Consider the following 43,079-nt stretch of genomic DNA (forward strand, 5'->3'; position numbering starts at 1 on the left):
GCCTGAACGGTCCTCGCGTCGAGGCGTTCTCCGGCGTGGACCAGGCACTCTTCCGTCTCCTCGCCAGGGGCGACGTCGAGAGGAGTTTCGCGCCGTCGTCCACGCCGGCCGCGACACTCGCCCCCGGCTCACCTTCGACAAGAGCTGGGGAGGCCCCGTCTCCGTCCACGCCGACGGCTCCGTCTTCGCCCTGCGGTTGCTGCCGGGGCAGGACGAGAAGCCCCGGTAGGACCGGGGATCGCCGTCCGGGCCGACCCACCTCGGAGCCGGCCCCGACGGGATGTCGATCTGCTTGCAGGCTCAGAGCGGTACCCCGGCTCCAAGGCTCCCGGCGCCGATGGCTCCCCTCAACACGTTGGTGATCTCCTCGGGCTTGAGGTCGATGCCGTCGAGCCCCTCCAGAGTCAGCGGGACCTCCTCCAGCGCGTACTCGCCGCGGCCTTCGGCACTGAACTCGGGGCCGGTGCGGTCGTCGAAGGACCAGGTCGCGATGCGGGCGAGGTAGAAGAGCTGGCGCTCGTCGTCGGTCTCCAACGTGTGGAGGAGTCGGATGATGTCAGCCTTTCCCGCGATCTCCTCGTGGATCTCCCGGTGGAGGGCGGCCTCCCGGGACTCGTCGCCGGGCTCGACACCGCCACCGGGCAGGACCCAGTACTCGGGGATGCCGGGCCTGGTGCGGCGGATGACCAGCATCGTGTCGTCGGCGGTGACGAGGACGGCGCGGACTCGTTCGATCATTTCGGTTCGTCTCCTTGCTTGTTGACGGTCTTCAGTGCAGCAGCCAGCCGCCGTCGACGTGGACGGACTGCCCCGTGATGAACGAGGCGGAGGGGCCCACAAGGAATGCCACCAGGGCCGCGACGTCCTCGGGCAGGCCACGGCGCGGGACGCACTGCCCCCGAGGTAGCGACGGGGGTGTGCGGAGCCCCAGACCGGGGCCGGCTCGTGCTGCGGGACGCGCCGGTCGGTGTCGAGGACCGCGGTCAGCGCCTCCGGCCAGGTTGGTTGGGACGGGGACCACCTGCGAGACGGTGCCGACGCGCACGGACATTGCCCGGAGCCTCCAGGTTGGCAAGCGCCGCCGCGATCACTTCGTCCCGGTCGGCGTAGCCAGTCGCCGCGGGGCATTGAGGCCGGCATCCTGTAGTCGCTTGCGCTCGGTGGACGCCGCGTTCTTCAGGACCTGCCAGTCGCTGGCCAGGTGCTCAGCCCACTCCCACGCGACGGGCTTGGGTACCCAGGTCTCGACGCGTATGCCTGCCAGTCGCTGAGCCAAGCGCTCAAGGTGGTCGAGATCGGGCCGGGCATGACCGTAGGCGTTCGCGTCGAAAACCACTGCCTTGAGCTTCTCACGGAGGGGTGAGGTCAGTCGGAGCTTCGCGCTGTCCGTAGATCGCGCTTGGGATTTGCTTGCCATGGCGGGATTCTCTACCCGCAGCGCAGCCCCTTGTGGACGCTCGCGGAATCTCGTCGGCTTCGGGCGCCCTGGCTGAGTGCCGGACCGCCGTCATGATCATGTGCGGGCCACAATGCCTGTCCGCCTAGGTCGAGTCCTGTCGCTCGCGTTCGGCGCGGACGGCCGCACCCCGCACGCGGCGGGGGCGCGCGTCCCCGTCCAGACGTACGACATCGACCCGGCGCGGGCGGTCACCGAGGTGTGCCGCCGCGCCGTAGGGACGCTCTCGCCCGCCGAGTGGCGGACGTGCCTGCCCGGCATCCCCTACCGGAAGGTGTGCTGAGCGGCGCCCGCGAGACCGGCCGGCGCGTCCGGGGGACGAGGGTGTGGTTCGTGGTCGTGCCCGGCGTCCTTGGGGCCGCCGGTGCCTTGCCGCCAGGTCAGGCAGGCACCGGGCGCCGGGGCGGCGGGTGACCGCCGGGCGAGTCGCGCGGCGTCGGCCTGCTCGGTCCGGACAGAGGTCAGGGGCGGGGCGATGCCTTCGATCTCGCCGAACCGCTGTTCGTTTCCGGCGGTGTGGGGTGGCCCCGCTGGGATCCGCCGCGTTCTCCGCCGATGAGATGCGGACGCTGTCCCCTCCGGGCAGAGTGGGAAGGACCTGTTCGTACCGAGGTGGTCCCGTGTGGTCCCGCGTGCTGGAGACGGGACGGAGTGATGCGAGGATTGTCGTGACGTCGGAGTGATCGATGTTCCGCAGACGGCCGGCCGACAGCAGCGAGGACCTTTTGGTCCGGCTCGGGTCGCTGACCGCCAGGGCGCGGGAGTTGGCCGAGACGCAGCGTTCCCGTGTCGAGCTCGCCGTGGCCCTTCAGCGCGGCATGCTGCCCTCGGACCTGCCCAGTTTTCCGGGCGCCCGGCTGGCCGTCCGCTATGAGCCCGCCAACCACGGGCTCAACGTCGGCGGTGACTGGTACGACGCTTTCTCCCTGCCCGGCGGGCAGATCGGCATGTCCATCGGTGACGTGCAGGGGCACAACATCGAGGCCGCCGCCTTCATGGGACAGGTCCGCGTGGCACTGCGCGCGCTGGCCTCCGTCACCGGAGACCCGGGAGAGCTGCTCGGTCGCACCAACGACCTGCTGATCTCTCTGGGCGCCGACCTCTTCGCCACCTGCACCTTCCTGCGGCTCGACACCGCTGCCGGCACCCTGGAGTGCGCCCGGGCCGGTCACATCCCCTACATCTGGGCCACCACCGACGGCCGCTCCGGTATCGACGACAGCGAGGGCGGGCCTCCGCTCGGTGTGCTGCGCGGCGTCGACTACCCGGCCACGCGCCACCGGCTCACCGCCGACGGTGTCTTCGTCCTCCTGACCGACGGGGTGGTGGAGGGGCCCTCGCTCCACGTCGACGAGGGTCTGGACCGGGTGACACGGCTCGCCGGGATCACCGCCGTCGCCGGGCTGGACGTCGACGCGCTCGCCACCGCCGTCATGAAGCTGGCGGCCACGGTGGGGCACGAGGACGACGCGGCCGTCCTGGTCGTCGGCCATGACGGCGGTCCGGCCCGGTCGGCGGCCGAGGAGTGAGGGGAGGGGGCTCTCCTCGGGCCGGGTCGGTCCTCGGACTGGGTCGGTCCGCGGACCGGCCCGGGCCCGTGCCGGACGGCGGCGCCCGACACGCAGGGGCCTTGCCCGGTCGTGGCGGCCCGGCCGGTGTCTGATGGCTGACGTGTTGGATACTCGGCAGTTCCGGTCCTCTACGGAGGCGGCTCTGATGTCGCTGGCCGTGGCGGTTTGCTACTACGCGGCCGGACGACTCGGCCTGATGGGCCGCCTCGTCGTCGAAGGCGTGGTGGTCACCCCCATCTGGCCTCCCACCGGCGTCGCCGTCGCCGCCCTGCTGCTGCTCGGCGCGCGGGTCTGGCCTGGGATCGCCCTCGGCTCCTTCCTCGTCATCGCCTCCCTCGCCACTCCGGGCCCCACCACCGTGGTCACCGTGGTCAGCAACACCGTCGCGCCACTCTGCGCCTTCCTGCTGCTGAGACGGGCCGGCTTCCGGCTCGACATGGCGCGGCTGCGGGACGGACTCTCCCTGGTCTTCCTCGGCGGGTTCGGCGCCATGCTGATCAGCGCGACCGCGGGGGTCGGACTGCAGGTGGCGAAGAGCTCCCTGGACAAGAGCGAGTTCTGGCCCGTCTGGCTGGCCTGGTGGGTGGGCGACACGATGGGGGTGCTGCTCGTCGCCCCGCTCCTGCTCGTCCTCGCGGGGCCGGCCGGACGGTTCCGCGTACAGCGCTGGAAGGAGGCGGCCTTTCTGGGGCTGACGACCCTGATCCTCATGCCCATGGCCGTGCTCAGCCCGATGAGCATGCTCTTCCTCGTCTTCCCCCTGCTGATCTGGGCAGCGCTCCGCTTCCAGCTCGTCGGAAGCATGCTGTGCGCGCTCTTCGCCTCCGTGCTCGCCACCTTCGAGGCGACCTCCGGACGGGGCGCGTTCCTCCACCTCACGGACGTCGAGATCATGGCCAAGCTCCAGGCGTTCAACGGTTCCGCTGCCCTGACCGCCCTGCTTCTCGCCTCCATCATTACCGAGCAGCGTGCGACCCGCCGGTCGGTGCGCCACGCCTGCCAGGAACTGACGGAGGTCCTGGAACACCTCGCGGCGGGCGAGCCCTCACCGGGTCTACCCGGCACCACCGAGACCCGGGCAGCCCCACCCGGCGGGCACCGGAATCCGTGATCCCCGCGCCGGAGCCGGCGCAGGGATCAGGAGCCGTACAACGACTGCAAGGCATGGGAACCGTCCGGCGCTGACAAGCTGGTGCGTGATTGCGTTGGAGATGCACGTCCTGAGCTGGTGGTTTTGTCAGGCGATGGTGTTGCGGTCCGGAGACGAGGCCGGCGATGGCCCGGTAGGTGTCGGGCAGGACCTCTCGCCGGTGGGTCCAGCGGGTCAGCTGCTTCCAGCGTTTGTGGTCGGCGAGCACGTGCTCGACGGTGATGCGCTTCGACGAGTGCCGGTGCCGGGCCTCTTCTCTGGCGGCGTGCACCTGCGAGAAGGCGATCCTGTTGGGCTTTCTGAGCGGTGTGATCGCCTTACCGGGGTGGTCGCGTCTGAGGCCGAGGTAGCCGTCATCCAGAAGCACTTCCACCCCTGGGAAGTGCTGGAAACAGACGGCGATGCCTTCATTGCGTGCGGCGGTCGCATCGTGCATCCGCCCAGGCCGCAGGGCATCGGCCCAGAGCGGGCGGCCCTGACGGTCGGCGACGACAGTGGCCTTCATCGTGTTCTGCTTCTTCTTGCCCGAGACGAACGCCCGGCGCCCGCCGCGGCCGGCCAAGGGGCGGCGGACCTGGACCTCGGTGGCGTCCAGCCGCAGCTCGATACCCTCGGCCTGGGCATAGGCGAACACGTCTGCCAGGGTCCAAAGCCGCAGGCCAGGACGGTCGGGGACCGCGCATCCCCGCGCGGCCAGAAGCCTGCGTATCTCTCCGATGGCCCGGGTGGCGGTGGAGCGGTCGACACCGAACAGCAGGGCGAGGACAGGGTGCGGGAGATCGTGCCGCAGGTGGATCAGCGTGGCGACCAGCCGGTCGACGAACACAAGCCGATGCCGGGCACCTGCCCCCGCCTCGCGTTTCCTGACGCCAAGTGCTTCGTGACGGCGCCCCTCGACAGCGGCCTGCCACGGGTCGGCCAACTCCTCGGCCAAACAAGCTAGATGCTGACGGGAGGTTCCGGTGAACAGCTGATGCGCGAGGACGTTTCGGTTGACCATGATCACCACGGGCTGGATCATCCCATCCCCGCGCGATCACCCCTCAACCGCAATCACGCACCAGCTCGTTACAGGTCAGCGTGGGTGCGTCTGCTGTACCACCAGCAGACGAAGAACCTGTTGTTCTACCGAAGCCGAAAACCGAAGCCGAAAATCAGGCTGCTTCCCAAAGGCCGGCGTCCAGGATCCGAGCGGCCTTGGTGATACTGCCCGGCATCAGGTGCCGGTAGGTCCGGTACGTCTCCTCGATCGACTTGTGCCCCATCCACTCCGCCACGTCAGTGATCGGGAGCCCGTTTCCGAGGGCGTTCGAGGCGAAGTAGTGCCGGAAGCCGTACATCCCCGCCCCCTCCTCCGGCGGGAGATCCGCAAAGAGCTTCCTCACCCGCCGCCGCTCCATGCCCCCCGTGAAATAGCCACCCGGGCCGCGCAGCAGGTATCCGTCCGTCGTGGTGCCGTGCTTCTCCTCGTACCGCTCGATCGCCTCCCGGACCGACCGCGGCAGCGGCACCTCCCGGAACTCCCCCGTCTTGCGGTGCTTCAGCTTCGCCGGCTTGAGCGTGTTGGAGTGGATCTGCTCGCGCACCCGGTACACGTCCTGGGCTACGACGTTGTGGACGTTCACCGCCCGCGCCTCACCATTACGCAGGCCACATCCCGCCATCATGACGATGTCCAGTGCCAGGTCCTCGTCGGCGACCGTCAGCGCCTTCTTCACGTAGGCGAGGGATGGGATGGCGACCTGCTCGCGGACGTACTCCGGTTCCTGGACTCCCTTCACCGGGTCGTCCGCCATGCCCCCCCTTGGCGTACGCGTCCCGAAGGATGGTCTTGAGGACCCGGAAGATGTTCACCTGGTTGCCTCGGCCAACCCCGTCGCTCTCCATCTCGTCCAGGAACCGCTCGACCACCAGCGGCGTGACCGAGTTCAGCTTCCGCGATCCCAGGCGCGGGACGATGTGCACGTTGATCGAGCTGTCGACGTGCCAGCCCGTGGAGTAGTCCGTCATCTTGCGCTGCCGAGGCCGCCACTGCTTCGCGTACTCCTCGATCGTCTGCTGACCCAGCTCACGGCGGGCCGCTGCCACCGACGGCTCCGTGGTCTTCTTCTCCGTGTAGAGCTGCGTGAGACGCTCGATCGCCTCGTCCTGCGTGCCGTAACCGGACTCCTCGCGCTGCTTGCCCAGCGCGTCCCGGAAGCGGATCGAGTACGGATGAGGGCAGCGGGTGGGCTTCGCGCAGCCGCAGTCCTTGAAGAAGGACCCCATACCGCGGGCGAGCTGTCGGGCCATGTACGCACCATCCGTTCCAGCCCAAGAACCTGCTCAGGCACCGCACTGTCGGTCGCAGGTCAGCAAGCGCGGACACCACGCGGACGCATGCTGACCGTTTGCTGACCTGAGGGGGGCACATGATGCCCCTGACCTGCGGCGACGCCAAATAGTCAGATCTTGGACTTGAACGTAGTTCACCAACGCCCCGGGCAACCGCAGCGCGTACGACGACGGCTCGACAGCGGCGATCAGCGCGTCCGCGCCCCCACTCGCTGCTGGCCCGCGGGCGCCTCGGGGAGCCCATCCCGATCCCGCGAGGCGACTGAACCGGCTATGTGCGATGAAGTGGGCCTCTGGGAATCCCGTTTCGGGCCGGTTCCTAGCATGTGCACATGGTTGCCAGAGAAACTCAGCAGTCCGATTCGGGGCGGGAAGCAGTGTCCCGAGACGGCGCCGAAGCCGGTCCTGCTTCCGTGCCGACGAGAGAAAAACGAGAGTCCATCAGCCCTTCCTCCAGATCGCACCGAGACAAGACTGCCAAGGGCCCCCACCCGGTCGCTGATCTTGTCGAGCGGGCGGTCGATCTGGTGGAACCGGTCAAGCCGAGGCTACGTGGCTGGCTTCACGCCGGCATGGTCCCCGTATCACTGGCCGCGGGCATCGTCCTCATCTGCCTGGCAGGGACGCCCCATGCGGTGCTGGCCTGCACCGTGTACTCCGTCACCGCCTGGCTGCTGTTCGGGACGAGCGCCGTCTACCACCTCGGCACCTGGGGACCACTCGGCGAGGCCGTTCTGCGCCGCCTCGACCACGCCAACATCTTCCTGATCATCGCCGGCACCTGTACCCCGCTCGCCGCGCTCCTTCTCCCCCCTGACCAGCGGTCCGTCCTGCTGTGGATCGTGTGGACGGGCGCGCTGGTCGGCATCGCCTTCCGTGTCCTGTGGGTCGGAGCGCCCCGCTGGCTGTACACCCCCTGTTACCTGGCCCTGGGCTGGGCGCCCGTGCGATACCTGCCCGACTTCCTCCACAACGGCGGTGTGGCCGTGGTCTCCCTGATCGTGACCGGCGGGCTTCTCTACAGCGCGGGCGCGGTTGTCTACGCCCTCCAGCGCCCAAACCCCTCACCCCGCTGGTTCGGCTTCCACGAGGTCTTCCACGCACTGACAGTGGCAGCCTTCACCGCGCACTACATCGCCATCTCCTTCACCGTCTACTGAGCACGGCAATGTTCTGCCCGGGGGCTGCTGTCACCCTGGGGCGGGCGAGTTGCCTTGCTGGCTTCGGGTCAGGGTGCGAGGGGGCGGCGGGAGGGAAAGGTAGTAGTTGCCGACGGCGGACAGGTAGCGGTGGTCAGCGGTGGTCAGCCGTTTCGCTGTCGGTGGTGAACCGGGGAGCGGCTTTGATCTCTTCCCGGGTCCCTGACACCTTTACCGTCCGTGTTTACCGTGCGTGTTTCGGTGTCGATACCGGCGACGGCGTCGGCCGGGATCGGAATGCTCTTGCCGAACACCCACACGCCGGTGTCGACGACCAGGTGTTGCATGCCGGGCTGGTCCTGCTGGCGGTCCACGTGCCCGATGGTTCCGTCAGCCGCCTCAACCGTGAACCCCACCAGTGACTGCCGGGACGGGTAGCCGCTGTCCTGCGCGTACATCCACACATCGCTCACAACCCCGTCTCCTCACTCTCGGCTCGAAGGCGGCGGCCACCGCCACACCGCCGGCTTGACTCGTCCATTCCGATGCCCCGGTGCTCGCCTCGCAACCGGGTCCTCGGAGGATTCCGGGCGTGCGTGCTATGCCGGTGGCCGGGCAGCGTCCCCGAGTAGGGCCGATGCCTGCTGTTCGGGTGAACCAGTCAGGCAGCACGGCCTGCACGGGCGGCAGCAGCCACCTGGCGTGCGCGTCCTCGGGCAGGGTTGAGGACGGTCGGCCCCGCGGGTTTCTCGAATCTGTATCGGCCGTGGTCACAGGCTGCGACCCCGGATGGGATTGGCTTCGACGAGGCAGTGGGGCCGACCGTAAGGCCTCGGGCGCTCGGAAAGAGCGTCAGGGAGCAGTTCTCGTGGAGGGGCCGATCCCACGGTGTCGGAGGAGGAGAGGAGCTGTCATGCCCCCAACCGAGGAGCGAGATCCAGGCGCCCACCAGGGGCGCGCCGGCGGCGAGCAGTTGGTGGAAATGGACCTCGCGGGCGCGCTCGCGGCAGCGGAATCCGCCTCCCCGGTCCAGTCACTGGACGTCGTCGCACGGATGCTCAGGGACCGCCTCAACGCCGCAGCGGTTTCGTTCCTGATCGTCGACTTCACCGGGTCGTCAGTGGTGCGGCTCGGGGCAGCGGACAGCGTCGAGTCCGACGAGCCCCCTGAGCGCGTCGGTCTGCCCGGCACCCTCTACGCGGACGTGTTGCGCACACAGCGGCCGGCCCTCCAGCGAGAGGGCAACGGTTCGGTCAGGGTCGTGGCGCCCGTCACCAACCGCGGCGACGCCATCGGCCTGCTCGAACTCTTTCTACCGGATCGCCCCGACGAAGGCGCGATGAGGCAGATCGGTGCGACCGCGCATTCCTTGGCCTACATCGTCATCGCGAACCGGTCCTTCACCGATGTCTACCAGTGGGGCCGTCGTACGCGGCCCCTGAACCTGGCGGCCGAGATCCAGCACCGGCTCCTTCCCTCCTCACTGGCATGTGAGGCGGCCCAGTTCACGGTCGCCGGAGCGCTGGAACCGGCGACGCACGTCGGCGGTGACACCTTCGACTACGTCGTGGACCGCGACACCATGCAGCTCTCCGTCACCGATGCCATGGGCCACGACGTGGAAGCCGCGCTACTCGCCACCCTCGCAGTGGGCGCCCTTCGCAGGGCCAGGCGTGCCGGCGCCGAGCTCGAAGTACAGGCCTTGGAGGCCAACCGGGCCGTCATCGACCACGGCAGGCGGGGCTTCGTCACTGGGCAGCTGCTGCGCGTCAGCCTGCTCGACGGGACCACTCAGTTCGTCAACGCGGGGCATCCTTGGCCGCTGCTCCTGAGACAGGAGAGGGTTGAGGAGGTGGTTCCCGAGGTGGATCTCCCCTTCGGTATCCAGCCGCGTAGCCCCTACCGCGTGCAGCGGCTGGACTTGCAGGCGGGTGACCGCCTCGTGATGCTCACCGACGGCATGCTTGAGCGCCGCGCCGTGGAGGTCGACCTGCCCTCCCTGATCGTGCGTACGGGCGATCTCCACCCCCGCGAGGCCTCCCGCGCTCTGGTCGCGGAGATTCTTCACGTCCACGGCGGCCGTCTCCAGGACGACGCGACGGTCATGTGCCTGGACTGGCACGGTACCCACCAGGTCACACGCAGCGCTGACGCCGGGGCGGACCTGGCGGAGGCGTCCGCGCCCGAATAGCACTCTTTCGACGACCGAGGCCCGCCGATCCCGACGGGCACGCTCGGTTCAGGCCGAGGGCGGCGGCGGGGATGATTCGGCGGCGCGCCGGTACTCGGCGTTGATGCGCTGGGCTTCTTCGAGCTGGTCTTCGAGGATGATGATGCGGCAGGCGGCCTCGATGGGGGTGCCCTGGTCGACGAGTTCCCGGGCGCGGGCCGCGATGCGCAGCTGGTAGCGGGAGTAGCGGCGATGACCGCCCTCGGAGCGGAGCGGGGTGATCAGGCGGGCCTCTCCGAGGGCGCGGAGGAAGCCCTGGGTGGTGCCGAGCATGTCTGCCGCCCGGCCCATGGTGTAGGCGGGGTAATCGTCGTCGTCGAGACGGCCGAACGAGTCGTCTGCTGTCATTGAACCTCTCTCATGGAACGCGTGGAGGGGCCCTGGTGCCGTACGGCACCAGGGCCCCGAAGGAACTACTACACCATCTGCCGGCCCCGATACTGCGCCGACCCTGTGTTTCCGCCGACCCGACCTGGATGCTGCCGGGAGTGCGGGGATCGCGGTTGCTCGACCGGAGACCACCTCACTATCGATGTCCTGCGGTACCCGGGCTCAAGGCTTCCGCCCGGGCGATCCTGATGGTGCTCGGCTCCTCCGTTCTTCCCTCGGTGATCAACTGCTTACTGCTGGTACTGCTCTACCGCGTACTGCTGGTGGCCTGCGCCAGCGCCACTCTCCGGCAGCCAGCCCCGTTGCCCGTCCTGCGTCTGCTCTGGCTTGGAACCCCACTGCCGAACTTCCCGATGCGCGCGTCCGCAGCCGACGCCTTCACCAGGGGTACTGCTCACTTACTTCACTGCTGGGTACTGCGAACTGCACTTACATGTACTGCCACTGCGTACTGCTCACGGCGGCCCCTGATCACTGCGGGCCACCCGGTCCGGCCGTCAGCCCCGTCGCCGTCCTGCAACAACCCTGGCTTCGGAACTCCACCACCGCACCGTCCTGCGAACTGCAACTGCGGGTACTACTGCCCGGCAGTTCGTCTCTGCCAGGCCCTGCGGTCTCTCTGGGCTACGAGAGAAACCATAACCACGCCACCATGAAATGTCTACTCCAGCCGTCATAGATTTTCGCGTGGCGGGACGGAAGAATCGTTTTAACGAGCGTGACGGACGTGACGGACGATCAGCGGACGGACTCCAGCCGCGGCGCACAGGCCGGCAGCGGCAAGCGCAGAACGGTTGGCCGTCTTCCGGAACAAGCGCGCCGAAGTCCTTCCCGTGGCCCGGCACACGCCCGTGGCCGGATTCCCGGAGAAGCCCCGGACCAGGGCCACCCCCTGTACACGCAGCTTGCCGAGGATCGTCACCACCGTGCTCCGGCTCGCCGGCACGGTCACCTCCATGTGGCACCGCGCGGACCGCTACGGCATCCAGGCCGGCCGGCCCATGGCCGAACGCTTCGCCGCGAGCGTCACCATGGGCTCCGTCCGGTCAGGCGGCGGCGCGCTGAGGCCGGCGCAGTTGCGCCTGTCCGAAGAGGAGTGCGTAGTCGTCGGGGAGTCGCTGGAGGACGCGGGCAAGGAGGTCGGGTCCGGCGAGTGCGGTGACGGTGGCGAGTACGGCGCCGGTGTCCCAGCGGGCGATGGCCGGGCTCACGCCGGTTCGTGCGGCCAGGTCCTTGACGAAGCCCCAGCCGGTGAGCTGCTCGGCATCGGGGATCTGGGCGGTCAGGGCGAGGGCGGCTTCGACGGGCAGGCACTGGGCGAGGTCGACGCGTTCGTCGCCGGTGACCTGCCGGCCGAGCGCGGCAAGAACGGTGCGGACGGCTTCTTCCGCGCGTTCGCGGGTGGGGTAGGCGCCCTCGTAGCGGACGCGTTCCAGCATCTGGTCGAACGTCATGGCGGGGGTGGGCCGGTCCGGTCGAGGCTGGTCGTACATGGTGCTGCGGTTGCCTTTCTCTTCAAAGGTTCGAGTTCCGGCCGTCGGCGCCGGTCAGGCGGGCTGGGGGTGGCCAAAGAGGAGGTCGTAGCCGGGCGGGAGCTGGAGCAGGACCTCGCTCATGAGGACGTCACCCGCCGCGGCGGCCACGGTGCTGAGGACCGCGCCGATGTCCCACAGGGCTGTCTTCTCGGTGGCGCCTTCGATCCAGGCCGCGGTCGCACGGACGAAGCGTTCGGGCGAGAGCGGTTCGGCGGCCTGCAGGGGATTGAGGAGGATCAGGGCGTACGTCTCGGGGAGCCGGGCGGCGAGCTCGGCCCGCACGGTGCCGACCAGGTGCGCGCCCAGTAGGGCCAGGACGACGCGGGCCGCCCGTTCGGCTTCCGGCAGGGTCGTGTACTCGCCGCGTTCCTGGACGTGGGCCAGGAACGTCTCCCTGCGTATCGACATCACGTCACCTCCGGGGAGGGGTGAAGGGGCGAGGGGCGCGGAGGACGGGGTGCCGGAGGGGGAACGGTTCCCCGTCCTCCGCCGCTGTGGGGCCGATCAGCCGGAGATCTGCTTGCGGCCGGATTCGCCGCCGATGCTGATCTTCCGCGGCTTGGCGCGCTCGGCGATCGGGATCCGCAGGGTCAGAACGCCCGCGTCGTAGTCGGCGTCGATGTGCTCGGTGTCGAGGGTGTCGGCGAGCATGATCTGGCGGGAGAAGGCGCCCAGGGGCCGCTCGGAGAGTTCCATCTGCACGCCGTCGGACTTCCCCGCGGGCCTGCGCTCGGCCTTCACCGTCAGCATGTTCCGCTCGACGTCGATGTCGATCGCCTCGGTGCTCACGCCGGGGAGGTCGAAGGCGATCACGTACACGTCGCCCTGCCGGTAGGCGTCCATCGGCATCACGGCCGGCTTCGACCACGTGCCAGACGCACCCGACAGCTGCTGGACGATCCGGTCCATCTCGCGGAACGGGTCAGTGCGCATCAACATCGCGAAACACCTCCAGTTGGTTCAGGCAGGAACTGCCAATGCGCTTCAACGTGCTTCCGTTGTAACATGTCATCGAAACGACGACAAGTAAGAAGTCATCTGGAGGATGACAAGCCGCGGAGAGTGTCATGAAACAAGCCAGCCAGCCGGCCGCGCCGGTCCCTTTCCCCGCTGCGGCGACGGCCTTGCGGGCCATCGACCAGGCCGTGAGGCACGCGCAGCGTTCCCCTGCCGGAACGCCCCCGACCGAGCCGACAGACGCGGGCCCGCACCCGGCTCTGGCCGCGCTGCTGATGCTGCGCGAGGTCCGTGAACAGCTCGCCGGCTGGGAGAGCGGCCTGATCGAAACAGCCCGGGGCCAGGGCGCGAGCTGGGCCGACCTCGCCGGACCCCTCGGGGTCGCGAGCCGCCAGGCCGCCGAACGCCGCTACCTGCGCCTGCGCCCCGGCACGGCCGGGAGCACCGGCGAGGAACGCGTCCAGGCCACCCGCGACACACGTGCCTCAGACCGCGCCGTCACGGCCTGGGCCCGTGACAACGCGGCCGACCTGCGCCGGCTCGCCGGCCAGATCACCGCCCTCACCGACCTTCCCGACGCCGCCGCGGCGGCCGTCGGCGAACTGAACCGGGCCCTAGCCGACAACGACGCAGCCCGCCTCGTCGGCCCCCTGAGCGACACCCGGCCTCACCTGCGCCCCGAGGACTCGGCTCTCGTCGATCACCTCGACGCCATGACCCGACACACCGACCACCTCCGCCAGGACAGCCGCGACCGGCGCAGCACCTGACCCCGGAACACGAACCGCACTGACCGAACCCGCGCAACTGTTCGAGCGTGCGGGGTACCTGGTCGGCCCGGGCCTGGACACGGATCAGGGCCGCGCAGCAACAGCTGCGCGGCCCTGAGTCGGTACGCTTCGGATCCCGCCGACATCGCAGGCGTCCGCTGTTCGGGTCGAGCGGTACGGGCTGCAGGGGCAGCCTTACGCGCCGGTCTCGGTGCCCGCGGGTGGTGAAGGTCAGGCGGGGTTGATGTTCTCGGCCTGGGGGCCCTTCTGGCCCTGGGTGACGTCGAACGTCACCATCTGGCCCTCCTGGAGCTCACGGAAGCCCGTCGAGTTGATCGCCGAGTAGTGAGCGAAGACGTCCGGACCGCCGCCGTCCTGGGCGATGAAGCCGAAGCCCTTCTCCGCGTTGAACCACTTCACAGTTCCCGTAGCCATGTCTCATGCCTTCCAGTCGATGAACGCCGCCCACACGGTGTGGGAGGCGGAGGTGATCGCCCTGGTTCCTGCGGCACAGCACAGCAAAACGCCCACGCCGAAAGCGTGGGCAAAGGGAACTTCCGAACCACGACAGCTGACGCAGACGCTACACGCCGACAACGGGCTGTTACCAGAGGGAAACGAGCACGCGTATGGACTCTGACAGGCGCGGGTGGGCGTGCCCGCCGCGACCGGCCGGCACGCCCACCTCAGGCCGCTGTCCGTGGATGGCCCTCGGCCGCTGCGCGACGGTACTCGGCGTTGACGCGCTGCGCTTCTTCGAGTCGGACTTCGAGCATCACGATCCGGCAGGCCGCCTCGATGGGGGTGCCCTGGTCGACGAGTTCGCGGGCGCGGGCGGCGATCCGCAGTTGGGAGCGGGAGTAGCGGCGGTGGCCGCCCTCGGAGCGGAGCGGGGTGATGAGGCGGGCTTCGCCGATGGCGCGGAGGAAGCCCTGGGTGGTGCCGAGCATCTCGGCGGCCCGGCCCATCGTGTAGGCGGGGTAGCCGTCGTCGTCGAGACGGCCGAGCGAATCGTCTGCTGTCATCGCACCTCACTGCGAAACAGGTAGGGAAAGGGGCCGGAACGCGGGGAGGGGCCCTGGCGCGTACGACACCAGGGCCCCGAAGGAACTGCTACACCATCTGCCGGCCCTAGTCCTGCGCCGGCCTACTGTTTCCGCCGACCCGACCGAGATGCTGCCGGGAGTGCGGGGATCGCGGTTGCTTGACCGGAGACCACCTCACTATCGATGTCCTGCGGTACCCGGACTCAAGACTTCCGCCCGGGCGATCCTGATGGCGCCTCAACTCCTCCGTTCTGCCCTCGGTGATCAACTGCTTACCAAACGGGAGATACTGCAAACTGCAGGTTGCTGCGCTACTGCTGTACTGCGGGAACTGCACTCACTGCGGTACTGCTCTACTGCGTACTGCTGGTGGCCTGCGTCAGCGCCACTCTTCGGCAGCCAGCCCCGTCGCCCGTCCTGCGTCTGCTCTGGCTTGGAACCCCACTGCCGAACTTCCCGGTGCGCGCGTCCGCAGCCGACGCCTTCACCGAGGTGCTGCTCACTTACTTCACCGCTGCGTACTGCTCACGGCGGCCCCTGATCACTGCGGGCCACCCGGTCCGGTCGTCAGCCCCGTCGCCGTCCTGCAACAACCCTGGCTTCGGAACTCCACCACCGCACCGTCCTGCGAACTACACCTGCGGGTACTACTGCCCGGCAGTTCGTCTCTGCCAGGCCCTGCGGTCTCTCTGGGCTACGAGAGAAACCATAACCACGCCACCGCGCAATGTCTACCTCGGCCGCCATAGATTTTCGCGCCCGCCGAGGAGAGCCCGTGGAAACTGACGGCCCCCGCGGAGAGCACGGAAGTGGCCGTTCACGACTCCAGCCCGCACGCGCCGCGTATGCGCACCCCTGACCTGTACGGCGGTACCGGTGGATTCGGCCGGCCGATGGTCAACCGCCTCGCCCGAGCGACCGCTGTCGCCCGGTGGGGCCTCCGGCGGGAAGACGGTGAGTGCTCTTCTCGACCGGTTAGTCCTCCCGGTCGAGAGAACGGGACGACCGGTGCATAAAATCGGCTCTCATGTCGAAGCCTGACGAGCTGCTCGTTGACGTTGCCACCTTGGTGGAGTCCGGGCAGAGCAATCAGATGTCCCTGACCGTGGTCACCGGTGGTGCTGTCATCACCGGTCGGCTGGCCCCCGAAGCCGTGTGGAGGCAGCGGGTGTCGGAGGTCCTGACGGACTCCGCCCGCCTGGGCGAGTTCGCCGCCATCTTCACCACCACGACACCCCGGGAGGGGCCGCCCACACATCTGCACTTCCATGTGGCCCGCATCCTGCAGGGCACGGTGGGGATCCCGGAGACGGGTGGGATGTATCGCGTCTCGATCGCGGATGTCAGCGCCTGGACCATGGGCGACTTCAGCTACTCCGACCACTGACCCCACATTCGCGTAACCCCCGGTATACGGGAGGGCCCGACCGGCGCGTGCCGGTCGGGCCCTCCTCGCTGTTCGGGTGTCGGCTTGCGCCGGTCCTGTCCGTCAGACGGTCACCGGGAGCCGAGCATCGCGGAAGCCTGCCGGAGCGGGCCGAGGACGCGCGTGGGCACGGCGGCCCGGGGGAGGCCGCGGCAGGTGAACCCGAGCTGGTTCATGGCCCGGAGGACTTCACCGGCACTGAAGTCACGGCGGTCCTGCCGAGTGATGACCTGGCCGACCTGCTTCACGGGGTAGGTACGGCGCCCGATGATCACTGACTCGCCGACGACCTGCTCGGGCTTGATGCCCTTCATCGACTCCAGGACACCGCTCTTGGTCAGGTCGAACGGGAAGCGGGCGATGACACAGCGCATGTTGCCTCACAGGAAGAAGAAACGGGGACGGTCGTGCCGTGGTGAGGCTGTTCAGTGGGCAAGGGCGAGGACGCCCCGAGCACTGCCCTGGTCATCGACGACCGGCAGGGCATCGAGCCGGCGGTAGCGCATCGCGTGTTCGGCTTCGTCCATCGTGGTCACGGGTGAGGCGACCGGCCCGCGGTCCCCCAGCAGGTCGCGGAGACGGACCCGGTCGGTGTACGCCGTGCTGTCGCGGATGGCGGTGAGCTGGGCCTGCGTGACCAGCCCGGTGCACAGGCCGTCCTCGTCGCAGACGAGCAGATGGCCCGCGCGGGCGCCGGCCATGACGGCCAGGGCCACCTCGACCGTCATGTCGTCACAGACCTGTGGACCGGCCGCCTCCATCGCGTCGTCCACCGTCCGGTGCACAGGGTTGGTGTTCGCCGAGCGGGGCTGCATCTGGACCAGCGTCAAAACGTGCCTCCTGCAGAGATGGGTCAGTTTCCTGATCACGTGTTTCTCAGGCCGCCGCATCGAAGGCGGACTGCCGCACGCTCACGCGCCGGACGGTCGAAGCGGGCCGACGCCTGCCGCGGGAGGCCGCGCCGCGCTTGGCGCGTTCGACGACCGGTGCGGTGATGACGACGGGGACACCGGAGGGGGCCTGGGCGCCGGTGATCCGGTTCAGGGCCTCTTCGCCGGAGCGGACCTGGGTGGTCTGCGGGGTGATGCCGGCGGCCTGCATGAGGCGGGTCATGTCGCGGCGCTGGTTGGGGGTGACGAGGGTGACGACGCTGCCGGACTCGCCCGCGCGGGCGGTGCGGCCGCCGCGGTGGAGGTAGTCCTTGTGGTCCGTCGGCGGGTCGACGTTCACGACGAGGTCGAGGTTGTCGACGTGGATGCCGCGGGCGGCGACGTTCGTGGCGACCAGCACGGTGACGTGGCCGGTCTTGAACTGCGCGAGGGTCCGGGTGCGCTGCGGCTGCGACTTCCCGCCGTGAAGGGCGGCGGCCCGGACACCGCTGTTCAGCAGGTCCTGCGTCAGCCGGTCGACGGCGTGCTTGGTGTCCAGGAACATGATCACCCGGCCCTCGCGCGCCGCGATCTCCGTCGTCGTCCGGTGCTTGTCGGAGCCGTGGACGTGCAACACGTGGTGCTCCATCGTGGTGACCGCACCGGCCGAGGGGTCCACCGAGTGCACGACCGGGTCGGTCAGGTAGCGGCGCACCAGCAGGTCGACGTTGCGGTCCAGGGTGGCGGAGAACAGCATCCGCTGCCCCTCGGGACGCACCTGGTCCAAGAGAGCGGTGACCTGCGGCATGAAGCCCATGTCGGCCATCTGGTCGGCCTCGTCCAGGACGCTGATCGCGACCTGGTTCAGCCGGCAGTCACCACGGTCGATGAGGTCCTTCAACCGGCCGGGCGTGGCCACGACGACCTCCGCGCCTCCGCGCAGCGCTCCGGCCTGCTTGCCGATCGACATGCCGCCGACGACCGTGGTCAGACGCAGCTTCACGGCGCGGGCGTACGGGGTGAGGGCGTCGGTCACCTGCTGGGCCAGCTCGCGGGTGGGGACGAGGACGAGGGCCAGCGGCTTGCGGGGCTCGGCGCGCTGCCCGGCGGTGCGAGCCAGCAGGGCGAGGCCGAAGGCCAGAGTCTTGCCGGAGCCGGTGCGGCCGCGGCCGAGGACGTCGCGGCCTGCGAGGGTGTTGGGCAGGGTGGCTCCCTGGATCGGGAACGGCACGCTCAGGCCCTGCGCGCCGAGGGCCGCCAACAGCTCGGCCGGCATGTCGAGATCGGCGAAAGCCTCGACGGCGGGCAGAGCGGGAGTGATCGTCTTCGGCAGGGCGAACTCGCCTTGGATCGCGGCGGGTCGGCGGCCGTAGCCGCCGGAGCGGCTCGGGCCGGCGGAACGGCTCGGACCTCCGGAACGGCTCGGGGCCGACGAGCCGAAGCGGCTGCCCCGCTCCGAACCGGTGGCAGCGCCGAAAGCGGGGCCGCCGGTGCGGGTGCGGGTGCGAGAGGAACGGTCGTTCGTACGTGTGCGGTTCATTCAGAACCTTCCTTGATGCGGCACATATCAAGGAATTCCGGCAGCAGAAACGCACCGCGGGGAATCACAAGAACGGGCCGAATGGAATGGCGAAAGCGACTCTGACCTACAGAGATTCTGTACGGGCGCATGCGCTGAGATGGGGTGGCGTCATGCGGACGCGAAACCAAGAAGAATCGAGGGGGTGAAGCGCCGAGCAGGCTGTAACCCTGACCACTTCGTCACGCAGGTGACACCACTGCGGGAAATGCGTGCAGCTGGGGCCCGCACCCCAAGGGATGCGGGCCCCAGCTACGAAATGCGCGTCGGCGTCAGGCGGGAACGATGTTCTCGGCCGTCGGGCCCTTCTGGCCCTGCGCGATGTCGAAGGTGACCTTCTGGCCTTCCAGCAGCTCGCGGAAGCCCTGGGCGGCGATGTTCGAGAAGTGGGCGAAGACGTCGTCGCCGCCACCGTCCTGCTCGATGAAGCCGAAACCCTTTGCCGCGTTGAACCACTTCACGGTGCCAGATGCCATGTCATATCTCCTTTTGGGGCAGTACACCGGCATCCGCACTGTACGGACACCGTGTCGCCGCGATGATGCCCCGCCGGAAAAATGACCCGGAAATATAAAGCGCTCGAATGTGGCGCGGAGGCCGACTGGAGCGCCTGAAGTTTTTGGGTACCAAAACTGCAACCGAGATCGACAGTAGCACGCTGCAGCGGTTTGTGTGCGTTGAATATCTCCATCGTGTGCGGTGCGGAAAAACTCTCCCTGCGGGGTCCATTAAACTCTCTGATCGCGGGGATAGATATTGATTCCCCCCGAGTGCAGCGTTTCGGAGGCAAGGGCGTCCGCCGGCTGCGAGGTGCGGCCCAGGGGGACGTGAGCCTGCGGGGTGGGTCCGCAGCGCCCTCCCGAAGGGCTCAGCAGCTCACAGGTGCTCATGGCGGTTTCGGGGGCGTCCACGGCAAGGCGGCCGCACGATGGCCTCGACGGTGGCGGCCGCCTCAGCGGGAAGGCATGGTGGGCCGGCCGTGGCCCGCACGTGAACGGCAGGACCAGCAGTGCCCGGCCGCTCTGCCGGAGTGTCCTTCTCAGGGTCACTGCCTTCATCCACCGGCACCGGTGGGAACCTCCTGACGAGATCGTCAGCTCAACGGTGATCTCAGTGGCCATCTCACTGGCACGGCTGGACCAAGCCACCCCCGAGCCCCGGTGCGCCGCTTTCTTCGAGACTTGCATCAGGGGGACCGGTGTGTGAAGCCTGTCCCGCTGAGAGGCGTGGGACTCTCGTCGCGAGCACCGTTGGCGGGGAAGGTGGCGTAAGCGGTCCCCGGGCGTTCCCGGCGGACCGACGGCAGGCGCTCGCCGGGCCGCGGCACTTCCTGGACCACCGGCTCGCCGGGTTCGGCACGTACGTACCCGGCGGAGTGCGTGGAGGGGGCGGAGGCCGCCTGGCGGGCGGGGCTCCGGTCCGTGGAGGGCTTCGTCCGACAGATCGCCGGCTGGCGCGAGTACGTCTGGAATCCCCGGGCACACCGGGGCCGTCCTCGGCTGGTGGGAGGAGCTGGACGCGGACGCCGTGTCGGCCCGGTGCGTGGCGACGCTCCTGCGCGAGGTCAGGGACACGGGCTGGACCCGTCACGTCCCGCGCCTGATGACCCTCGGAAGCTCGCGCTCCTACCGCCCCGACCGGCGGGTCGGCGAGGACGCCTGCCCGTTGACGGCCGGATACTGGGCCTTCCTCCACCGGCACCGCGACCGGCTCGGCCGCAACCCCCGCACGTCCCGGCCGGTGGCGGGACCAGACCGGCTGCGGGACCTGCCCGCCCTCCTGGAACAGGAGCGGAAGCAGGGCACCGGCCAGCCCTGACGGCCCCGCGCCGCTCGCCCGCCCCGCCGGGGGCGCGCGGCCGGGCCACAGCACGAGGGATGGGGCGACCTCGCGGACACGAGAGAGGACGGCATGAAGAGGACGACTGACGCCACACGGTACGACGCGGTGGTCGTCGGAGCGGGGGCCGCCGGCCTCGCCTGCGCCGCCGACCTGTGCGCGGCTGGCCTGCGGGTGCTGCTCCTGGAGGCTGGTGACGCGGTGGGCGGCCGGATGCGCACCGACCGGGTGGCGGGCTTCACCGTGGACCGCGGCTTCCAGGTCTTCAACACCTCGTATCCGCAGGTGAAGCGGCGGGTGCGGCTGAGGCCCCTGAGGCTGCGGCCGTTCACGCCGGGGGTACTCGTGCACACCGAGCGCGGGCCGCGCCGGTTCACGGATCCAAGCCGCCGCCCGGGCGAGGCCCGGGACCTGCTGCCGGGGCGGCTCGCGTCGGGTCGCGACCTGCTCGCGCTCTCCGTCCTGTCGGCACGGGACGCCCTGGCACCGGCGTCCGTGCTGCGGCGCGGCGCCGACGGGACCACGCGCGAGGCGCTGGCCGCGGCGGGCGTGTCGCCGCGGCTCGTGGAGACGTTCTTCCGGCCGTTCCTCTCCGGCGTGTTCCTGGAGGACCGGCTGGAGACCTCGGCGCGCTTCTTCCACCTGGTGTGGCGGAGCATGCTGCGCGGCACCCTGTGCCTCCCGGCCGAGGGGATCGGCGCCGTGCCCACCCAGCTCGCCGCGCGGCTGCCGCCGGACGTGACGCGCACCGGAACCGTGGTGTCCGCGCTGGGGCCGGACGGCGTGGTCCTCGCGGACGGGCGCGAGGTGCGGTCCCGCGCGGTCGTCGTCGCCACCGGGCAGCGGGTCGCGGCGGAGCTGCTGCCGGGACTTCTCGTCCCGGACGGCCGGACCGTGACCACGCTGTACCACGCGGCCGACCGACCTCCCCTGGACGAGCCCGTGCTGGTCGTCGACTCCGCGCGCAGGTTCCTCAACACCTGCGTCCTCACCGCCGTCCAGCCGGGATTCGCCGCCGACGGCCGGGCGCTGGTGTCCACGTCGGTGCTCGGCTCTCCCGGACCGTCGGACACGGCGGCGGTGCTCGCGGCCCTGGGCGAGGTGTACGGCGCGGACACGGGCGACTGGGAGCCCGTCCACCGCGTCACGGTCCCGGACGCGCTGCCGGCGATGCCGGGCCCGATGCCGCTCTCCCGGTCCGTGCGGTGGACCCCCGGTCGGTACGTGTGCGGGGACCACCGGGCGACAGGTTCGGTCCAGGGCGCGCTGGCCTCGGGCGCGCGGGCGGCCCGCGCGGTCCTGGACGACCTGCGAGCGGGCGCGGTCTGAGAAGCCGCCCTACTCGGGCATCAGGACGGTGCGACGACGGCTTCACGTCGCCGCACACGACCTTGGAGTTGTCGTTCACCGTGCACTCCTCGCCGGAGCCCTTCGTGGTGAGGGTGCCCTGCCGCAGGGTCTCGAAGCTGCTGTTCTCCATCTGGTCGGGGGTGAGCTTCTGGCCGACGTGGTGGGTCACGCGACGGGTGGCGGCGGCCGAGAGCGGGAGGACGGCGACGGCGGTCACGGCGATCGCGCCCGTGCCGCCGTGCCCCCGGCGGGTATCCCCTCGCCCGTCCAACGCCGGAGCCCGCCGTCCCGGCTGTCATGCCGAGGTACGGGCCGGGCGCCGGCGCCGCCACCAGCGGGGGCGGGTGCGGGGGTGCACGGCCCGGCCCAGCCGCCGGCCGACGGTCACGTAGCCGAGCAGCGCTCCCGTCGTGTTGAGGAGGACGTCGTCGATGTCGAAGGCGCGGCCCGTGACGAGCGCCCCCTGCACCAGCTCCACGAGCAGCATGGTGGCCGCGGTGAGGAGCGCGACGCGGAGGAAGCCGCGGGCCTTGCGGGACAGCAGCGGCAGCAGGATCCCGAAGGGGACGCCGAGGAGGATGTTGCCCCCGAGCTGCTTGACCGTGTCCACGAACGCGGGCCGGCCGAGGTAGGCCTCGATCGAGCGCCCGGGCGTCAGGTTGCTGTGGGTGAGGGGCACGGAGGCCGGCGAGGCCTCCAGCGTCAGCCGGGCCAGGACCACGGCGAACGCCACCATGCCCGCGAGGGCCGTGAGGGCGACGACCGCCCGTACGAACCGACCCGGGCCGCGCCGGACCGGGACCGCGGCCTGAGGCGCCGCGGTGTCCGGCTGCTTCCGCTCCGGTCTCCCGCCGGCCGGCGCCACGCCGCCCGCACCCCCGGCGTCGCCCCCGTCGCCCCCGTCTCCTCCGTCCGCTCCGGCGGGCGCACCGCCCCGTCCCTTCGACGCTCTACGACCGAACATGAGCCGTCTCCTCCCCTTGGGGTCCTCGCGTGAACGGATCCCGCGTACCCCCGCCAGGGGACCGCATGCCCTGCGGTCACCCGGAGGTACTCACCTCTGAACCACCCTCCCCTCGGGCCCCAACAGAGCGCGTTTCCCGCGGTGTTGGGTGTGGGAGCGGCGGGCTCGGGCATCCGGCCCGCATGGGAGAAGAGACCGAGAACATACCCGCGCCGGCCCGCCGTTCGTGGAAGCGACCCGGAGGGACGTGGCCCCTCGCCGCCGTCGTCCTGCTCGTGCTCGCCGTCGCCCTCATGCTGATCGGGCAGTTCCTCCGGGTGCCCGGCCTGGACGTCTTCGGGACGGACGTGAAGGACCGCTCCGGCCCCGCCGTCCTGAAGTCCGTCCAGGAGCTGAGCCGGTACGAGGGGGCGGCGGGGACCTACCAGGTGGTGGTCGACCTGGAGCACGACGCGCGGTTCCTGCCGGACGCGATCCGTGGCACCCGCACCCTGTACGTGGCGATCGGCAGCGTCGCCTCCTACGTCGAGTTCGGCGGCCTCGGGGACGACGCCGTGACCGTCGACGCCGACCGGACCGAGGCCACCCTCCGGCTGCCGCACGCCCGGCTGGCCGACCCGGCGCTCGATCCGGAGCGGTCGTACGCCGTCTCGAAGCAGCGCGGTCTGCTCGACCGGATCGGCGACCTCTTCTCGGACAACCCTGCGAGCGAGCAGGCCGTCCACGTCCTCGCCGCCCAGCGCATCGGCGACGCGGCCCGCGAGTCCGACCTGACGTCCCGGGCGGAACGGAACACCGCCGCGATGCTGCGGGAACTACTGAGGGGCCTGGGCTTCGAGCGGGTGACCGTGACCTTCGTCTGAGCGGGATCCGCCGGGCCAGCAGGCGTTCCGCGGGGCGGGGCGCCCTCCGACCCGACCGCGCCGTTCGGGTGAGGTGTCGGCAGTGCGCTCGTATCGGTCCGCCGACGGGGCAGGGGGCCCTATGAGCACTCACGACGACGTCCGGGACGGCCCAGGCACAGCCGCCCCGGACGCCAACTACGAGCCGTTCGGGGAACTGGAGCGCACCGCGGTCTCGCCCTGGCCGGCGGCCACGAGCACCGCTTCGAGGCCCGGCTCCGGAGGGAGCGCCGCACTCCCGGCCACCCGGACCACGCCCCGGCCGAAGGAGCCGGCACATGAGCGACGCCGACGACCCCGCCGACGACCTGCCGGCCGGGATGAGGGTGGACACCAGCCAGCCGGAGCAGCCCGTCCTGCTGGACGCGCAGGGGGACCGATCCGGACCCGGCGCGAGAACCACCCCTACGACCGGAAGGTCCGCCGCCGGGAGTACGAACGGACCAAGCGGGTTCTGCAGACCGAGCTGCTGAAGCTGCAGCGCTGGGTCAACGAGCCGGGGGGCGAGTTCTGGTTCTCGGTCTCCCGCGCGGAGCATTGCACCCGGTTCGCGATCCGGCCGGTGGACCCCGTCCGCGGTGGCAGCTGTCGCCGACGGATCTGGCCTCGCTGGACCTGTGGGACGCGTACACCGCCGCGAAGATCGAGATGTTCCGCGCGACCGACACCGCCGACGCGCCGTGGACGGTCGTCAAGAGCAACGACAAGCGCCGGGGCGACTGGAGGCGAGGCGCTCTCTGCTGTGGCGGATCGCCTACGCCGGCAGCTCTCCCCCACGCCGCTGGCCGGCCCTCCGGTGGGCCGGGGCCGGCCCCCGCCCGCATGAGAACGGCTCCAGGGTTCCCGTACCGAAAACGCGTCCGGTGGGGAACCCTGGAGCCGTGCGGGCCGGCCGGATCAGCCGGCGCCGGTGCCCAGCAGGCCGTCGCGCAGGCGCTTCACGGTGCGCGCGAGCAGCCGCGAGACGTGCATCTGCGAGCAGCCCAGCTGTTCACCGATCTGAGCCTGGGTCAGTTCCTCGACGAACCGCAAATGGATGATCCGGCGGTCGCGGTCGTCGAGGTCGGCGATGAGCGGGGCCAGCGAGTGGAAGTCCTCCACCAGCGCCATGGCGGGGTCCTCACTGCCGATGAAGTCGGCCAGCGAGGCGTCGCCGTCCTCGTCCTCGCCGCTGAGGGCGGCGTCCAGCGACGAGGAGTTGTAGCCGTTGGAGGCCAGCCGCGCCTCGGTGACCTCCTCCTCGGTGAGGCTCATCAGGTCGGCCAGCTCCTTGACCGTCGGCATCCGGCCGACGCGGGTGCTGAGTTCCTCGGTCGCCTTGGCCAGCTCCACCCGCGCCTCCTGGAGCCGGCGGGGTACGTGCACCGCCCAGGAGGTGTCCCGGAAGAACCGCTTCATCTCGCCGACGATGTAGGGGACGGCGAAGGTGGTGAACTCGACCTCCCGCGACAGCTCGAACCGGTCGATCGCCTTGATCAGGCCGATCATGCCGACCTGGACGATGTCCTCCATCTCGTCGGCGCGGTGGCGGAACCGCCCGGCGGCGTAGCGGACCAGGCTCATGTTCATCTCGATGAGGGTGTTGCGCGCGTACTGGTACTCGTGCGTCCCCTCCTCCAGCGTCGCGAGCTCCTGGAAGAAGACCTTCGACAGGACCCTCGCGTCCTTGGGCGCGACCGCCAACGTGTCCGGGATCTGCGGCAGCGTCCCCGCTCCGGACTCGACTCCCGTGGTCGACATCGTGGTGACCGTCACACCATTCCCCTTTCACGTGAATTCCTCATCGGGACGCTTGGCCCTGAGACTGCTCGCCTACCCGGACTTCTGACGTCCACGCCCACCAACTCCTCACGTGTTGCGTGAAGACGGCCCGGAACTGGACGCGCGAGCACCTGGCGGCGCTCGGTCGGGACCGTACCGCCGCCGGTGTGACGGCCTGTTCCCACCCGGCCGCCCCCGGCCGTCCCGGCTGAGGGAGCCGCTCCACGGGCCCCGTACGAGGACGGGTGTCGTCCCCGTACGGCAGTCCGGCGCACCGCACTTCAGCGCCTCAGGGACGCGAGCAGCGGTCCCCAGTCGATGTGGCGTTCCTCCGTGCCCTGCGGCACCAGGACGAACGTGTCGCGCACGAAGCGGCCGAGTGCCTCCTGCTCGCACCTGACCACGGCGCGCTGTCCCGCCTGCCCGAGCCGCAGGAGGAGTCCGCCGTGGGGGGCGGGACGGAGCCGGATCTCGCCCTCGCCTGTGGGCTGGAGCGATCCGGCGAGGATCATCTCGCGGTCGATGCGCCACACCACCGGGTCCTCGCCGAGGAGGTGGAAGGCGATGCTCAGGGCGTGGGGGTCGCGGGAGTCGTAGCCGACGGCGGTGTCGATCCGGACCGCCGCGTCCGGGGTGAGCAGTTCCATGGCCATGGGCTGGGTGAGGACGCGCGGTGCGGGGAGCGGCGCGACGGGGTGCTGGGGCATGGGGTCCTCCGGCTGAGGGGCTGTCAGCGAGCGGGTGCGGTGTCCGCTTGACCCGTCCCGTCCCTGTTACACCTCGCGCCGCCGTGCTGGATGTGCCGATGGTGTCGCGATCGGGTGAAGGTTGTGAAAGGCCGTCAGGGACCGGCGGGGCGAGGCCTCGCGGTCGGCGAGGAGGACGGAGACCACGAGGTCCTCCGGCGACAGTTCATCTCCTCTCTCGCGCGGGCCATTCCGCCCAGACCTCGTGCAGCGGCGCCTGCCCGGCGATCTGCTCCAGGAGTACGCGGTGTTCCGCCGTGAACCGCTGGGCCTGCTTGACCTGTGTCGTCTCCACCCCGATGACCGGTTCCCAGCCTGGAGAGCGGCGTGGACGTCACCGTTCCGCGCTCCCCGGCCCTCCGGATTCATGACGGAGGAAGGCGTTTCGGCGTGGTGTTCGCGGTCAGTCGGATCCTCGATACGCGGTCCGCTCCCGGAAGGATTCCGTCGTGCCGGTCATGCTGGTCCTGGTGTTCGGTGTCGGTGTGGCGATGACGTGGTGGAGCGTCGCGCCCGTCCCCCGCGGTCCGCGGCGAGGGCCCCGGTGACGCGCCGGAGCGGTCCCGCCCGGGTTTCACGGACGGACGAACGGTCAGGCGAACGGGGACACGAATCCCTACTCATGTACCAGGAGGCTCACATGGACGGCTGGCGTGCGGCCGCGGCCTGCCAGGAGGTCGACCCCGATCTGTTCTTCCCGGTGGGGACCGGCTCCCCCGCCCTCGTCCAGGCGGAGGAGGCGAAGAGGGTCTGCGGGCGCTGCTCGGTACGCGAACAGTGCCTGCGCTCGGCCCTGGCGCAGCCGCACCCGCCGTCGGGCGTGTGGGGCGGCCTGACCGAGGCCGAGCGGCATGCGCTGGAACGCCGGTCCCGCCGCCGGGCGAACGACCGCCGGTGACCGGCCGCCCGTGACCGGCCGCTGCATCACGGCCCCCGGCGTCCCCGCGGGCCGTGATGCGCCTGGCGGGCCGGTGAGGTGCCGGTGCGTCAGCGCGGCGTCAGCGCGATCGCCGGTCCGGCGGGTGCGCCGTGTCGGCGTACTCCGGCAGGAGGGAGAGGCGGGCGCGGACCCGCTTCCCCTCCGGGGCGGGCTCCACGGTCAGGCTCTCGCAGACGGCGACGACGATCTCGACGCCGTGCTGACCGATGCGGCGGGGGTCGTGGCCGCGGGGCACGGGGGCGGCGGTCTCCTGGTCGAAGACCGAGATCTCCAGGTTGTCGCGGCCCAGTTCGAGGAGGAGCCGGCAGGGGCCGGCCGTGTGCCGTATCGCGTTGGTGACCAGTTCGCTGACCACCAGCTGCGCGAGCTCGACGCGCTCCTCACGGACCGGTACGGGCAGCACGATCGGGGCGGCCGCGAGGAACTCGGCCGTGAAGGCGCGGGCGGAGGCGATCGCCCCGCCGCGGGAGGCGTCGTCGTAGACGGCACCCGCGGACAGCAAAGGCTCCGGGACCGCCCGCTCCGCGGTGATCGCGTCCGTCATGGCGCTGGTACTCCCCTCGTCCTGGGTCGGCGGCTGCGCTCCTCGTACCCGTATTTCCCCTCTTCATGATTCCCACACCGCCCGCACGTGGATCACACCCGCCGACAGCGCGTCAAGGGGACGCCGGCGCGGTCGGCGTGGGCCCCCCGTGCCGTCCTTCGGCCCGGGTCCCGGCCTCGTGGCCGCGCCAGTCGAGGCAGAGTACGAGGACGGCGTCCGGCGCGCCACGGGGTGTCCCGCGCAGCGCCCGTACGACGGCACGGGGGACGTCCGCGCCCTTCCGTCGGCGTGCGCCGATGAGGGCGCGGGCGGCGGGTTCGTCCGGCGCCTCGTGCCCGTCGCCGGCCGTCGGCTCTCCGGTGCCGTGGGCGACGAAGACCAGCCGGTCGCCACGCCGGAGGCGCAGGCGCTGGGGCGCGTAGACGGTGTCCTCGAACATGCCCAGGGGCAGTTGGCGGTCCAGTTCGATGCGCTCGGTCACGGTGGAGCGGACACGCCAGAGCGTCGGCGACCCGGCGTCCACCACCTCGGCCTCGCCGGTGGTCAGGTCGAGCCGGAGCAGCAGCGCGGAGAGCGGGTGCTCGCCGCGGTACTGCCCGTAGAGCGCCTGGTCGGTGAGGCTGGCCTGGGTCACCAGGTCGAGCCCGGCCCGCCGGGCGTTGCGGATCGCCGTCAGGGCGAGGGTGCTCGCCAGGGCGGCCGGGGTGCCGGGGCCGGCGCCGTCGGCGACGACGATCACCAAGTCCCGCTCGGTGGCGCTCCAGTCCAGGAGGTGTCCTCCGGAGGTGTAGGCGGGCTCCCAGTGGGCGTGGAGGTCGAAGGCCGGTCCGGCGCAGGCCCGGCCCGGCAGGGTGTCCCACTGCATCTCCCCGGCGACGCTGAGGGCGTGCGTCCGGCGGGTGCGGCGGTACAGGTCGGTGTGGCGGTCGGCGACGCGCAGGGCGTGTCCGAGGGCCTCGGCGACCCGGGCGAGGCTCGCGGTGGTCTCCGGGGTGGACCGGTCCGCGGGCAGGACGACGACCAGGACGCCGAACCGGTCGCCGCGGACCGTGACGGGCAGGTAAACGGTCGCCGTGGGCCCGACATCACGGAAAAGATATGGTTGCTGGGTGCGGAAGACGCGGCCGGCGGGGCCCGCGTCCACGGGCGCGTGCGGTATCCCGGCCGGTGTCTGGACGGGCTCCACGGGGCGCAGGGTCGTGAATCCGTAGTCGACGAGCAGCAGGTCGGCGGAGGTCGCGGCGTGCAGGTGCGCGAGACTGGTACGGAGGGAGTCCAGGAGGAGGTGTGGTGCCGCCCCGCGCAGTGCGCCTCCCACTGTCACGTGTCGATCCACCGGATCCGTACCGCCTTCTGGAGAGATGTGGAGATGACCGGTCCGTCGCAAGGCCGCCGTAAGCGGCCCGGGACGTCCGAGGAGGGTCGGCAGGCATGAACGGCAACCCCGCCCCGCCGCCGAGGGAACCGCAGCGGACGGCCGAGTCCGCCCGGGAGCTCATCGAGCTGCTGGAGGTGCTGTGGGAGCGCGGCCGGGACATGGTGTCGTCGACACCCGTCTCGGCGAGTCAGCTGCGCGTGCTGTACAGCCTGGACCGCGAGGAGGGCATCAGCCTGCGCACCCTGGGCGACCTGCTCGGCTCCGCACCGCCCTCGGTGAGCCGCATGTGCGACCGGCTGGAGGCGCTGGGCTTCGTGCAGCGGCTGCCCAGCCCCGTGAGCCGTCGACAGCTGGAGCTACACCTGACCGTGCACGGCAAGGCGTACCTGCGGGACCTCAGGGCCCAACGCGAGGAGGCCCTGCTCGCGGTCATCGCGGACATGTCGCCGACGAGCCGCAAGGCGCTGCTACGGGGGCTCACCGGCTTCCACGAGGCCGTGGGAGGGAGCGGAGCGGCCGCCTCGTCACCCGCCCGCACGCCGCTGAAGGACGTCAGTTCGGCCTGATCCCCGCGCGACGCCGGCTCCGGCCGGGCGCACACCCCATGTCCTCATTGCCACCTCTGGTCGTCCTTGACGGCGTTCTTCCGGGCACCCGCCAGGTGTTGCCCCAAGGATACAGTTGTCACGCGGCAACTGTTGACACGGTTCCGTGCCAGTCGAGGCAGACGACCAGGGCGTCGTCCTCCAGCGGGCTGCCGCCGTGGTGGACGGCGAGCTCCCGGAGCACCGCCTGCGGCACGTGCGTGGGCGGCAACAGCCGCGTCCCCCGCAGCGCGCGGGCCAGCGCCCGGTCCCCGTAGCTCTCCCCCGCGGGCGAGACGGCCGCGTACACGCCGTCGCTGCCGAACAGCAGCCGGTCGCCCGGCCGCACCGCGAACCGCTCGGGCACGTACACGGTGTCCTCGAACATGCCGAGGGGCAGCTGCGCCTCGAATCCGACGGACTCCACCGCCTGCCCCCGCTGCCGCCACAGACGGGGCGATCCGGCGTCCACGGCCTCCACCTCGCCCGTGGCCAGGTCGAAGCAGAGCAGCAGCACCGAAACGAAGGCCTCGCCCCGGTAATGGGCGTACACGGCCTGGTCCGCCAGCGCCGCCTGGTCCGGCAGCGGGAGGCCGGCCCGGCGGGCGTTGCGGAGCGCGTTGATCGCGAGGTTCGTCAGCAGGGCGGCCTCGATGCCCTCCCCCATGCCGTTGGTGACCGTCAGGGTCAGCCGGCCGTCCGAGACCGACCAGTCGTAGTTGTCGCCGAAGATGGCGTAGGCGGGCTCCAGATGGGCGGCGAGGGCGAACTCGGGACGTGCACAGGAACGGCCGGGCAGCAGCTGCCACTGCATCTCCGCCGCGAGCGTGAGCCGCGTCGCACGCCGCGCCAGGACGTACAGGTCCGTGTCGCGCTCCGCCACCAGGATCTCGTGGCCGAGCGCCTCGCAGACCTGGGCGAGCACCGACAGCAGCGGCCTCACGTCGGCCTCCAGGGGCAGCTCGGCCGTCAGCACCCCCAGCCGGTCCCCGCGGACGGTGACGGGCAGGTGGAGCCGGACCGCCCCGGGCCCCCGGACCACGTGCGGCTCCTGGGCGCCGAAGGCGCGCCCCTGGGGACTGTCGTGGATCGGCACCGACGGATCCGCCCCGGAGACGTGCCCGACGAGCTGGAGCGTCCGCAAACCGTAGTCGGCCAGGCGGAGTTCCACCCGTAGCACCCCGCAGTGCTCCCTCAGGGCGTCCTCGACGACCTCCACGAGCCGGTGCGGAGCCGCCCGGCGGAGCGCCTGCTCCATCTCGGCGATCTCGTGCACGGTCCTCCTCTTCCTCTTTCCCTGGGCCGGTCCCGTGCACGGGGACCGGGCCGCCCGTCTGCTATCTCGCGCCGCCGGCCGCGGCCAGCGCGTCCGCCACGCCGTCGTGCGGCGGGGTCATCGTCGTGACGCCGGTGATCTCCAGGATGCGGCGCACCGCCGGGGTCGGCGCGGCGAGATACAGGTCGCCGCCGGTCTCCCGCGCCCTGTTGACCGCCCTGATCAGGACGTTCAGCCCCGAGGAGTCCATGAAGCCGAGGGCGGACAGGTCCAGCACGAGGCGGCGCCGCCCCTGGCCGAACTGTTCCGTCAGAAGGTCCTGCAGCCGGCCGGCCGTCTCCATGTCCAGCTCACCCTCGACGGTCAGCACCGCCGTGCGGTCGTCACGGATCTCGACGTCGACATCCAGGTTCGGTTCTCGCTCGGACATGTTCCCTGCTTTCCATGGGGGGCGGGCCGGTCTTGGGGCGGACGGACGGGGTCATGACACTTGGACACCGACCACGCACGTGTCGTCGTCCGTGTCCGACTTGCTGCGCGCCAGCAGCCGGTCCAGTAGGCGTTCGAGGCTGTCGGACGGCTGCCGGGCGACGGTGAGCAGCTGGGCGACGGAATCGTGAACGACGGTGTCCCGCCGCTCGACGAGCCCGTCCGTGTACATCAGCAGCGTGTCGCCGGGTTCGAGCCGCAGCTCCGTCTCCTCGTACTCGGCCTCCGCGAGGGCCCCCAGCAGCAGCCCGCCCAGGAGCGGCAGGTCGAGCGCCTCGTCCCCGCGGACCAGCACCGGCGGGAGGTGTCCCGCGCGGGCCCAGCGCAGCGTGCGGCTCCCGGGGTCGTAGATGCCGCACACGGCGGTGGCCGTCACATGGGCGGTGAGGTGGTGGGCGACGCTGTTGAGCCAGGACAGCAGCTGCCCCGGGCCCGCTCCCGTGACGGCGAGGCCGCGGAGGGCGTTGCGCAGCACCACCATGCCGGTGGCGGCCTCCACGCCGTGGCCGGCGACGTCCCCGACGCACAGGAGCACCTTCTTGGACGGCAGCACGACCGCGTCGTACCAGTCGCCGCCCACCAGGGACTCGGACTCGGCCGGACGGTAGCGCACGGCGACGTCGAGTCCCGGCACGTCGAGCGGCGGCTTGACCGGCGGCATGATGGCGTGCTGGAGCTGGAGGGTGAGCCGGTTGCGTTCCTCGGCCGCCTCCTCCGTCTCCGCCAGCCGGTCGCGGGTCGCTGTGAGGGCGACCTCGGTCCAGTGCTGCGCCGAGATGTCCTGGTAGGCCCCCCGGACTGCCTGGAGAGCGCCGTCGGTGCCCAGGGCGGGTTCGGCGGTCACCCGGATGTGCCGCGTGACGCCGTCGTGGCGGAGCATGCGGAAGGCGGTGGAGCCCACCCGCCGCTGGTGCAGCACCTTCCGGAGGAAGCGGCGGATGGTGTCGGCGTCGTCGGGGTGGGCGTGGGCGGCGAGGTCGCGCAGGGCGACCGGCGGCTCCGTCGGCATGCGACCGAAGAGCTCGTACAGCTGGCCGTGCCAGGTGATGTCCCCGGCGACGACGTCCTCCTCGAAGGCGCCGACCCGGCCGAGGCGCTGGGCGTGCTGGAGGAGGCTGGCGAGGCGTGCCGACTCGTCCTCGACGCGCCAGATGAGCAGGACGCTCGCGCCGTACCGGCTGATGCTGATGTCGGCGAGCGAGGCGAGCGGCACCTGGTCCACCAGGGCCGTGAGCCGGGCCCGGCGGGCGCGGAACGGCTCCCCCGTGGCGTACACCCGCTCGATCCGTTCGAAGAGTTCGCTGCCGCCCGCCGTCGCCGGGTACGCCTCCAGGAGCAGGGCCCCGTCGACGGAGCCGCGGGGCCGTCCGGCCGGATCCCGGAAGTGCGCGTTGGCGTGCCGGATGCGGAAGTCGACGAGCTTCCCCGCCTCGTCCAGGTGGGGGGTGAGGACGAGGGCGGGGTCGTAGAGCCCGTCCGAGAGTTCGGCCAGCGCCGGCGCCCCGTGGCCGCCGGGGACCGGAAAGCCGCCGGGGGCGGGCGAGCCCGCGGGGGACGCCTCGGGCAGCGCCTCCAGGGTGTGGGCACAGAGCTCGGCGAGGGCCTCGATCTGGCGCTCCACGGCCTGCGGCAGGGGGTCGAGCGGACGGGCCCAGCAGATCTCCAGGACGCCGTGGATGCGGCCGCCGGTCCCGGCGGGGACGACGATCCGGCCGCCGTCGGGATGGCGCGCGCGGCCGATCGAGGGGATGCCCGCGGCCGCCAGGGAGGCGTACCGGACGGTGCGGCGCCCGATGAGCGCCTGGCGGGCCGCGGTGGTCACCCCCGGCGGCACGTAGTGCCAGCGGGCCGCCTCGTCGAGGCCGAACCCGGCGTGGCCGCGCAGGCTCAGCGAGGTGTCCGGGCCGGTGGTCCAGATCGCCACGGCGACGGCGCCCAGGGGTTCGAGGGCGTGCCGGAGCAGCGACTCGGCGACGGCCTGGGTGTCGTCGGCGCTGAGCGCCGCGCTCTCCGCCGTGCGCAGCCGCACGGCGACCGAGGCGTCGGGGGCGGTGGCGGCGGGCTCGCCGACGGCCGTCCTCACGAACTCCTCCGCTGCCTCGGCCATCCGGTCCCGGGCCGTCTGGTTGATGATGTCCGCGGCCAGCTCCAGCCGGGACAGTCCGGCCCGGTCGGCGAGCTCCGCGAGCTGGCGAGCCGCCTGGGCGGGGCCGCAGCCCAGGCGCTCGACGATGACCCCCTTGGCGAGTTCGATCAGGGCGCGGCCCTCGGCCGCCGCGTGCGCGGCGCGCACCTCGCCGCGCAGCCGTTCCACCGTGGCGGCCAGCCGGCCGTCGGCGGACGCGAGGGCCGGCGCGCCGTCGGCGGGGTGCTGGACGGCAGTGCCGGGGGTCGGGAGCGCGACGGCCGGCGCGCCGTCGGCGGGGTACGGGACGGCAGTGCCGGGGGTCGGGAGCGCGGCGGCGCCTGCCTCGGGGAGGCCGGCGGACGGGTCTCCGCCCGGGAAGCGGGGGCCACTCACGTCGGCGACTCCTCGGTCGGGGCAGCCGCGTGGCAGCCGTGCGGGCGGGGCCGGGGTGCGCCGGACCGGCGCTCCGGGGCCGGGCGGGGAGCGCGGGGCGGTCCCGCGGGGGCGGTCACGAGGCCGCCCCGCCGTCGAGCCAGCGGCTGACGCAGGCGATGAGTTCGTCGGCGTCGACGGGCTTGGTGACGTAGTCGCTGGCCCCGGACGCGAGGCTCTTCTCCCGGTCGCCGGGCATGGCCTTCGCGGTGACGGCGATCACGGGCAGGTCCGCGTATTGCGGCAGCTCCCTGATCCGCGCGGTCGCCGTGTAGCCGTCCATCTCCGGCATCATCACGTCCATCAGGACGAGGGCGACGGCCGGGTTCGCCAGGAGCGTCTCGATCCCCTTCCGCCCGTTCTCGGCGTGCAGCACGGTGATGCCGTGCAGCTCCAGGATGCCGCTGAGGGCGTACAGGTTGCGGGCGTCGTCGTCGACGGCGAGGACGGTCCTGCCGCGCAGGGTGGTGTCGATGGCCTGGGGCGCGGGCGCCCAGTGGTCGCCGCGCACCAGGGGCACGACGTCGCCGGGCTGATCCGCGGACAGGTGGAGGGCGATCCGCTCGCGCAGCTCGTCGAGGCTGGAGAGGAGTTCCAGCGGACGGCGGCGGGCGAGGGTCTGGAGGGCGCCCTCCTCGTCGGCGGGGAGCCGGCGGTTGTTGTGGGCGAGGACGGGGACGGTGCGCAGCGCCTCGTCGCCGTCCATGGCGCCCAGGAAGCGCAGGGCGTCGCCGTCCGCCATGTCGACGTCGAGCACGACGCAGTGGAACGGCTGGGTGGCGAGCGCGGAGGCGGCCTCCTGGGGGCCGACGACCGCGATCAGTTCGATGTCGGCCCGGCCCGTGTGCCCGCCGTCGGCTGCGAGTTGGGTGACCGCGTTCTCGGCGACGACGGCGAGGAGCCCGCGCGGACGCTCCTCGATGACGAGGAGGCGCCGGGTCGGCCGGGCGGTCGGGGCGCCGGGCAGCGCGAGCGCGCCGCCCCGGGCCGGGGCCGGGACGGTGAGCGCCGCCGAGGGGTCCGCCGGCGGGGCGGCGGGGTCGGGCTGCTCGGTGAAGTCGGTGCGGGCGACGGGAAGGTAGAGGGTGAAGGTGCTGCCCTCGCCGGGCACGCTCGTGACGGTGAGGGCGCCGCCGAGCAGATGCGCGATCTCGCGGCTGATGGAGAGGCCCAGGCCGGTGCCGCCGTACTTGCGGTTGGTCGTCCCGTCGGCCTGCTGGAAGGCGCCGAAGATGGCCTCCAGGTTCTCCGGGGCGATGCCGATGCCGGTGTCGGCGACGCGGAGGGCGACGACGGGGCCGCCGCGGTGCACGGACACGGGCAACTCGCCGTCAGAGGCAGGTTCGATGCGCAGCTCGACGCTGCCGTGCTCGGTGAACTTGACGGCGTTCGACAGCAGGTTGCGCAGCACCTGCCGGAGCCGCGTGTCGTCGGTGACGAGGTCGACGGGGACGCCGGGGGCCGTGGAGACCTCGAAGGCGAGGCTCTTCTGCGAGGTGAGGGGGCGGAACGTGGCCTCGACGTAGTCGAGGAGCCTGCGCAGGGGCACGCGCTCCGGGTTGAGGTCCATCTTCCCGGCCTCCACCTTGGAGAGGTCGAGAATGTCGTTGATCAGCTGGAGCAGGTCGGATCCGGCCGAGTGGATGATGCCGGCGTACTCGACCTGCTTGGCCGTGAGGTTGCGGGTCGGGTTCTGGGCCAGCAACTGGGCCAGGATCAGCAGGCTGTTGAGCGGGGTGCGCAGTTCGTGGCTCATGTTGGCCAGGAACTCCGACTTGTACGTGGAGGCCAGCGCGAGCTGCTGTGCGCGGTCCTCCAGCTCCTGCCGGGCCTGCTCGATCTGGAGGTTCTTGGCCTCGATGTCGCGGTTCTGCGTGGCGAGCAGGGCCGCCTTCTCCTCCAGCTCGGCGTTGGAGCGCTGGAGTTCCTCCTGCCGCACCTGGAGTTCCTCGGTGCGCGAGCGGAGTTCGCCGGCAAGGCGCTGGGACTCGTCCAGGAGTTCGTCGGTGCGGGCGTTGGCGACGATGGTGCTCAGGTTGACGCCGACGGTCTCCATGAGCTGTTCCAGGAAGTCCCGGTGCACGGAGGTGAAGGGGCTGAAGGACATCAGCTCGATGACGCCGAGCACCTGCTCCTCGACGACGACCGGCAGCACCACGAGGCTGCCCCGGGACGTGCTGCCGAGACCCGAGGAGATCGTGACGTAGTCGGCGGGGACGTTCTCGGCGGCGATGGCGCGGCGGCTGCGGGCGGCCTGTCCGACGAGCGACTCGCCCAGCCGGAAGCGGACCCGGTCCTGGCCGCCGGCGGGGCGTCCGTAGGAGCCGACGAGGCCCAGCTCGACGCCGTCGGCGCCCTCCTCGGCGAGGTAGAACGCGCCGTACTGGGCGGCCACGAGCGGGGTCAGCTCGTCCATGACGAGTTCGGCGACGACGGCCAGGTCGCGGTGGCCCTGCATCAGCGCGGACATCCGGGCCAGACTGGACTTGAGCCAGTCCTGCTCCTGGTTGGCCCGCGTCGTCTCGCGCAGCGAGCCGACCATGGCGTTGATGTTGTCCTTGAGCTCGGCCACCTCGCCCGACGCCTCGACGGTGATCGAGCGGGTGAGGTCGCCCTCGGCGACGGCGCTCGCGACCTCGGCGATGGCGCGAACCTGGCGGGTGAGGTTGCCCGCCAGCTCGTTGACGTTCTCGGTCAGCCGCTTCCAGGTACCGGAAACCCCCTCGACCTCGGCCTGGCCGCCGAGCCGGCCCTCGCTGCCGACCTCGCGGGCCACGCGGGTCACCTCGGCCGCGAACGAGGACAGTTGGTCGACCATCGTGTTGATGGTCGTCTTCAGCTCCAGGATCTCGCCCCGGGCGTCGACGTCGATCTTCTTCGACAGGTCGCCGTTGGCGACGGCGGTCGTGACCTGGGCGATGTTGCGGACCTGTCCGGTCAGGTTGTTCGCCATGGAGTTGACGTTGTCGGTGAGGTCCTTCCAGGTGCCGGCCACGTTCGGCACCCTGGCCTGGCCGCCGAGCCGGCCCTCGGTGCCGACCTCGCGGGCGACGCGGGTCACCTCGTCGGCGAAGGCGGACAGGGTGTCCACCATGGTGTTGATGGTGTCGGCGAGGGCGGCGACCTCGCCCTTGGCCTCCACGGTGATCCGGCGGGAGAGGTCGCCGCGGGCCACGGCGGTGGCGACCTGGGCGATCGAGCGCACTTGCCCGGTGAGGTTGGAGGCCATCACGTTGACGTTGTCGGTCAGGTCCTTCCAGGTGCCCGAGGCCCCCCGGACGGTGGCCTGGCCGCCTAGGTTGCCCTCGGTGCCGACCTCGCGGGCGACCCGGGTCACCTCGTCGGCGAAGGCCGAGAGCTGGTCGACCATCGTGTTGATGGTCGTCTTCAGCTCCAGGATCTCGCCCCGGGCGTCCACGTCGACCTTCTTCGACAGGTCGCCGCCCGCGACGGCGGTGGCGACGTGGGCGATCGCCCGCACCTGCGCGGTGAGGTTCCCCGCCATCGAGTTGACGGAGTGGGTCAGGTCGCGCCAGGTACCGGAAACGCCCTTCACGTCGGCCTGCCCCCCGAGGATGCCCTCGGTGCCCACGTCACGCGCCATGCGCGTGACCTCGTCGGCGAAGGCCGAGAGCTGGTCGACCATCGTGTTGATGGTGTTCTTCAGCTCCAGGATCTCGCCGCGCGCGTCCACGTCGATCTTCTGGGAGAGGTCGCCCTTGGCGACGGCCGTCGCCACCTGGGCGATGTCACGGACCTGGGTGGTGAGGTTGCCGGCCATCGCGTTCACCGAGTCGGTCAGGTCGGCCCAGGTGCCGGAGACACCGGGCACGGCGGCCTGCCCGCCGAGCGTCCCTTCCGTGCCGACCTCGCGCGCCACCCGCGTCACCTCGGAGGTGAACAGGGACAGCTGGTCGACCATCCCGTTGAACACCTGCGAGATCTCGCCCATCAGCCCGTCCGCCTCGTCCGGCAGACGGGTGCCGAAGTCGCCGTCCCGCACGGCTGTCAGCCCGGCCAGCAGCTGACGGAGTTCAGGCTCGACCACCGCGGCCGGTCCGGGGTGTTCCCGGCCGGAGGAGCCCCTGGTCGTCGTCTCAGACATGCCCCATCCTCGTTCCCCACCAAGCTTGCGCACACGGACCGTGCGGCCCACGCCACGCGCCGGACGTCCGCTCCCCCGGGAGGCTCCGGCTGCCGCAATCGTTGCCGTACGGCAATCATGACGACACTACCCCTCCGTGATCGACAAGAGGAGGGTGGTGCCAAGTCAGCCACGTCATCCGGCCGGAACCCGCCCTCTCCGGCCCGGGGCGGAGGGCATACGACGCCGCGACCGGGGTACGCGCGCGTCGAACCGGGCGGTCCCCGCCCCGACGACGAGGGGAGCAGTACGTGCTGATGGCCCACCCCGCGGTCCTGCGCAATCTCATCGAGCAGTACGAGACGCTCAAGGTGCTCCAGGCCGAGAACGGCGGCGAAGAAGTACGGCGGCGCATGGACGACCTCACCTACACGCTGTGCGTCTCCACCGGTACGCGTGACGTGGACGCGGCGCTGATCGCGGCCCGCCATCGGCTGCCGGACGCGCGCCCCGAGGACGACTCGGTGCTGAGCGCCTGAGCACACGGCTGAGCCCGGCGCTCTCCGCACGGAGGTGCCGGGCTCGGTCACGCCACGGGCGGGCGCGCGCCGCGGGGCCGCCTACCAGCGGTACCAGCGGCCCGTGCCGCCCTTCGGCCGGGCCACGAAGCCCAGCAGCCACAGGACGAGCACGATGACGGCGATCCACCAGAGCGCCTTGACGGCGAAGCCGGCGCCGAAGAGGAGCAGGACGAGAAGCAGGACGAGAAGCAGGGGGACCATGCGGATCGACCTCCGTAAGGACGGTGACGGTAGGTAGAGGGACGGCCGGACGGCGTACACACGCACCGGCCTCGTACGGGGGCGGGAAGCGCCGCCCGCTCAGCCGCGGCGTGCGAAGAAGAGGGCCGCCGGGCCGAGGTCGCGCCGCGCGGCCCGGCGCCCGGCCCGGCGCCCCCACCCGTACGCGAGGGCGAGCGCGGCCGCCGTGCCGGCGGCGGCACAGGCCGACACGGTCCGGTGCGCACGCGCGGCGGCCCACAGGTCGCTCCCGGCGCCGCGGGCCACGGACGCGGCCGCGCGGGCCTTCTCGGCGAACGGCGCGGGCAGGACGCGCAGCTCCCCGAGATCGGCCGGCTCGTACCCCTCGTTCACGTCGGGGTCGTCCACCCGCGTCAGGTCGGGGTAGTCCGGGACGGCGTAGGGGCCGGTCCAGGGGAACTGGTTCTGTTCGCTGTTCTCCGAAGCACTCATGGGCATCGTCTCGCCGGACTCCCGCACGCTAAACCTGGTGGACCCTGGCCCACCGGTCCCGCCCCCGCCCGTTCCCCTCGCGCGCGCTTGACCGCGCCGGTCCGGGACAGACGGCCGTCCATGGTGACGTCACTGCTCGTGGTCTGTCCCGTCCTCACCGCGCTCGCCACCGGCCTCGCGGCCGTCCTGGTGTCGCCGTGGTGGTGGTGCGCGGCCGGACCCGCCCTGCTGTTCGCCGCGGTCGCGTCGTACGACGTCGTCCAGCGGCGCCACTCGATCCTGCGCAACTACCCGCTCCTCGGGCACCTGCGGTTCGCGATGGAGGCGATCCGCCCCGAGGTGCAGCAGTACTTCGTCGAGGGGAACGTCGACGGCGTGCCCTTCGACCGGGACACCCGGTCCATCGTGTACGAGCGGGCGAAGGGGACGGACGCCGAGGACCCCTTCGGCACCGAGCTGGAGCTGGACCGGACCGGCACCGAGTACCTGGTCCCCTCCATGGCCCCGCGCCCGGTGCCGGACGAGCCGCCCCGGGTCCGGATCGGCGGCCCCGACTGCGCCCGGCCCTACGACATGGCCCTGCTCAACGTGTCGGCGATGAGCTTCGGCTCCCTGTCGGCCCGGGCGGTCCGCGCCCTGAACGAGGGCGCCCGGCGCGGCGGCTTCGCCCACGACACCGGCGAGGGCGGGATATCGGAGCATCACCTCGCCCCCGGCGGCGACCTCGTCTGGGAGATCGGGACCGGGTACTTCGGCTGCCGTGCCGAGGACGGCGGCTTCGACTCGCGGCGGTTCGCCGAGAAGGCCGCGCTCGACCAGGTCGCCTGCGTCCTGCTGAAGATCAGCCAGGGCGCGAAGCCCGGCATCGGGGGCGTACTGCCCGGCTCCAAGGTCGGCCGGGAGATCGCCGCCGTCCGCGGCGTCCCCGAGGGCCGCACGGTGCTCTCCCCGCCGTACCACCGCGTCTACCGGACCCCCCGGGAACTGGTGCGCTTCCTCGGCCGGATGCGGGAGCTCTCCGGCGGCAAGCCGGTCGGCTTCAAGCTGTGCGTGGGCGCGCGCCGCGACTTCCTCGCCGTCTGCAAGGCGATGCTGGAGGAGAACCTCACGCCCGACTTCATCGTCGTCGACGGGGCGGAGGGCGGCACGGGCGCCGCCCCGCTGGAGTTCGCGGACACCGTCGGCCTGCCCCTCACCGAGGGCCTGACCACGGTGCACCGGGCCCTCGTCGGCACGGGGCTGCGCGACCGGATCCGGATCGGCGCCTCCGGCAAGATCGCCACGGGGAGCGACATCGTCAAGCGGCTGATCCAGGGCGCCGACTACACCAACTCCGCCCGGGCCATGATGTTCGCCCTCGGGTGCATCCAGGCCCAGCGCTGCCACACCAACACCTGTCCCGTCGGGGTGGCCACCCAGGACCCCCGGCGCGCCCGCGCCCTCGACGTCCAGGACAAGGCGGAGCGGGTCCGGCGCTTCCAGGAGGCGACCGTCCGGAGCGCCCTCGCGCTCATGGCCGCCATGGGTGCCGACGGCCCCCGGGAGCTGGGGCCCGGCATGTTGCTGCGCCGGGTCGGACCGGACGCCGTGCGGTCCCACGCCGAGCTGTACGAACCGCTCGAACCCGGTCAGCTCCTGTCGCCCGCATCGGTTCCGGACACGTGGGCAGGCGACTGGAAGGCAGCTCATCCGGACCGGTTCACCCTCCGGTGAACCGGTCGACGTCCACAGTGAAGGGAGACCCCATGACTCGCACTGTCGCACAGGTGATCGTCGACGGCCTCGCGGACCTCGGTGTCGGCCGTGTCTTCGGCGTGGTCGGCGACGCGCTCAACCCGCTCACCGACGCCATCCGGACCACCGAGGGCATCGACTGGACCGGCTTCCGCCACGAGGAGGCGGCGGCCTTCGCCGCCGGAGCGCGCGCCCAGCTCTCCGGAGAACTGGCCGTCTGCATGGGCACCGTGGGACCGGGCTCGGTGCACCTGCTGAACGGACTGTACGACGCGGCCAAGAGCGGGGCGCCGGTCCTGGCGATCTGCGGCCAGGTGCCGCTGTCGGAGATGGGCGGGGACTACTTCCAGGAGGTCGACAACGACCTACTCTTCCGGGACGTGGCCGTGTACCGGGCCACCGTGACCTCCCCCTCCCAGATGCCCCGGCTGCTGGAGTCCGCGGTGCGGGCGGCCGTGACCGGGCGGGGCGTGGCGGTGCTGACCGTCCCCGGCGACCTCGGCGACCGGGAGGTCGAGGAGGACCGGCCGACGCGGTTCGCGCTGCCGCGCCCGGCCGTCACGCGCCCCGACGACCCGGCGCTCGCCGAGGCGGCCGAGGCGATCTCCCGGGGCTCGCGGGTCACCCTCCTGGTCGGGCGCGGCGCCCGGGAGGCCCGCGAGGAGGTGCTGCGCGCCGCCGAGCTGCTTTCGGCGCCGATGGTGCTGACCCTGAAGGGCAAGGAGGGCTTCGAGGACGACAACCCGTACGAGGTCGGCCAGACCGGCCTCATCGGCAATCCGGCCGCGGCCCACGCCATGGACTCCTGCGACACGCTGATCATGCTCGGGACGGACTTCCCCTATCGGGACTGGTATCCGGAGGACTGCCGGATCGTGCAGATCGACACCCGCGAGGAGCACCTCGGGCGCCGCGTTCCGGTGGACGTCGGGCTCGCCGGGGACGTGGGCGCGACGCTGCGGGCCCTGCTGCCGCTGCTGGCGCCCGTCCCGTCGCGCTCCCACCTCGACGAGGCCCGCGAGCGGTACGCGGACTGGCAGAAGGGCCAGGCCGACCTCGCCGACCCCGCCCACGACAGGCGGCTGCTGGGACGGGTGCGGGCCATGTTCGACAACCGGGAGGCGGACATCCGTCCCGAGGCCCTCGCGGTGGCCGTCGACCGCCACGCCGCCGACGACGCGATCTTCACCTCGGACACCGGGATGGCCACCGTGTGGCTCTCGCGGCTCGTGCGGATGCGCGGCACCCGCCGGCTGATCGGCTCCTACAACCTCGGCTCCATGGCCAACGCCATGCCCCAGGCCATCGGGGCGCAGCTGTGGGCGCCGGACCGGCAGGTCGTGGCCTTCTGCGGCGACGGCGGACTCGGCATGCTGCTCGGCGACCTGATGACCATCCGCTCCGAGCGGCTGCCGGTGAAGCTCGTCGTCTTCGACAACCGCCGCCTCGGCATGGTCAAGCTGGAGCAGGAGCAGGCGGGGCTTCCCGAGTTCGGCACGGTCCTGGACAACCCCGACTTCGCCGCGGTGGCCGAGGCGCTCGGGCTGACCGGCATCCGCGTCACCGCGCCGGGCGAGCTGGACGAAGCCGTGCGCAAGGCGCTCGCCCTCCCCGGCCCGGTCCTCCTCGACGTGCTGACCAACCCCTCGGAGGTGGCCGTGCCGGGGAAGCCGACGGTGTCGCAGGGGTGGGGCTTCGCCATCGCCAAGATCAAGGAGAACCTCCCCTCCGGTGCGCGCTGAGCGGTGGAGCGCCGGATTTCCATGGGTTTGTTCTCACCGATTCCGGCGAGGCGTTCTGTTGTCAGATGTGTCGCACGGAGAAGGAGTGATCCCTCGTGTCCGGTGAGCAGAAGATGAAGGCCAAGGGCGAGCAGGCCAAGGGCAAGGTCAAGGAGGCGGTCGGCCGGATGACCGACGACGAGCGTCTCGAGGCGGAAGGCCGGGCCGAACAGGCCAAGGGCGACGCGCGCGGCGCGAAGGAGAAGGCGAAGGACGCCTTCAAGCACTGATCCGACGGACGACGGACCTCGTCCGGCACGGAGAGGGGGGGGGGGGGGCCCCCCCGCGGCGCCCCCCCCCGCCGCCGCCGCCCCCCCCCCCCCGCCCCCCCCCCCCCCCCCCCCCCCCCCCCCCCCCCCCCGCCGCCCCCCGCCCCCCCCCCGGCCGTCGCCCAGCAGCGGGCGGCCGCCCTGCTCGCCCCCGTACGCCCGCACTCCCGCCT

42 protein-coding genes and 6 pseudogenes (1 of these 48 cut by a window edge) are annotated in these 43,079 nt (G+C 71.5%); 19 read left to right on the forward strand and 29 right to left on the reverse strand.

Translation table 11 applies throughout. The features are described 5' to 3' along the window. Positions 1 to 362, forward strand: the final stretch of a protein-coding gene (locus tag ACIBG6_RS32530) for a hypothetical protein (protein WP_399226315.1). It extends 934 nt beyond the left edge of the window; only the last 362 of its 1,296 coding nucleotides appear in the window; its start codon lies beyond the left edge, outside the window; its stop codon occupies positions 360 to 362. Here the strand turns inward: ACIBG6_RS32530 and ACIBG6_RS32535 are convergent. Genes ACIBG6_RS32535 through ACIBG6_RS32545 form a run of 3 tightly spaced genes read right to left on the reverse strand, consistent with a single transcriptional unit; the run spans position 301 to position 1,417 of the window. Next, positions 301 to 738 (reverse strand): NUDIX domain-containing protein, encoded by a 438-nt coding sequence (locus ACIBG6_RS32535; RefSeq protein ID WP_399226316.1) that lies wholly within the window; start codon positions 736 to 738, stop codon positions 301 to 303. The genes ACIBG6_RS32530 and ACIBG6_RS32535 overlap by 62 nt on opposite strands. A gap of 31 nt (positions 739 to 769) precedes the next feature. Continuing rightward, a complete protein-coding gene (locus ACIBG6_RS32540; RefSeq protein WP_399226317.1) occupies positions 770 to 1,051 on the reverse strand; it encodes an SDR family oxidoreductase in 282 nt (93 codons plus the stop codon). A 36-nt stretch (positions 1,052 to 1,087) separates the two neighbouring features. Then, positions 1,088 to 1,417 carry a hypothetical protein gene (locus ACIBG6_RS32545; RefSeq protein WP_399226318.1) on the reverse strand — a complete coding sequence of 110 codons (330 nt, stop codon included), beginning with the start codon at positions 1,415 to 1,417 and terminating at the stop codon, positions 1,088 to 1,090. 112 nt (positions 1,418 to 1,529) lie between these two features. Between ACIBG6_RS32545 and ACIBG6_RS32550 the strand changes: the two genes are divergently transcribed. The 3 genes from ACIBG6_RS32550 (at position 1,530) to ACIBG6_RS32560 (ending at position 4,138) form a co-directional block, all read left to right on the forward strand. Continuing rightward, the gene (locus ACIBG6_RS32550; RefSeq protein WP_399226319.1) at positions 1,530 to 1,739 is read left to right on the forward strand and encodes a hypothetical protein; all 210 of its coding nucleotides are present in this window, start codon (positions 1,530 to 1,532) and stop codon (positions 1,737 to 1,739) included. Positions 1,740 to 2,142: 403 nt separating this feature from the next. Further along, positions 2,143 to 2,985: a PP2C family protein-serine/threonine phosphatase gene (locus tag ACIBG6_RS32555; RefSeq protein ID WP_356679053.1), complete on the forward strand. Its 843-nt coding sequence runs from the start codon at positions 2,143 to 2,145 to the stop codon at positions 2,983 to 2,985. A gap of 187 nt (positions 2,986 to 3,172) precedes the next feature. Then, positions 3,173 to 4,138, forward strand: coding sequence for an MASE1 domain-containing protein (locus ACIBG6_RS32560; RefSeq protein WP_399226320.1), 966 nt, complete (start codon positions 3,173 to 3,175; stop codon positions 4,136 to 4,138). A gap of 126 nt (positions 4,139 to 4,264) precedes the next feature. On the opposite strand, the pseudogene ACIBG6_RS32565 reads toward ACIBG6_RS32560, so the two are convergent. From ACIBG6_RS32565 to ACIBG6_RS32575, 3 genes and pseudogenes are all read right to left on the reverse strand, one after another. Next, positions 4,265 to 5,177, reverse strand: a pseudogene (locus tag ACIBG6_RS32565) (transposase family protein). Positions 5,178 to 5,331: 154 nt separating this feature from the next. Then, positions 5,332 to 5,973 carry a tyrosine-type recombinase/integrase gene (locus ACIBG6_RS32570; protein ID WP_399226321.1) on the reverse strand — a complete coding sequence of 214 codons (642 nt, stop codon included), beginning with the start codon at positions 5,971 to 5,973 and terminating at the stop codon, positions 5,332 to 5,334. A 148-nt stretch (positions 5,974 to 6,121) separates the two neighbouring features. Further along, positions 6,122 to 6,469, reverse strand: a pseudogene (locus ACIBG6_RS32575) (integrase); the annotation flags it as partial. A gap of 374 nt (positions 6,470 to 6,843) precedes the next feature. Between ACIBG6_RS32575 and ACIBG6_RS32580 the strand changes: the two are divergent. Beyond that, complete coding sequence (locus ACIBG6_RS32580) at positions 6,844 to 7,671, forward strand: hemolysin III family protein (RefSeq protein WP_399226322.1); 828 nt, start codon at positions 6,844 to 6,846, stop codon at positions 7,669 to 7,671. Between the two features lie 30 nt (positions 7,672 to 7,701). Here the strand turns inward: ACIBG6_RS32580 and ACIBG6_RS32585 are convergent. Beyond that, positions 7,702 to 8,123, reverse strand: a pseudogene (locus ACIBG6_RS32585) (PRC-barrel domain containing protein). 509 nt (positions 8,124 to 8,632) lie between these two features. Between ACIBG6_RS32585 and ACIBG6_RS32590 the strand changes: the two are divergent. Further along, the gene (locus tag ACIBG6_RS32590; protein ID WP_399226368.1) at positions 8,633 to 9,841 is read left to right on the forward strand and encodes a PP2C family protein-serine/threonine phosphatase; all 1,209 of its coding nucleotides are present in this window, start codon (positions 8,633 to 8,635) and stop codon (positions 9,839 to 9,841) included. 48 nt (positions 9,842 to 9,889) lie between these two features. On the opposite strand, the gene ACIBG6_RS32595 is transcribed toward ACIBG6_RS32590, so the two are convergent. The 4 genes from ACIBG6_RS32595 to ACIBG6_RS32610 form a co-directional block, all read right to left on the reverse strand. Then, entirely contained in the window at positions 9,890 to 10,228 is a 339-nt protein-coding gene (locus ACIBG6_RS32595) for a MerR family transcriptional regulator (protein WP_190133573.1), read from the reverse strand. 1,088 nt (positions 10,229 to 11,316) lie between these two features. Continuing rightward, entirely contained in the window at positions 11,317 to 11,763 is a 447-nt protein-coding gene (locus ACIBG6_RS32600) for a DUF2267 domain-containing protein (RefSeq protein WP_399226323.1), read from the reverse strand. 54 nt (positions 11,764 to 11,817) lie between these two features. Beyond that, the gene (locus ACIBG6_RS32605; protein ID WP_399226324.1) at positions 11,818 to 12,213 is read right to left on the reverse strand and encodes a DUF2267 domain-containing protein; all 396 of its coding nucleotides are present in this window, start codon (positions 12,211 to 12,213) and stop codon (positions 11,818 to 11,820) included. A gap of 96 nt (positions 12,214 to 12,309) precedes the next feature. Beyond that, positions 12,310 to 12,744 carry an Hsp20/alpha crystallin family protein gene (locus ACIBG6_RS32610; protein WP_399226325.1) on the reverse strand — a complete coding sequence of 145 codons (435 nt, stop codon included), beginning with the start codon at positions 12,742 to 12,744 and terminating at the stop codon, positions 12,310 to 12,312. Positions 12,745 to 12,872: 128 nt separating this feature from the next. Between ACIBG6_RS32610 and ACIBG6_RS32615 the strand changes: the two genes are divergently transcribed. Then, complete coding sequence (locus ACIBG6_RS32615; RefSeq protein WP_399226326.1) at positions 12,873 to 13,532, forward strand: HSP18 transcriptional regulator; 660 nt, start codon at positions 12,873 to 12,875, stop codon at positions 13,530 to 13,532. Positions 13,533 to 13,763: 231 nt separating this feature from the next. Here ACIBG6_RS32615 and ACIBG6_RS32620 read toward each other — a convergent pair whose 3' ends face one another. Then, positions 13,764 to 13,967 carry a cold-shock protein gene (locus ACIBG6_RS32620; RefSeq protein WP_399226327.1) on the reverse strand — a complete coding sequence of 68 codons (204 nt, stop codon included), beginning with the start codon at positions 13,965 to 13,967 and terminating at the stop codon, positions 13,764 to 13,766. A gap of 251 nt (positions 13,968 to 14,218) precedes the next feature. Next, on the reverse strand, positions 14,219 to 14,557 hold the full coding sequence (locus ACIBG6_RS32625; RefSeq protein WP_399226328.1) for a MerR family transcriptional regulator: 339 nt from the start codon (positions 14,555 to 14,557) through the stop codon (positions 14,219 to 14,221). A gap of 824 nt (positions 14,558 to 15,381) precedes the next feature. On the opposite strand from ACIBG6_RS32625, the pseudogene ACIBG6_RS32630 reads away from it, so the two are divergent. Continuing rightward, positions 15,382 to 15,553, forward strand: a pseudogene (locus ACIBG6_RS32630) (ATP-binding protein); the annotation flags it as partial. 52 nt (positions 15,554 to 15,605) lie between these two features. Beyond that, on the forward strand, positions 15,606 to 15,965 hold the full coding sequence (locus ACIBG6_RS32635; protein ID WP_053789626.1) for a hypothetical protein: 360 nt from the start codon (positions 15,606 to 15,608) through the stop codon (positions 15,963 to 15,965). A gap of 110 nt (positions 15,966 to 16,075) precedes the next feature. Here ACIBG6_RS32635 and ACIBG6_RS32640 read toward each other — a convergent pair whose 3' ends face one another. From ACIBG6_RS32640 to ACIBG6_RS32655, 4 genes are all read right to left on the reverse strand, one after another. Continuing rightward, entirely contained in the window at positions 16,076 to 16,378 is a 303-nt protein-coding gene (locus ACIBG6_RS32640; protein WP_399226329.1) for an SCO5918 family protein, read from the reverse strand. 51 nt (positions 16,379 to 16,429) lie between these two features. Next, on the reverse strand, positions 16,430 to 16,834 hold the full coding sequence (locus ACIBG6_RS32645; RefSeq protein WP_399226330.1) for a CBS domain-containing protein: 405 nt from the start codon (positions 16,832 to 16,834) through the stop codon (positions 16,430 to 16,432). A 46-nt stretch (positions 16,835 to 16,880) separates the two neighbouring features. Next, a complete protein-coding gene (locus ACIBG6_RS32650; RefSeq protein ID WP_399226331.1) occupies positions 16,881 to 18,413 on the reverse strand; it encodes a DEAD/DEAH box helicase in 1,533 nt (510 codons plus the stop codon). Between the two features lie 311 nt (positions 18,414 to 18,724). After that, positions 18,725 to 18,928 (reverse strand): cold-shock protein, encoded by a 204-nt coding sequence (locus ACIBG6_RS32655; RefSeq protein WP_030647895.1) that lies wholly within the window; start codon positions 18,926 to 18,928, stop codon positions 18,725 to 18,727. 788 nt (positions 18,929 to 19,716) lie between these two features. Here ACIBG6_RS32655 and ACIBG6_RS32660 point away from each other — a divergent pair. Together ACIBG6_RS32660 and ACIBG6_RS32665 are read left to right on the forward strand one after the other, a co-directional pair. Then, a pseudogene (locus tag ACIBG6_RS32660) lies at positions 19,717 to 20,270 on the forward strand (hypothetical protein); the annotation flags it as partial. Between the two features lie 93 nt (positions 20,271 to 20,363). Then, complete coding sequence (locus ACIBG6_RS32665) at positions 20,364 to 21,620, forward strand: NAD(P)/FAD-dependent oxidoreductase (RefSeq protein ID WP_399226333.1); 1,257 nt, start codon at positions 20,364 to 20,366, stop codon at positions 21,618 to 21,620. A 316-nt stretch (positions 21,621 to 21,936) separates the two neighbouring features. Here ACIBG6_RS32665 and ACIBG6_RS32670 read toward each other — a convergent pair whose 3' ends face one another. Then, the gene (locus ACIBG6_RS32670; RefSeq protein ID WP_399226334.1) at positions 21,937 to 22,605 is read right to left on the reverse strand and encodes a VanZ family protein; all 669 of its coding nucleotides are present in this window, start codon (positions 22,603 to 22,605) and stop codon (positions 21,937 to 21,939) included. A 182-nt stretch (positions 22,606 to 22,787) separates the two neighbouring features. Here ACIBG6_RS32670 and ACIBG6_RS32675 point away from each other — a divergent pair, with 182 nt between their 5' ends. Both ACIBG6_RS32675 and ACIBG6_RS32680 read left to right on the forward strand, forming a co-directional pair. Further along, a complete protein-coding gene (locus ACIBG6_RS32675) occupies positions 22,788 to 23,468 on the forward strand; it encodes a DUF4230 domain-containing protein (RefSeq protein WP_399226335.1) in 681 nt (226 codons plus the stop codon). Between the two features lie 317 nt (positions 23,469 to 23,785). Continuing rightward, a pseudogene (locus ACIBG6_RS32680) lies at positions 23,786 to 24,268 on the forward strand (hypothetical protein); the annotation flags it as partial. A 136-nt stretch (positions 24,269 to 24,404) separates the two neighbouring features. Here ACIBG6_RS32680 and ACIBG6_RS32685 read toward each other — a convergent pair. The 3 genes from ACIBG6_RS32685 to ACIBG6_RS32695 form a co-directional block, all read right to left on the reverse strand. Continuing rightward, positions 24,405 to 25,262, reverse strand: coding sequence for an RNA polymerase sigma factor SigF (locus ACIBG6_RS32685; protein ID WP_399226336.1), 858 nt, complete (start codon positions 25,260 to 25,262; stop codon positions 24,405 to 24,407). A 287-nt stretch (positions 25,263 to 25,549) separates the two neighbouring features. Further along, positions 25,550 to 25,975 carry an SsgA family sporulation/cell division regulator gene (locus ACIBG6_RS32690; RefSeq protein WP_399226337.1) on the reverse strand — a complete coding sequence of 142 codons (426 nt, stop codon included), beginning with the start codon at positions 25,973 to 25,975 and terminating at the stop codon, positions 25,550 to 25,552. A gap of 205 nt (positions 25,976 to 26,180) precedes the next feature. Continuing rightward, on the reverse strand, positions 26,181 to 26,309 hold the full coding sequence (locus ACIBG6_RS32695; protein WP_399226338.1) for a hypothetical protein: 129 nt from the start codon (positions 26,307 to 26,309) through the stop codon (positions 26,181 to 26,183). A 345-nt stretch (positions 26,310 to 26,654) separates the two neighbouring features. On the opposite strand from ACIBG6_RS32695, the gene ACIBG6_RS32700 reads away from it, so the two are divergent. Next, on the forward strand, positions 26,655 to 26,912 hold the full coding sequence (locus ACIBG6_RS32700) for a WhiB family transcriptional regulator (protein ID WP_399226339.1): 258 nt from the start codon (positions 26,655 to 26,657) through the stop codon (positions 26,910 to 26,912). 100 nt (positions 26,913 to 27,012) lie between these two features. Here the strand turns inward: ACIBG6_RS32700 and ACIBG6_RS32705 are convergent, their stop codons facing one another. Together ACIBG6_RS32705 and ACIBG6_RS32710 are read right to left on the reverse strand one after the other, a co-directional pair. Beyond that, positions 27,013 to 27,498, reverse strand: a complete 486-nt coding sequence (locus tag ACIBG6_RS32705) for an ATP-binding protein (RefSeq protein WP_399226340.1) — start codon at positions 27,496 to 27,498, stop codon at positions 27,013 to 27,015. Positions 27,499 to 27,610: 112 nt separating this feature from the next. Next, the gene (locus tag ACIBG6_RS32710; RefSeq protein WP_399226341.1) at positions 27,611 to 28,822 is read right to left on the reverse strand and encodes a PP2C family protein-serine/threonine phosphatase; all 1,212 of its coding nucleotides are present in this window, start codon (positions 28,820 to 28,822) and stop codon (positions 27,611 to 27,613) included. A 107-nt stretch (positions 28,823 to 28,929) separates the two neighbouring features. On the opposite strand from ACIBG6_RS32710, the gene ACIBG6_RS32715 reads away from it, so the two are divergent. Beyond that, positions 28,930 to 29,442: a MarR family winged helix-turn-helix transcriptional regulator gene (locus tag ACIBG6_RS32715; RefSeq protein WP_399226342.1), complete on the forward strand. Its 513-nt coding sequence runs from the start codon at positions 28,930 to 28,932 to the stop codon at positions 29,440 to 29,442. A gap of 118 nt (positions 29,443 to 29,560) precedes the next feature. Here the strand turns inward: ACIBG6_RS32715 and ACIBG6_RS32720 are convergent, their stop codons facing one another. The 4 genes from ACIBG6_RS32720 to ACIBG6_RS32735 all read right to left on the reverse strand — a co-directional run bounded on the left by ACIBG6_RS32720 (position 29,561) and on the right by ACIBG6_RS32735 (position 37,890). Next, entirely contained in the window at positions 29,561 to 30,736 is a 1,176-nt protein-coding gene (locus tag ACIBG6_RS32720) for a PP2C family protein-serine/threonine phosphatase (protein WP_399226343.1), read from the reverse strand. Positions 30,737 to 30,797: 61 nt separating this feature from the next. Next, entirely contained in the window at positions 30,798 to 31,166 is a 369-nt protein-coding gene (locus ACIBG6_RS32725; protein ID WP_399226344.1) for an STAS domain-containing protein, read from the reverse strand. Between the two features lie 51 nt (positions 31,167 to 31,217). Beyond that, positions 31,218 to 33,746 (reverse strand): SpoIIE family protein phosphatase, encoded by a 2,529-nt coding sequence (locus ACIBG6_RS32730; protein ID WP_399226345.1) that lies wholly within the window; start codon positions 33,744 to 33,746, stop codon positions 31,218 to 31,220. Positions 33,747 to 33,861: 115 nt separating this feature from the next. Next, positions 33,862 to 37,890, reverse strand: a complete 4,029-nt coding sequence (locus ACIBG6_RS32735; RefSeq protein WP_399226346.1) for a HAMP domain-containing protein — start codon at positions 37,888 to 37,890, stop codon at positions 33,862 to 33,864. Positions 37,891 to 38,180: 290 nt separating this feature from the next. Between ACIBG6_RS32735 and ACIBG6_RS32740 the strand changes: the two genes are divergently transcribed. Next, positions 38,181 to 38,408: a DUF5133 domain-containing protein gene (locus tag ACIBG6_RS32740; RefSeq protein WP_399226347.1), complete on the forward strand. Its 228-nt coding sequence runs from the start codon at positions 38,181 to 38,183 to the stop codon at positions 38,406 to 38,408. A gap of 81 nt (positions 38,409 to 38,489) precedes the next feature. Here ACIBG6_RS32740 and ACIBG6_RS32745 read toward each other — a convergent pair whose 3' ends face one another. Both ACIBG6_RS32745 and ACIBG6_RS32750 read right to left on the reverse strand, forming a co-directional pair. Then, a complete protein-coding gene (locus tag ACIBG6_RS32745) occupies positions 38,490 to 38,651 on the reverse strand; it encodes a DUF5670 family protein (RefSeq protein ID WP_033211473.1) in 162 nt (53 codons plus the stop codon). A gap of 99 nt (positions 38,652 to 38,750) precedes the next feature. Next, positions 38,751 to 39,122: a hypothetical protein gene (locus ACIBG6_RS32750; protein WP_399226348.1), complete on the reverse strand. Its 372-nt coding sequence runs from the start codon at positions 39,120 to 39,122 to the stop codon at positions 38,751 to 38,753. A 120-nt stretch (positions 39,123 to 39,242) separates the two neighbouring features. On the opposite strand from ACIBG6_RS32750, the gene ACIBG6_RS32755 reads away from it, so the two are divergent. From ACIBG6_RS32755 to ACIBG6_RS32765, 3 genes are all read left to right on the forward strand, one after another. Further along, positions 39,243 to 40,835, forward strand: coding sequence for an FMN-binding glutamate synthase family protein (locus ACIBG6_RS32755; protein WP_399226349.1), 1,593 nt, complete (start codon positions 39,243 to 39,245; stop codon positions 40,833 to 40,835). Between the two features lie 32 nt (positions 40,836 to 40,867). Continuing rightward, the gene (locus tag ACIBG6_RS32760) at positions 40,868 to 42,598 is read left to right on the forward strand and encodes a thiamine pyrophosphate-dependent enzyme (protein ID WP_399226350.1); all 1,731 of its coding nucleotides are present in this window, start codon (positions 40,868 to 40,870) and stop codon (positions 42,596 to 42,598) included. 95 nt (positions 42,599 to 42,693) lie between these two features. Continuing rightward, on the forward strand, positions 42,694 to 42,867 hold the full coding sequence (locus tag ACIBG6_RS32765) for a CsbD family protein (protein WP_399226351.1): 174 nt from the start codon (positions 42,694 to 42,696) through the stop codon (positions 42,865 to 42,867). Positions 42,868 to 43,079: the final 212 nt, after the last annotated feature.

This window comes from Streptomyces sp. NPDC050842 (assembly GCF_044456565.1).
Taxonomy (GTDB): domain Bacteria; phylum Actinomycetota; class Actinomycetes; order Streptomycetales; family Streptomycetaceae; genus Streptomyces.

What these genes read in the sequence shown, in the direction of transcription:
- ACIBG6_RS32600 (WP_399226323.1), bottom strand. Translation starts at nt 11,763, where the DNA reads ATGTACGACCAGCCTCGACCGGACCGGCCCACCCCCGCCATGACGTTC.
- ACIBG6_RS32715 (WP_399226342.1), top strand. Translation starts at nt 28,930, where the DNA reads ATGAACGGCAACCCCGCCCCGCCGCCGAGGGAACCGCAGCGGACGGCC.
- ACIBG6_RS32690 (WP_399226337.1), bottom strand. Translation starts at nt 25,975, where the DNA reads ATGCCCCAGCACCCCGTCGCGCCGCTCCCCGCACCGCGCGTCCTCACC.
- ACIBG6_RS32590 (WP_399226368.1), top strand. Translation starts at nt 8,633, where the DNA reads ATGGACCTCGCGGGCGCGCTCGCGGCAGCGGAATCCGCCTCCCCGGTC.
- ACIBG6_RS32700 (WP_399226339.1), top strand. Translation starts at nt 26,655, where the DNA reads ATGGACGGCTGGCGTGCGGCCGCGGCCTGCCAGGAGGTCGACCCCGAT.
- ACIBG6_RS32540 (WP_399226317.1), bottom strand. Translation starts at nt 1,051, where the DNA reads ATGTCCGTGCGCGTCGGCACCGTCTCGCAGGTGGTCCCCGTCCCAACC.
- ACIBG6_RS32555 (WP_356679053.1), top strand. Translation starts at nt 2,143, where the DNA reads ATGTTCCGCAGACGGCCGGCCGACAGCAGCGAGGACCTTTTGGTCCGG.
- ACIBG6_RS32570 (WP_399226321.1), bottom strand. Translation starts at nt 5,973, where the DNA reads ATGGCGGACGACCCGGTGAAGGGAGTCCAGGAACCGGAGTACGTCCGC.
- ACIBG6_RS32625 (WP_399226328.1), bottom strand. Translation starts at nt 14,557, where the DNA reads ATGACAGCAGACGATTCGCTCGGCCGTCTCGACGACGACGGCTACCCC.
- ACIBG6_RS32675 (WP_399226335.1), top strand. Translation starts at nt 22,788, where the DNA reads ATGGGAGAAGAGACCGAGAACATACCCGCGCCGGCCCGCCGTTCGTGG.
- ACIBG6_RS32640 (WP_399226329.1), bottom strand. Translation starts at nt 16,378, where the DNA reads ATGCGCTGTGTCATCGCCCGCTTCCCGTTCGACCTGACCAAGAGCGGT.
- ACIBG6_RS32580 (WP_399226322.1), top strand. Translation starts at nt 6,844, where the DNA reads ATGGTTGCCAGAGAAACTCAGCAGTCCGATTCGGGGCGGGAAGCAGTG.
- ACIBG6_RS32725 (WP_399226344.1), bottom strand. Translation starts at nt 31,166, where the DNA reads ATGTCCGAGCGAGAACCGAACCTGGATGTCGACGTCGAGATCCGTGAC.
- ACIBG6_RS32745 (WP_033211473.1), bottom strand. Translation starts at nt 38,651, where the DNA reads ATGGTCCCCCTGCTTCTCGTCCTGCTTCTCGTCCTGCTCCTCTTCGGC.
- ACIBG6_RS32635 (WP_053789626.1), top strand. Translation starts at nt 15,606, where the DNA reads ATGTCGAAGCCTGACGAGCTGCTCGTTGACGTTGCCACCTTGGTGGAG.
- ACIBG6_RS32545 (WP_399226318.1), bottom strand. Translation starts at nt 1,417, where the DNA reads ATGGCAAGCAAATCCCAAGCGCGATCTACGGACAGCGCGAAGCTCCGA.
- ACIBG6_RS32760 (WP_399226350.1), top strand. Translation starts at nt 40,868, where the DNA reads ATGACTCGCACTGTCGCACAGGTGATCGTCGACGGCCTCGCGGACCTC.
- ACIBG6_RS32755 (WP_399226349.1), top strand. Translation starts at nt 39,243, where the DNA reads ATGGTGACGTCACTGCTCGTGGTCTGTCCCGTCCTCACCGCGCTCGCC.
- ACIBG6_RS32750 (WP_399226348.1), bottom strand. Translation starts at nt 39,122, where the DNA reads ATGAGTGCTTCGGAGAACAGCGAACAGAACCAGTTCCCCTGGACCGGC.
- ACIBG6_RS32535 (WP_399226316.1), bottom strand. Translation starts at nt 738, where the DNA reads ATGATCGAACGAGTCCGCGCCGTCCTCGTCACCGCCGACGACACGATG.
- ACIBG6_RS32610 (WP_399226325.1), bottom strand. Translation starts at nt 12,744, where the DNA reads ATGTTGATGCGCACTGACCCGTTCCGCGAGATGGACCGGATCGTCCAG.
- ACIBG6_RS32595 (WP_190133573.1), bottom strand. Translation starts at nt 10,228, where the DNA reads ATGACAGCAGACGACTCGTTCGGCCGTCTCGACGACGACGATTACCCC.
- ACIBG6_RS32665 (WP_399226333.1), top strand. Translation starts at nt 20,364, where the DNA reads ATGAAGAGGACGACTGACGCCACACGGTACGACGCGGTGGTCGTCGGA.
- ACIBG6_RS32670 (WP_399226334.1), bottom strand. Translation starts at nt 22,605, where the DNA reads ATGTTCGGTCGTAGAGCGTCGAAGGGACGGGGCGGTGCGCCCGCCGGA.
- ACIBG6_RS32620 (WP_399226327.1), bottom strand. Translation starts at nt 13,967, where the DNA reads ATGGCTACGGGAACTGTGAAGTGGTTCAACGCGGAGAAGGGCTTCGGC.
- ACIBG6_RS32560 (WP_399226320.1), top strand. Translation starts at nt 3,173, where the DNA reads ATGTCGCTGGCCGTGGCGGTTTGCTACTACGCGGCCGGACGACTCGGC.
- ACIBG6_RS32655 (WP_030647895.1), bottom strand. Translation starts at nt 18,928, where the DNA reads ATGGCATCTGGCACCGTGAAGTGGTTCAACGCGGCAAAGGGTTTCGGC.
- ACIBG6_RS32605 (WP_399226324.1), bottom strand. Translation starts at nt 12,213, where the DNA reads ATGTCGATACGCAGGGAGACGTTCCTGGCCCACGTCCAGGAACGCGGC.
- ACIBG6_RS32735 (WP_399226346.1), bottom strand. Translation starts at nt 37,890, where the DNA reads ATGTCTGAGACGACGACCAGGGGCTCCTCCGGCCGGGAACACCCCGGA.
- ACIBG6_RS32705 (WP_399226340.1), bottom strand. Translation starts at nt 27,498, where the DNA reads ATGACGGACGCGATCACCGCGGAGCGGGCGGTCCCGGAGCCTTTGCTG.
- ACIBG6_RS32550 (WP_399226319.1), top strand. Translation starts at nt 1,530, where the DNA reads ATGCCTGTCCGCCTAGGTCGAGTCCTGTCGCTCGCGTTCGGCGCGGAC.
- ACIBG6_RS32650 (WP_399226331.1), bottom strand. Translation starts at nt 18,413, where the DNA reads ATGAACCGCACACGTACGAACGACCGTTCCTCTCGCACCCGCACCCGC.
- ACIBG6_RS32615 (WP_399226326.1), top strand. Translation starts at nt 12,873, where the DNA reads ATGAAACAAGCCAGCCAGCCGGCCGCGCCGGTCCCTTTCCCCGCTGCG.